Origin of the sequence: Variovorax sp. J22R115, from assembly GCF_030317005.1 — a bacterium.
In the GTDB taxonomy this organism is placed as follows: Bacteria; Pseudomonadota; Gammaproteobacteria; order Burkholderiales; family Burkholderiaceae_C; genus Variovorax.
On sequence record NZ_JASZYM010000016.1, the window covers coordinates 57,672 to 114,686 of the forward strand.

Annotated in this window: 48 protein-coding genes and 2 pseudogenes (2 of these 50 running past the window's edge); 25 read left to right on the top strand and 25 right to left on the bottom strand. The window is 65.9% G+C overall.

The annotated features are described in order from the left end of the window. The 5 genes and pseudogenes from bioB to QTI04_RS26075 form a co-directional block, all read right to left on the bottom strand. Nucleotides 1-887, bottom strand: partial view of a biotin synthase BioB gene (gene bioB / locus QTI04_RS26055; protein ID WP_286618063.1) — the 5' portion only. 151 nt of this gene lie to the left of the window's left edge; only the first 887 of its 1,038 coding nucleotides appear in the window; it begins with the start codon at nt 885-887; the stop codon falls past the left edge of the window. Between the two features lie 7 nt (nt 888-894). Continuing rightward, a pseudogene (bioD, locus tag QTI04_RS26060) lies at nt 895-1,634 on the bottom strand (dethiobiotin synthase). Next, nucleotides 1,631-2,863 (bottom strand): 8-amino-7-oxononanoate synthase, encoded by a 1,233-nt coding sequence (gene bioF / locus QTI04_RS26065; protein WP_286618064.1) that lies wholly within the window; start codon nt 2,861-2,863, stop codon nt 1,631-1,633. The pseudogene bioD and the gene bioF overlap by 4 nt, the downstream one beginning before the upstream one ends. Beyond that, nucleotides 2,826-4,234: pseudogene (bioA, locus tag QTI04_RS26070) on the bottom strand (adenosylmethionine--8-amino-7-oxononanoate transaminase). Before bioA ends, bioF begins: the two are co-directional and overlap by 38 nt. 206 nt (nt 4,235-4,440) lie before the next feature. Next, nucleotides 4,441-4,998, bottom strand: coding sequence for a polymer-forming cytoskeletal protein (locus QTI04_RS26075; RefSeq protein WP_286618065.1), 558 nt, complete (start codon nt 4,996-4,998; stop codon nt 4,441-4,443). 56 nt (nt 4,999-5,054) lie between these two features. On the opposite strand from QTI04_RS26075, the gene QTI04_RS26080 reads away from it, so the two are divergent. Both QTI04_RS26080 and QTI04_RS26085 read left to right on the top strand, forming a co-directional pair. Continuing rightward, nucleotides 5,055-6,002, top strand: coding sequence for a DMT family transporter (locus tag QTI04_RS26080; protein ID WP_286600722.1), 948 nt, complete (start codon nt 5,055-5,057; stop codon nt 6,000-6,002). Between the two features lie 133 nt (nt 6,003-6,135). Then, complete coding sequence (locus tag QTI04_RS26085) at nt 6,136-7,170, top strand: VWA domain-containing protein (RefSeq protein ID WP_286600721.1); 1,035 nt, start codon at nt 6,136-6,138, stop codon at nt 7,168-7,170. Between the two features lie 20 nt (nt 7,171-7,190). On the opposite strand, the gene QTI04_RS26090 is transcribed toward QTI04_RS26085, so the two are convergent. From QTI04_RS26090 to QTI04_RS26125, 8 genes are all read right to left on the bottom strand, one after another. Further along, on the bottom strand, nt 7,191-7,505 hold the full coding sequence (locus QTI04_RS26090) for a hypothetical protein (RefSeq protein WP_286618066.1): 315 nt from the start codon (nt 7,503-7,505) through the stop codon (nt 7,191-7,193). Between the two features lie 137 nt (nt 7,506-7,642). After that, the gene (locus tag QTI04_RS26095) at nt 7,643-9,478 is read right to left on the bottom strand and encodes a pectate lyase (RefSeq protein ID WP_286618067.1); all 1,836 of its coding nucleotides are present in this window, start codon (nt 9,476-9,478) and stop codon (nt 7,643-7,645) included. Between the two features lie 233 nt (nt 9,479-9,711). Further along, nucleotides 9,712-10,149 carry a cyclic nucleotide-binding/CBS domain-containing protein gene (locus QTI04_RS26100; protein WP_286600716.1) on the bottom strand — a complete coding sequence of 146 codons (438 nt, stop codon included), beginning with the start codon at nt 10,147-10,149 and terminating at the stop codon, nt 9,712-9,714. A gap of 44 nt (nt 10,150-10,193) precedes the next feature. Further along, nucleotides 10,194-11,249 (bottom strand): 2-oxoacid:ferredoxin oxidoreductase subunit beta, encoded by a 1,056-nt coding sequence (locus tag QTI04_RS26105; RefSeq protein ID WP_286618068.1) that lies wholly within the window; start codon nt 11,247-11,249, stop codon nt 10,194-10,196. After that, nucleotides 11,246-13,072: a 2-oxoacid:acceptor oxidoreductase subunit alpha gene (locus tag QTI04_RS26110; RefSeq protein WP_286618069.1), complete on the bottom strand. Its 1,827-nt coding sequence runs from the start codon at nt 13,070-13,072 to the stop codon at nt 11,246-11,248. Before QTI04_RS26110 ends, QTI04_RS26105 begins: the two co-directional genes overlap by 4 nt. Beyond that, nucleotides 13,069-14,883 (bottom strand): FAD-dependent oxidoreductase, encoded by a 1,815-nt coding sequence (locus QTI04_RS26115; protein WP_286618070.1) that lies wholly within the window; start codon nt 14,881-14,883, stop codon nt 13,069-13,071. Before QTI04_RS26115 ends, QTI04_RS26110 begins: the two co-directional genes overlap by 4 nt. Nucleotides 14,884-15,000: 117 nt before the next feature. Further along, the gene (locus tag QTI04_RS26120) at nt 15,001-17,298 is read right to left on the bottom strand and encodes a DUF6351 family protein (RefSeq protein ID WP_286618071.1); all 2,298 of its coding nucleotides are present in this window, start codon (nt 17,296-17,298) and stop codon (nt 15,001-15,003) included. Between the two features lie 50 nt (nt 17,299-17,348). After that, on the bottom strand, nt 17,349-19,616 hold the full coding sequence (locus QTI04_RS26125) for a DUF6351 family protein (RefSeq protein ID WP_286618072.1): 2,268 nt from the start codon (nt 19,614-19,616) through the stop codon (nt 17,349-17,351). 231 nt (nt 19,617-19,847) lie between these two features. Between QTI04_RS26125 and QTI04_RS26130 the strand changes: the two genes are divergently transcribed. From QTI04_RS26130 to QTI04_RS26140, 3 genes are all read left to right on the top strand, one after another. Continuing rightward, nucleotides 19,848-20,933 (top strand): PAS domain-containing sensor histidine kinase, encoded by a 1,086-nt coding sequence (locus tag QTI04_RS26130; RefSeq protein WP_286600709.1) that lies wholly within the window; start codon nt 19,848-19,850, stop codon nt 20,931-20,933. Further along, entirely contained in the window at nt 20,930-21,565 is a 636-nt protein-coding gene (locus QTI04_RS26135; RefSeq protein WP_286600708.1) for a response regulator transcription factor, read from the top strand. Before QTI04_RS26130 ends, QTI04_RS26135 begins: the two co-directional genes overlap by 4 nt. A 181-nt stretch (nt 21,566-21,746) precedes the next feature. Next, nucleotides 21,747-22,562 (top strand): class I SAM-dependent methyltransferase, encoded by an 816-nt coding sequence (locus QTI04_RS26140; RefSeq protein WP_286618073.1) that lies wholly within the window; start codon nt 21,747-21,749, stop codon nt 22,560-22,562. Nucleotides 22,563-22,595: 33 nt separating this feature from the next. Here the strand turns inward: QTI04_RS26140 and QTI04_RS26145 are convergent, their stop codons facing one another. The 5 genes from QTI04_RS26145 to QTI04_RS26165 all read right to left on the bottom strand — a co-directional run bounded on the left by QTI04_RS26145 (nt 22,596) and on the right by QTI04_RS26165 (nt 28,561). Next, on the bottom strand, nt 22,596-23,036 hold the full coding sequence (locus tag QTI04_RS26145) for a MaoC family dehydratase (protein ID WP_286618074.1): 441 nt from the start codon (nt 23,034-23,036) through the stop codon (nt 22,596-22,598). Nucleotides 23,037-23,046: 10 nt separating this feature from the next. Beyond that, complete coding sequence (gene boxA, locus QTI04_RS26150) at nt 23,047-24,321, bottom strand: benzoyl-CoA 2,3-epoxidase subunit BoxA (protein ID WP_286618075.1); 1,275 nt, start codon at nt 24,319-24,321, stop codon at nt 23,047-23,049. 31 nt (nt 24,322-24,352) lie between these two features. Next, complete coding sequence (gene boxB, locus QTI04_RS26155; protein WP_286600698.1) at nt 24,353-25,780, bottom strand: benzoyl-CoA 2,3-epoxidase subunit BoxB; 1,428 nt, start codon at nt 25,778-25,780, stop codon at nt 24,353-24,355. Between the two features lie 43 nt (nt 25,781-25,823). After that, on the bottom strand, nt 25,824-27,494 hold the full coding sequence (gene boxC / locus QTI04_RS26160) for a 2,3-epoxybenzoyl-CoA dihydrolase (protein ID WP_286618076.1): 1,671 nt from the start codon (nt 27,492-27,494) through the stop codon (nt 25,824-25,826). 134 nt (nt 27,495-27,628) lie between these two features. Then, nucleotides 27,629-28,561 carry a helix-turn-helix transcriptional regulator gene (locus QTI04_RS26165; protein WP_286618077.1) on the bottom strand — a complete coding sequence of 311 codons (933 nt, stop codon included), beginning with the start codon at nt 28,559-28,561 and terminating at the stop codon, nt 27,629-27,631. 164 nt (nt 28,562-28,725) lie between these two features. Here QTI04_RS26165 and QTI04_RS26170 point away from each other — a divergent pair, with 164 nt between their 5' ends. The 10 genes from QTI04_RS26170 to QTI04_RS26215 all read left to right on the top strand — a co-directional run bounded on the left by QTI04_RS26170 (nt 28,726) and on the right by QTI04_RS26215 (nt 39,685). Continuing rightward, complete coding sequence (locus QTI04_RS26170; protein WP_286618078.1) at nt 28,726-29,190, top strand: DUF4863 family protein; 465 nt, start codon at nt 28,726-28,728, stop codon at nt 29,188-29,190. Next, nucleotides 29,187-30,740, top strand: a complete 1,554-nt coding sequence (locus QTI04_RS26175; RefSeq protein WP_286618079.1) for a 3,4-dehydroadipyl-CoA semialdehyde dehydrogenase — start codon at nt 29,187-29,189, stop codon at nt 30,738-30,740. Before QTI04_RS26170 ends, QTI04_RS26175 begins: the two co-directional genes overlap by 4 nt. A gap of 45 nt (nt 30,741-30,785) precedes the next feature. Further along, nucleotides 30,786-32,336 carry a benzoate-CoA ligase family protein gene (locus QTI04_RS26180; protein ID WP_286618080.1) on the top strand — a complete coding sequence of 517 codons (1,551 nt, stop codon included), beginning with the start codon at nt 30,786-30,788 and terminating at the stop codon, nt 32,334-32,336. Continuing rightward, nucleotides 32,333-33,148 carry an alpha/beta fold hydrolase gene (locus tag QTI04_RS26185; RefSeq protein WP_286618081.1) on the top strand — a complete coding sequence of 272 codons (816 nt, stop codon included), beginning with the start codon at nt 32,333-32,335 and terminating at the stop codon, nt 33,146-33,148. The genes QTI04_RS26180 and QTI04_RS26185 overlap by 4 nt, the downstream gene beginning before the upstream one ends. 119 nt (nt 33,149-33,267) lie before the next feature. Further along, on the top strand, nt 33,268-34,434 hold the full coding sequence (locus QTI04_RS26190; RefSeq protein WP_286600689.1) for an ABC transporter substrate-binding protein: 1,167 nt from the start codon (nt 33,268-33,270) through the stop codon (nt 34,432-34,434). 19 nt (nt 34,435-34,453) lie between these two features. Then, nucleotides 34,454-35,326, top strand: coding sequence for a branched-chain amino acid ABC transporter permease (locus QTI04_RS26195; RefSeq protein ID WP_286600687.1), 873 nt, complete (start codon nt 34,454-34,456; stop codon nt 35,324-35,326). 1 nt (nt 35,327) lies between these two features. Continuing rightward, entirely contained in the window at nt 35,328-36,278 is a 951-nt protein-coding gene (locus QTI04_RS26200; RefSeq protein WP_286618082.1) for a branched-chain amino acid ABC transporter permease, read from the top strand. 82 nt (nt 36,279-36,360) lie between these two features. Next, nucleotides 36,361-37,107, top strand: a complete 747-nt coding sequence (locus tag QTI04_RS26205; RefSeq protein ID WP_286600684.1) for an ABC transporter ATP-binding protein — start codon at nt 36,361-36,363, stop codon at nt 37,105-37,107. A gap of 1 nt (nt 37,108) precedes the next feature. Further along, nucleotides 37,109-37,810: an ABC transporter ATP-binding protein gene (locus QTI04_RS26210; RefSeq protein ID WP_286600683.1), complete on the top strand. Its 702-nt coding sequence runs from the start codon at nt 37,109-37,111 to the stop codon at nt 37,808-37,810. 72 nt (nt 37,811-37,882) lie between these two features. After that, complete coding sequence (locus QTI04_RS26215) at nt 37,883-39,685, top strand: hypothetical protein (protein WP_286618083.1); 1,803 nt, start codon at nt 37,883-37,885, stop codon at nt 39,683-39,685. A 20-nt stretch (nt 39,686-39,705) separates the two neighbouring features. Here QTI04_RS26215 and QTI04_RS26220 read toward each other — a convergent pair whose 3' ends face one another. From QTI04_RS26220 to QTI04_RS26240, 5 genes are all read right to left on the bottom strand, one after another. Further along, nucleotides 39,706-40,725, bottom strand: a complete 1,020-nt coding sequence (locus QTI04_RS26220) for an ABC transporter substrate-binding protein (RefSeq protein WP_286618084.1) — start codon at nt 40,723-40,725, stop codon at nt 39,706-39,708. 117 nt (nt 40,726-40,842) lie between these two features. Then, entirely contained in the window at nt 40,843-41,598 is a 756-nt protein-coding gene (locus QTI04_RS26225) for an SDR family oxidoreductase (protein ID WP_286618085.1), read from the bottom strand. Between the two features lie 110 nt (nt 41,599-41,708). After that, the gene (locus QTI04_RS26230; protein WP_286600679.1) at nt 41,709-42,614 is read right to left on the bottom strand and encodes an RNA polymerase sigma-70 factor; all 906 of its coding nucleotides are present in this window, start codon (nt 42,612-42,614) and stop codon (nt 41,709-41,711) included. Nucleotides 42,615-42,679: 65 nt separating this feature from the next. Then, on the bottom strand, nt 42,680-42,934 hold the full coding sequence (locus QTI04_RS26235) for a hypothetical protein (RefSeq protein WP_286600677.1): 255 nt from the start codon (nt 42,932-42,934) through the stop codon (nt 42,680-42,682). A 67-nt stretch (nt 42,935-43,001) separates the two neighbouring features. Next, nucleotides 43,002-44,327, bottom strand: a complete 1,326-nt coding sequence (locus QTI04_RS26240) for an adenylate/guanylate cyclase domain-containing protein (protein ID WP_286600675.1) — start codon at nt 44,325-44,327, stop codon at nt 43,002-43,004. 562 nt (nt 44,328-44,889) lie between these two features. On the opposite strand from QTI04_RS26240, the gene QTI04_RS26245 reads away from it, so the two are divergent. Together QTI04_RS26245 and QTI04_RS26250 are read left to right on the top strand one after the other, a co-directional pair. After that, nucleotides 44,890-45,810, top strand: coding sequence for a hypothetical protein (locus QTI04_RS26245; RefSeq protein WP_286618086.1), 921 nt, complete (start codon nt 44,890-44,892; stop codon nt 45,808-45,810). Nucleotides 45,811-46,102: 292 nt separating this feature from the next. Further along, nucleotides 46,103-47,041 carry a cupin-like domain-containing protein gene (locus QTI04_RS26250; RefSeq protein ID WP_286618087.1) on the top strand — a complete coding sequence of 313 codons (939 nt, stop codon included), beginning with the start codon at nt 46,103-46,105 and terminating at the stop codon, nt 47,039-47,041. A 32-nt stretch (nt 47,042-47,073) separates the two neighbouring features. Here the strand turns inward: QTI04_RS26250 and QTI04_RS26255 are convergent, their stop codons facing one another. Further along, a complete protein-coding gene (locus tag QTI04_RS26255; RefSeq protein ID WP_286618088.1) occupies nt 47,074-47,301 on the bottom strand; it encodes a formate dehydrogenase subunit delta in 228 nt (75 codons plus the stop codon). Nucleotides 47,302-47,387: 86 nt separating this feature from the next. Here QTI04_RS26255 and QTI04_RS26260 point away from each other — a divergent pair, with 86 nt between their 5' ends. Then, nucleotides 47,388-48,236 carry a shikimate dehydrogenase gene (locus QTI04_RS26260; RefSeq protein ID WP_286618089.1) on the top strand — a complete coding sequence of 283 codons (849 nt, stop codon included), beginning with the start codon at nt 47,388-47,390 and terminating at the stop codon, nt 48,234-48,236. Here QTI04_RS26260 and QTI04_RS26265 read toward each other — a convergent pair. Beyond that, nucleotides 48,233-49,030 carry an IclR family transcriptional regulator C-terminal domain-containing protein gene (locus QTI04_RS26265; protein ID WP_286600669.1) on the bottom strand — a complete coding sequence of 266 codons (798 nt, stop codon included), beginning with the start codon at nt 49,028-49,030 and terminating at the stop codon, nt 48,233-48,235. The two genes, QTI04_RS26260 and QTI04_RS26265, sit on opposite strands and share 4 nt — an antisense overlap. Nucleotides 49,031-49,179: 149 nt before the next feature. On the opposite strand from QTI04_RS26265, the gene QTI04_RS26270 reads away from it, so the two are divergent. The 7 genes from QTI04_RS26270 to QTI04_RS26300 form a co-directional block, all read left to right on the top strand. Beyond that, complete coding sequence (locus QTI04_RS26270; protein WP_286618090.1) at nt 49,180-51,078, top strand: bifunctional sugar phosphate isomerase/epimerase/4-hydroxyphenylpyruvate dioxygenase family protein; 1,899 nt, start codon at nt 49,180-49,182, stop codon at nt 51,076-51,078. Between the two features lie 214 nt (nt 51,079-51,292). Beyond that, nucleotides 51,293-52,705 carry an MFS transporter gene (locus QTI04_RS26275; protein WP_286618091.1) on the top strand — a complete coding sequence of 471 codons (1,413 nt, stop codon included), beginning with the start codon at nt 51,293-51,295 and terminating at the stop codon, nt 52,703-52,705. A gap of 18 nt (nt 52,706-52,723) precedes the next feature. Further along, entirely contained in the window at nt 52,724-53,467 is a 744-nt protein-coding gene (gene pcaH, locus QTI04_RS26280) for a protocatechuate 3,4-dioxygenase subunit beta (protein ID WP_286618092.1), read from the top strand. Next, the gene (pcaG, locus tag QTI04_RS26285; RefSeq protein WP_286618093.1) at nt 53,464-54,084 is read left to right on the top strand and encodes a protocatechuate 3,4-dioxygenase subunit alpha; all 621 of its coding nucleotides are present in this window, start codon (nt 53,464-53,466) and stop codon (nt 54,082-54,084) included. The genes pcaH and pcaG overlap by 4 nt, the downstream gene beginning before the upstream one ends. 61 nt (nt 54,085-54,145) lie before the next feature. Further along, nucleotides 54,146-54,685, top strand: coding sequence for a carboxymuconolactone decarboxylase family protein (locus tag QTI04_RS26290; protein ID WP_286600660.1), 540 nt, complete (start codon nt 54,146-54,148; stop codon nt 54,683-54,685). Nucleotides 54,686-54,689: 4 nt separating this feature from the next. Further along, entirely contained in the window at nt 54,690-56,339 is a 1,650-nt protein-coding gene (locus QTI04_RS26295) for an acyl-CoA synthetase (RefSeq protein ID WP_286618094.1), read from the top strand. Nucleotides 56,340-56,358: 19 nt separating this feature from the next. After that, nucleotides 56,359-57,015: the 5' portion of an SDR family NAD(P)-dependent oxidoreductase gene (locus QTI04_RS26300; protein WP_286618095.1), read on the top strand. Its footprint extends 126 nt past the window's final position; 657 of the gene's 783 nt are visible here — the first part of the coding sequence; it begins with the start codon at nt 56,359-56,361; its stop codon lies beyond the right edge, outside the window.

Consider the following 57,015-nt stretch of genomic DNA (forward strand, 5'->3'; position numbering starts at 1 on the left):
GCCTCATCCATCTGCTGGCGTCCGGCGGAGAGTCGAACCATGGCGCGCGGCATCGTGATGCGCGCGACGGCAATCGTACGGACGAACTCGAACGGATCGATCGGCGCCGTATCCGCCAGTGGCGTGCCCTTCACGGCGACCAGATTGTTGATGGGCACGGACTCGGGATAGGGAGCGAGGTTGGCCAGCTGCGCAATCAGCCCGGCACGTTGTGTGCGGCTTTCGCCCATGCCAATGATGCCGCCGCAGCAGACGTTGATGCCTGCCTTGCGCACCTGGTCCAGGGTTTCAAGCCGATCACGGTAGGTGCGAGTTCCGATGATGTTGCCGTAGAAATCCGGTGCGCTGTCCAGATTGTGGTTGTAGTAATCCAGCCCAGCTTCCTTCAGGGCGCGAGCCTGCTCGGCCTCGAGCATTCCCAAGGTCATGCAGGTCTCCAGGCCGAGCCCGCGGACTTCGCGAACCATGTCGATGACCTTTTCCATGTCGCGCTCCTTCGGGCTGCGCCACGCCGCTCCCATGCAAAAGCGCGTTGCGCCCTGGGCCTTGGCCGCTTGCGCGGCCTCGACCACCTCCTCCAGTGGCATCAGCTTGGTGGCCTGCACCCCGGCCTCGAAATGAGTCGACTGGGAGCAGTAGCCACAGTCCTCGGAGCAGCCGCCCGTCTTGATCGACAGCAAGGTCGACAACTGCACTTCGTTCGCATCGAAGTGCTCGCGGTGAACCGTTTGTGCGCGAAACAACAGGTCCATGAATGGCAACTCGTACAGCGCCTCGACCTCGGCATCGGGCCAGCGCCGCGAGGCAGGTGGAGCAAACGCCGAAACGGCTGGGCGGGTCGCGGACGCACGCAGTGTCTCCACAGAAACGGTGGATGAAGTAGTCATGAGTTGCTTACGGAGTAATCATTGAAATGGAGGATGTCAGGAGGACTCGCAAGATGGAGCCATCCAGATGAGCAGCCACGGCGGGCGCATCCGGTTGCGCCAGCCGCGGCACGATGCCAAGGCAAGGCGCGCCATGCAGGCGACAGAGCCAGTCACGCAAGGTGGCCACATTCTCGTCACTCCAGGGCATGTCGGATGCGACGCAGTTTCCGATCCATCCCGCAGCCGCAGACCGCGCGATCGAATGGCCTGCGCCGTGAGCAGCGCGTGGTTGATGCAGCCCAGGCGCAGGCCGACCACCAGCACCACGGGCATTGCGAGATCGACGGCGAGGTCCGATGTGTCCCAATCGGCTCCCAACGGAACGCAGAACCCGCCCACCCCTTCGACGACCAGCACGTCAGCGCGTTCGGCCAATGCTCGCGCGGCGCGCAGTATCGCGCCGCGATCGATGGCACGGCCTTCGAGAGCCGCGGCGATATGAGGCGCACAGGCTGCATCCAGTCGAAACGGGCCGACCTCAGCGTCTGTCAGCGCCAGTGAGCCTGCCGCCCGCAGGGACCGCACGTCTTCATTGATCCGCTCACCGTCGATCAATCCGGTGCCTGCAGCCACAGGCTTGAGGCCTGCGCTTCGGTAACCCGCCTGCGCGAACAAGTGCAACAGGGCTGCGCTGACACACGTCTTGCCTATTTCGGTGTCGGTGCCGGTGACGAAGAAACCGTGCGACGGTACCGCCCGTTTCACGGAGTCGGCTCCGAGGGTTCTCTTGCAGCGTGCGTCAATCCGTCGACCAGGCGCTGCACGTCCCGGGCGGTATGGGAGGCGCTGAGGGTGATGCGCAATCGTGACGTTCCCACTGGCACAGTCGGTGGACGGATGGCCGGGACAAGTATGCCGCGGGCCTCCAGCGCGGTCGCCAGCGCGAGTGCCGTCTCGTTCGCACCGACGATCAGAGGCTGGATCGCGGTTTCAGATGCAGGCAATACCCAACCAAGTCCAGGGTTTGCGTCGACCAGGCACTGCAGTTGGGCGCGTAGCAGCCGAACCAGCCGCTGAAGGATCGCACGCCGCTCATCGCCTTCCTCGCTACCCACGAGCCTCAAACTCACCCGCAAGGCATGTGCAAGCGCTGGTGGCGATGCTGTGGTGTAGATGTAGGGCCGCGCGGTCTGCACCAGCCAGTCGATCACACTCGGATGTGCGGCGACGAAGGCTCCACCCACGCCTGCGGCTTTTCCAAGCGTACCCATGTAGATCAAGCGCTCGCTGCAAAGGCCGAAGTGCCCCAGACTTCCCTGTCCGTGCGGGCCGAGCACGCCAAAGCCATGGGCGTCGTCCACGACCAGCCAGGCGTCGAAGCGCTCGCAGAGTTCGAGCAGGCCGGGCAGATCGGCCAGATCGCCGTCCATGCTGAACACGGCGTCGGTCACGATCAGCTTGATCGGTGACGCCGCGCGCCGAAGCAGGTCCTCGAGCATCACGATGTCGCGATGCGGGTAGCGCTGAACTTGCGCCTTGGCAAGCCGCGCCCCATCGATGATCGAGGCGTGATTGAAGTCATCGGAAAAGATCGTGGCGTTGGCATCCCCCAGCGCCGTGAGCAAAGCCATATTGGCCATGTAGCCCGTGCAGAACCCGAGCGCCTTCGCGCCTGGAATACACGTCGCCATCCAGGCCGCCAGATCGTCCTCGAACTCGGCGTGGGCGCGCGAGTGCCCGCTGATGAGGTGCGACGCGCCGCTGCCCGCGCCGTAGCGCTGCGCACCCTCGACCAGCGCCTCGATCAAGGCTGGATGGTTGGCCAAACCCAGGTAGTCGTTGCTGCAAAACGAGACCGGGTCGCACCCAGGCAGGCCGAGATGCGAGAAGCGTTGACGTGGCGTGCAAGGCGATTCGGCGACTCGGCGCGACCGGCGCAGACCTCGCGCCTCGCGCTCAAGCAGTTGGCGGTTCAAGTGATGGATCAGGTACATCGGCAGTGGACTGGTTCAGGACTTCATGGAGCGTTTTCAGCAGCCGCTCCGCAAGCCATTCGGAAATCGTGCTGTCCAGCACATAGGGCGGAAGCAAGTAGACGGAGCGGCCGATTGGACGAATCAGCAACTCGTTGGCCCGCCCCGCAAGATGGAAGCGCTCGGCAAAGCGCGCGCCTGCGTGCTCTGGCCGGACGTCGAACGCCCAAATCATGCCGCGTTGGCGCAGGTGCTCGATGCGCGGATCGATGGCCAACGGTGCGAGCGACTTGGAGAAGTTTTCCGCCTCCATGCGATTGCGCCGACGTACATCGTCATTTTCGAATCGGTCGAGCACAGCCAACGCAGCGCGACACGCGAGTGCATTGCCCGAGTACGAGTGCGAATGGAGAAATCCGCGCGCCACGTCGTCGTCCAGGAAGGCCTCGTAGATCTCGTGGCGTGACAGGACGAGCGAGAGCGGAAGATAGCCTCCGCTGATGCCTTTGGACAAGCAGATCAGGTCGGGCCATATCCGAAGTTGGCCCGGCGCCGCCGCCTGCTCGAAGGCAAAGAAAGTGCCGGTGCGACCGCATCCCACCGCAATCTCGTCCGCGATCAAGTGAACCTCGAACGATCGCACAGCGCGCGTACGGTGGCGAGGTACGTCGGATCATGCATGGCCATGCCGGCTGCGGCCTGTACCAAGGGCTCAAGAATGACGGCGGCGATCTGTTCGTGGCGCGCCTCCAGGAGGACTCGCAATTCGTTGGCCGCGCGCGCGGCCACCTGGACTGCGGTTTCGCACGGTCCGGCCTGCCGCGCGTCGGGCGACATGACCTGGTGGGCGGGCATGAGCAGCGATTCGTAGGCATTCCGAAACACGGCCACGTCGGTGACGGCCAAGGCGCCCAAGGTCTCCCCGTGATAGCCATGTCGCAGACATACGAACTCGCGCTTGGAGCCGCGGCCGCGGTTGCGCCAGAAGTGAAAGCTCATCTTGAGCGAGATCTCCACTGCCGAGGCGCCGTCGCTCGCGAAGAAGCAGTGGCCCAACTCACCGTTGGTCAAGTCGGAAAGTCGCTCGGCGAGTTCGACAGCCGGACGGTGGGTGCAGCCCGCCAGCATCACATGCGGCAGTCGATCGAGCTGATCCTTGATGGCGGCATTGATGCCGGCGTCAGCGTGGCCGAAGAGGTTGACCCACCAGGAACTGGTCGCATCGAAGTAGCGGCGCCCGGCCTGGTCATACAGCCATGCTCCCTCGCCGCGCACGATGCCGAGTGGGGGCATCGCCTCGGCACGCTTCATTTGCGTGCAAGGGTGCCAGATCGCACGGGTGCTGCGCCGCGCAAAGTCAGGGGAGATGGACGGGAGCTCCGGAATGTTCATGGTCGTCTCCCGTCGGCAAATGCGCCGTACGTCGCCCGTCGTGATACTCGGGCGACCCTGCCGAGGGATGGATGTCCGGCGAGGACGACATGAGGCACTCCCTTTAGTCGCGCCGCAGACTGTACGAAGGCGCACGCTGCGGTGCCTAGCAGCGTCGTCTCGTTTCCCTCAAGAAACTTCTTGCGGCGCGATCGATAGGGACTTCTTCAGGGGCGTCGTGCCGGCGAAGGCCCGGCTGGTGCTTGTACGGCCGCCGGCGGAGGTACCGGAGGCGGTGACCGTGGGCTCTCCTGTGTCCTGTAGACACTGATCTCGCCCGACAGTTGCCCGCCCTCTTCGACAACGAGCCGGCTGTAGCGAACCTTGCCCGTGACCTTCCCGGTCGCATGAATCACGAGGACTTGCCGCACCGTGAGGCTGCCATCGAACTGGCCGTGTATCGTCACGAGATCGAACTGGGCCGAGCCCTTGAAGACGCCTTGCTCGGCGATCTTCATCACGCGGGCATCCATCGATGCCTCGACCATCCCCTCGACCTCGAGCGTGTCGCAGTCGGTGATCTCGACGCCCTTGAGCTTGATGTTCGGGCCGACGATGAGCTTGCTGCCACCTTCCATGGCCGCCGCCAGTGTCGCGTTGGCCACCTGCGCCGCCGAGGGATTGAAGTCCATGTGGGGTTCCGCTTCGGCGCTCGGGCGAGCGATACCGGAATCCGCTTCGGCATCGCGTGCGCGTTTGCCAAAGAAAGGCGACTGTGTGCTCATGACGTGTCTCCTTCAGAGTGCGCCCATCGTAGGCATGCAGGCCACAATGCCCACCCATGCAAACCCTCTCGCTGCGCCAGATCGCCCTGCTCGTTCCACTCACGCTGGTCTGGGGCCTCAACTGGCCGGTGATGAAACTGGGCGTGGCCGACTATCCGCCGTTGGCCTTTCGCACCCTCTCGCTGTGGCTCGGCCTGCCCGTCCTCGGTCTGGCGCTGGTGGTGATGAAGACGCCATTCCGGGTGCCGCGGCGCCATTGGCCTGAATTGCTCTGGCTCGCGGCCACCAACATGTTCGTGTGGCACGCATGCATCATCCTGGCGGTGAAGGCACTGTCCAGCGGCCGTGCGGCGATCCTGGGTTACACGATGCCGGTGTTCTCGGCCGTGATCGGCGCGGTGCTCTTCTCGGCAATGCTCACGCGTCGCGGCTGGCTGGGCGTGAGCTCATGCGCGCTCGGCGTGGGGCTGCTGCTGTGGCACGAGTTCACCCATCTCGCAGGGCGCCCCGGCTTCGTCGCGCTGGCCTTGGTGGCCGCCGCCACCTGGGCACTGGGCACGCAGTTGCTGCGCCGCACGCGCATCCCGTTGCCCACGCTCACGCTCTCGTTCTGGATGACGGCGCTCACCGCCGTGGTGATGACCTTGCTCTCGCTGGTATTCGAGCGCTCGCAATGGCAGCCCCCCGGCCAAGCCGCCTGGGCCGCGATCGCCTACAACGCCGTGCTGATCTTCGGCTTTGCGCACGCGGCCTGGTTCTATCTCGCACGCGGACTGCCGCCGGTCGCCTCCACCCTGAGCGTCATGCTGATCCCGGTGCTCGGCGTGTTCAGCGGAGCGCTGTGGCTGGGCGAGACGGTGTACTGGCAGGACTGGACCGCCGTCGTGCTCATGATGGTGGCCATCGCTTCGGTACTGTGGCCGGTGCGCGCCGATCGTCCGGAGATCAAGGAACAGGAAATCAACGCAGACTCCCGTAGATCCTTGCGCCCACGGGAGCACTGACGCGTTCGGTCCCCGGTTGCGGAACGCGCCCTTCGCAGGCACGATATTGCTGCAACGCGGACCCACGCTTGCACCCGCCTGCCGGGGTTGCGGCGCCATTGCCGAGCTGCAGGATCAATGCAACGCGCCGCCGATGTTCTTCCTCTGGCCCGACTTCCTCTGGCTCCTGCCAGGCTTGCTGCTACTGCCGGCGGCGTATGTCTGGCTGCTGCGCCGTCGAAGCAAGACGGCCTTGCGCTATAGCAGCCTTGGCGTCGTCCGCGCGGCCGCTGGCCACGCCTGGCGGCGTCACCTGCCTCCGGCGTTGTTCCTGCTGGCCTGCTCGGGGTTGTTGATTGCGGCCGCTCGCCCCGTGGCGCGAGTGCCTCTGCCCTGGGCACGGTCCTCGATCATGCTGGCCATCGACGTGTCGCTCAGCATGCGCGTCACGGACGTGAAGCCGAGCCGGATCGTGGCCGCGCAGGATGCGGCAAAGTCATTTCTGCGCGAGCTGCCCAAGAACATTGAAGTCGGGCTCGTCACATTTGCCGGCAGCAGCCATGTCGCCCAACGCGCGACGCTGGATCGCGATTCCCTTGTTGCAAGCATCGATGCCTTCCAGATGCAGATGGGGACTGCGGTGGGCAATGCGATCGTGCTGTGTCTGGCTGAGCTGTTTCCGGAGCAGGGCATTGAGCTCGGCGACATGACGTTCGGCAGCATGCGCATCGGGCGCAGCCTGGACGAGAAAGCCAAGGCGCCGCCGAAGCAGATCACGCCGGTGGCGCCGGGGTCTTACGACTCGGCCGCGATCATTTTGCTGAGCGATGGTCGTCGCACCACCGGCGTCGATACCCTGGAAGCAGCGAAGATGGCGGCCGATCGTGGCGTTCGCATCTACGTGATCGGGCTGGGGACAGTGGCTGGCGACGCTGCCACGCCAGAGGGCATGGCCATCTACATGCAGCTGGACGAACCGACCCTGCGCGAAGTGGCGCGCATGACCGGCGGCGAGTACCACCATGCGGGCACGGCAGAGATGCTGCGCGGCGTCTATCAAAACCTGGGCTCGCGTCTGCAGGTGCTGACGCGGGAGACCGAGCTCACCGGCGTTCTGGCGCTGATTTCCGCCCTGATTGCGACAGCGGCAGCCACGCTGTCGCTGCTCTGGTTCGGGCGCATCGCCTGAGCGAAGCACTGCTTTCCGCGTTACGGCAGAGCGATCTCGCGCATGAGGTCGCTGCGCACCCACGTGAACGCTCCGGACTGGAGGTTGTTCGCTTGCCAGCGGCGGAATTCGGGATCGGCCGACAACGGGTCCGTGACCTTGGCGTATTCCATCGCGTTCTCGAACTGCACGGTCAGAACATAGCTGCCCAGTTCGCCTGATGCCACGCTCCAAAGCCGCGGGCTGGGCGCGCCATGCTTCTTCCAGAGTGCCGCGCCCGCCTTCAACGATTCGATGACGGTCCCGAGATCGGCTCCGGGGTTGGGTCGCAGGACATATCGCGCTTCGTAGGCCATGGAAGTCTCCTTCGTCGCAGCAAGCAAGAGCCGACATTGAAGCACTTGAACGCTTGCGGGGCAATCGGAAGCCGGCGCGGGCTTCGACCTGCGCCGCTCACTCCTGGCAAAGCGGCGGCACAGGTCGTCGCACCGCCTCAGGCCACCGGCCCGACGAACGAAATCAGCCGCCCCATCCGGGCGATGAAGTTCGACGTGATGATGAACTGCGGCTTGTCGCGCTTCACATAGGGGGCGATATCCGGCGGCACATCGGCCGGGTACGGAGAGGTGTCGTACACATCGCCCACGTGGCGGCTGCGATAGGCCGTGCCGGTGTACGGCGTCGCCGGGCCGTCGCCGCGATACGGGTTCACGATCTCGGGCACCGGCGCGGTCCAGTACTTGCCGTCCACCAGCGCGGCGATGATCGTCTGCACTTCGGATTCCGGCACCACCGGCGTCTTCATCACGGCGCCTTCGAACAGGTCCGGGAAATCCACTTCGCGAATCGCGGCGAAGTACTTCGGCAGGGCGCGGACCGTGGTGGCTCTCAGCGGGGACTTCGCAACCATGGCATCGATCTGCGCCTGCGTCATCGCATTGAAATCGTCCAGGCGCTTTTGCAGCGCGGCGGTATCGACCGAGCGGCCCGACGAGTAGTGGCTGATGGTGTTGGTGATGTCCTTGTCGAAGAAGTACGCGCCGTTATTGATGTTGGAGCCGTAGCGGTGGATGTAGAGCGGCTCGTTCGTGTCGAGCTCGATGAAGGTCGCGACATTGCGGCCGGCGAGCAGCGGGTTGAGGGTCGAGACGTTGGCGGGAAGCTGGATCGAGGGGGACTTCAGCCAGTCGATCGCCTTCTGCAGCTGCGACAGGTACTTCTTGTCGCCGGTCAGCTGGAAGTAGCCCAGGAGCTGCTGAATGTTGGTCTGCGTAGTGTGCGTGGCCAGCGAACGCGGCTCGTAGGAGCGCGCGCCTGCCGGAGCGCCGGCCGGGCGGCCACTGGTATCGCGCGACAGGTGCTGAAGGCTCCAGCCCGACTGCAGGGGCTGCGTCGGCGAGGTCCACTGCATCCGCTGCATGCAATCCATGGCCCGCGTGATGTTGGCCACCAGGTCCGTGCGGCCCAGCGCCATCACGCACAGGGTCAGGAACTTGATGTTCTCGCCCATGACGTCGTCGTTGAAGGTCACGTGCAGCGTGTAGTCGCTGTCTTCCATGCCCGCACGCGCACCCGCAGGCAACTGCGTGGGGTTGGGCAAAGGCATGGAGCTGACCGCGTTCGGGTTGTGCGGAAAGCGCTGCGGCCAGCCGCCGTCGGCCACGCCGAACTGGGGACCGAACTGCGCTTCGGTGATGAACTTGATGGCGTTGTTGGCGGCGGTCTGGTAGACCGGGTCCCGCTTCTCCAGGTACATGCGCAGCATCAGCTGCGAGGCGACTGCGGTGGTGGCGTCGTCGAAGGTCGCGTTGCCGTAATAGTGCTGGAACTCTTCCAGGCGCCAGCCGTTCTTGCCCACGGTGTCGTACCAGTGCTTCAGCGACTCCTCGCCGGCGAAGTCATAGATGTAGTTCCAGCCGCCCGAACTGTGCTGCGCGGAGGCGACCGCCTTGGCGGTGCGGTCGGCCGCCTGGTAGAAGCGCTCGTCACCGGTCGCGTGGTAGGCATCGAGATAGATGTGGCCGATGGAGGAGGTGCCCGGCGGCTGCAGCCAGAGCATGGTGCGTTTGGCTTCCATCTCGCCGAAAGTCTGCGTGAGGTCCGGTGAATACGACCACACGTAGCCGCCCTTGTAGGAGACGACTTCGTCCATGTAGCTCGTGGCGCTCTTGAGCGCGACCAGGGCGGGGGCCTGGGGACCCGGTGCCGGGGCAGGCGCGGGCGCAGGAGCGGCAGCAGGGGGGAGGAAGACGGGGTTGTCGCTGCCGCCGCCGCAGGCGACCAGCGCGACGGGGGACAGGACCGAAAGAGCGAACTGTCTGCGCTTCATGGGCAATCCTTTTCTGGTGAGTGTCTGAAAATCGCTGGCACAGTCGTCAGATGTCGTACAACATCAGTTGTCTTACGGCTGTGGGGCGGCGATTATTGAAGACGCTTTCCCAGAGGGTCAAGCCCATCAATCCGGAAACGCGGGTAACCCCGGGGGGTCGACCCTGTTGTATGACAACGTATGAATTACAAGAGGCAGTCGTTTGAACGGCGAAGGGCCGCCGGGCGACCGCCCTACCCCAGAACGTCGTTCACCTGCTCGTTGAACTCCGCCTGGCTGAGCGCCGCGCCGAGTTCGCGCGGGAGCGCGTCGCGCACCGAGAACACGCCCAGGATCTTCTTGCCCGACAGCAGCGGCAGATGGCGGAAGCCGCGCTCCAGCATCAATACGATGGCGTCCGACACCGGCGTTTCCGGCGGCACGCAGATCGGGTTGGGCGTCATGACCTCGCGCGTCGTCGTGTGCTCGGGATCGAGGCCGCGCGCGAGCACGCGGGTCATCAGGTCACGCTCGGTCAGGATGCCCAGCAGGATGTCCGGCGGTTCCATGATGAGCACGCTGCCGCAGTTGGCGCGCGTCATCACGCACGCGGCATCGCGCACGCTGGCCTGCGGGCCCAGGCTGGTCACATGCTTGCGCGAGATCGACTGGAAAACAGTGCGTTCGGCCATGGTCCGTCCCCCGAAGAATCGGCAATGGTGCGCTTTGCCCGCCCTCAGCGCAAGGCGTCGTTGAGCCGCTCCAGGGCCTTGGCGCCGGGGCACAGCTGCGCGGGACCCAGCGTATTGAGCGGCCGGTCGCTGGTGTTGAGCGCCGTGTGCAGGTCGGTCGCCAGCGGGTCGACGTAGAGCAGTCCGGTCACCACCTCGCCCATTTCCTGGTGCCGCTGCATGTGGGCCATGGCGGCGTAGCGGTCGCCGGGGTTGTAGTCATGGTGCAGGCTGCGCAGCCGCAGCAGGGTGCCGTCGTGCTGGCGCACGTCCAGCACTTCGCCCGGCGCCATGTCCACCGCGATTTCCTCGCGCCCGCTGATGAAGTCGATGCGGCTGACCGCCTCGTTGTGCTCGCGCACGTAGTCGTAGCTCTTGGTGCTGCCGGGGTGGTTGTTGAACGCGACGCAGGGGCTGATCACGTCGATGAAGGCGGAGCCGCCGTGGCTGATCGCGCCTTTGATGAGCGGCACCAACTGCGCCTTGTTGCCTGAGAAGCCGCGCCCGACGTAGCTCGCGCCGAGCTGCAGCGCCATCGCCACGAGATCGACGGGGCTGTCGGTGTTGACGACGCCCTTCTTGCTCTTGGAGCCTTGGTCGGCAGTGGCGGAGAACTGGCCCTTGGTCAGCCCATAGACGCCATTGTTCTCGACGATGTAGGCCATGCGCACGCCGCGCCGCATGGCGTGGGCGAACTGGCCCAGGCCGATGGAAGCCGAATCGCCATCGCCCGAGACGCCGAGATACAGCAGGTCGCGGTTGGCGAGGTTCGCGCCGGTCAGCACGCTGGGCATGCGGCCATGCACGGTGTTGAAGCCGTGCGAGGCGCCGAGGAAGTAGTCCGGCGTCTTGGAGCTGCAACCGATGCCCGAGAGCTTGGCGACGCGGTGCGGCTCGATGTCCAGCTCCCAGCAGGCCTCGATGATGGCGGCGGAGATCGAGTCGTGGCCGCAGCCGGCGCACAGCGTGGAGATCTTGCCCTCGTAGTCGCGACGCGTGTAGCCGACCTTGTTGGTGGCGAGGGTCGGATGGTGCAGCCGGGGCTTCGCGAGATAGGTCATGCGGGTTCCTTGGTCTCGATGGCGCGGCTGATCGCGTCGGCGATGAAGCGTGCCGTGATGGGTGTGCCGTCGAAATGCAGCACCGGCACCAGCCGGGCCGGATCGATGCCCAGCTCGTTGACGAGCAGGCTGCGCATCTGGGCGTCGCGGTTCTGCTCGACCACGAACACCCGCGTGTGCTGCGCCAGGAACCGCACCACGCTGTCCGGGAACGGAAAGGCGCGCAGCCGCAGCGCGTCGAGATGGATGCCACTCTCTTCCAGCGCCTCCAGCGCCTCGTGCATGGACGGGCTGGTCGATCCGAAATAGATCACGCCGAGCTCGGTCTTCTCGGCAGCGAGCCGCAACACCGGCTGCGGCACCAGCGTGGCCGCGGTCGCGAACTTCTTCAGCAGCCGCTCCATGTTGTAGATGTAGTCGGGGCCGCGCTCCGAATAGCGGGCATAGGCGTCGCGCGTGGTGCCGCGCGTGAAGAAACTGCCCTTGGTCGGATGCGTGCCCGGCAGCGTGCGCCAGGGGATGCCGTCGCCGTCGACGTCCTTGTATCGGCCGAAGTCGCGGCCGGCCTCCAGTTCCTCGGCGGTCATTACCTTGCCTCGATCGTAGACATTGCCATCGTCCCACGCGAAGGGCTTGCACAGACGCTGGTTCATGCCGATGTCGAGGTCGGTCATCAGGAACACCGGCGTCTGCAAGCGATCGGCCAGATCCAGCGCCGCCGCTGCGTGCTCGAAGCATTCGTACGGGTCTTCGGGGAAGAGCAGCACGTGCTTGGTGTCGCCGTGCGAGGCGTAGGCACAGGAGAGGATGTCGGCCTGCTGCGTGCGCGTCGGCATGCCTGTGGACGGCCCGCCGCGCTGCACGTTGACGAGCGTGACGGGGATCTCCGCGAAGTAGGCCAGCCCGATGAACTCGCTCATCAGCGAGATGCCCGGCCCCGAAGTCGGCGTGAAGGCGCGTGCGCCGTTCCACCCTGCCCCGACCACCATTCCGATCGAGGCGAGTTCGTCTTCGGCCTGCACGATGGCGAAGCGGTTCTGGCCGGTGGACGGGTCGACCCGGAACTTCGCGCAGTACCGCTGGAAGGCCTCCGCGACAGACGAAGACGGCGTGATCGGGTACCAGGCCGCGACCGTCGCGCCGCCGTACACACACCCCAGCGCGACGGCGCTGTTGCCATCGACGAAGATCCTGTCGCCGACCCTGTTGGCGCGCCGCACCCGCAGGCCCACCGGCTCACGCAGGTTCTCACGGGCGAAGTCGCACCCCAGGTTCAGCGCCTGCACATTGGAAGCCAGCAGCTTCTCCTTGCCCTTGTATTGCTCGCCGAAGAGCTTCTCGACCACTTCCGGCTCGATGCCCAACAAGATCGCCAGCGCGCCCACGTAGACGATGTTCTTGAAGAGCTGCCGCTGGCGCGGGTCGTGATAGACCGCGTTGCAGATCTCGGTCAGCGGCATGCCGATGACGCGGATGTCGTCGCGGAACTTCGACGGCGGCAGCGGCCGCGTGCTGTCGTAGAACAGGTAGCCGCCAGGCTCCAGCTCGGCCACGTCGGCATCCCAGGTCTGCGGGTTCATCGCGACCATCATGTCGGTGCCGCCGCGCCGGCCCAGGTGGCCCTTCTCGGTCACGCGCACCTCGTACCAGGTCGGCAAGCCCTGGATGTTGCTCGGGAAGATGTTGCGCGGGCTCACTGGCACGCCCATGCGCAGGATCGCCTTGGCGAACAGCTCGTTGGCCGAGGCCGAACCCGAGCCGTTGACGTTGGCGAACTTGATGACGAAATCGTTGACCGCTTCGATTCGCGGAGCCGCACTCATGCCGGCACCTCCTCTTCAATGCGCGTGGCCCCTGCCGGCGTCATCTTCAGCAGGAACTTCTGCATGTCCCAGGCTCCCGTTGGGCAGCGCTCGGCGCACAGGCCGCAGTGCAGGCAGACGTCCTCGTCCTTGACCATCACGCGGCCGGTCTTGAGGCCGCCGGACACGTACAGGTCTTGCGCCAGATTGAGCGCCGGCGCCTTCAATCGTCCGCGCAGCTCCGCTTCGTTGCCGTTGTCGGTAAAGGTGATGCAGTCCATCGGGCAGATGTCCACGCACGCGTCGCATTCGATGCAGGCGGTCTCGGTGAACACGGTCTGCACATCGCAGTTCAGGCAGCGCTCGGCTTCCTTGAAGGCGGTGGCGGCATCGAAGCCCAGTTCGACTTCCACGCGGATGCTGGCCAGCGCCTTCTCGGCCTTGGCCCAGGGCACCTTGTAGCGCGGATCGTTGGAGGTGTCGTTGTCGTAGCTCCACTCGTGGATGCCCATCTTCTGCGACACCAGGTTGGTCATCGGCGGAGGACGGACATGGACCGGCTCGTCATTCAGCAACTGGTCGATGGAGACAGCGGCCTCGTGCCCATGGGCCACGGCCGTGATGATGTTCTTGGGGCCGAAGGCCGCATCGCCGCCGAAAAACACGTTGGGCACCGTGGCCTGGAAGGTGTTCTCGTCAAGCTTGGGCAAGCCCCACTTGTCGAAGTCGATGCCGCAGTCGCGCTCAATCCATGGGAAGGCGTTCTCCTGGCCCACGGCCACCAGCACTTCATCGCACTCGAAGAAGGCCTCCGGCTCACCGGTGGGCACCAGCGTACGGCGGCCCTGCGCGTCGTACTCCGCGCGGACGATCTCGAAGCGCATGCCCTTCAGCTTGCCGTCCTCGTGCACGAAGGCCTTCGGCACATGGAAGTTGATGATCGGGATGCCCTCATGCTGGGCGTCCTCCTTCTCCCAGGGCGAGGCCTTCATCTCCTCGAAGCCGCTGCGCACGATCACCTTCACGTCGGTGCCGCCGAGACGTCGCGCCGAGCGGCAGCAATCCATCGCGGTATTGCCGCCGCCCAGCACGATCACGCGCCGGCCGATGCTGGTGACGTGACCGAACGACACGGAGTTGAGCCAGTCGATGCCGATGTGGATGCTGTCAGCCGCTTCCTCCCGGCCGGGCACGTCGAGATCGCGACCGCGCGGCGCGCCGCAGCCGACGAAGATCGCGTCCCAGCCCTGCGCCATCAGCGCCTTCATCGAGTCGATGCGCTCGCCGCCGCGGAACGCCACGCCCAGGTCGAGGATGTAGCCCGTCTCCTCGTCGATCACCGACTCGGGCAGCCGGAAGCGTGGGATCTGCGTGCGGATGAAGCCCCCGGCCTTGGCCTCGCCATCGAACACCGTCACTTCGTAGCCCAGCGGCGCAAGGTCGCGCGCGACGGTGAGCGAGGCCGGCCCCGCGCCCACGCAGACGATGCGCTTGCCGTTCTTCGGCGCGACCGTCGGCATGCGCGAACGCACGTCCTCCTTCATGTCGGCCGCCACGCGCTTGAGCCGACAGATCGCCACCGGCTCGGGGTCTTTCGCATTACTTTCCTCGACACGCCCGCGACGGCAGGCCGGTTCGCAAGGCCGGTCGCAGGTGCGCCCGAGGATGCCGGGGAAGACATTGGAGACCCAGTTGACCATGTACGCATCGCCGTAGCGGCGTTGCGCGATCAAGCGGATGTATTCGGGAACAGGGGTGTGCGCCGGACAGGCGTACTGGCAATCCACGACCTTGTGGAAGTAGGCCGGGTTGGCGATGTCGGTTCGCTGCAAGGCTTGTCTCCTGGCTGCTGCCCGCTGCCCCGGGGGAAGGGCAATCGCGGGTCTGCCGCCAGTATGCGCCGCCCAGGGCGCATCAATTCGTTGGTGGAATCCCGCAGCGTCCCGTCGTCAGTATTTGAGCCAGGTTCCCTTCAGCTTCGCTTGCCCCACTCCGGGCTTGCCGAAATCGCAGACACCCTGGGCGAAGATGCCTTGCAGGCGCAGTTTCTCCGGCCCCGTGAGGACCACCGGCGCATAGTCCGCATCGTCCAGCGGCTTGAGCTCGCACTTGAGCACGTCGTCGCTTGCCGGGCCGCCCGCCACCATGCGCGGCGCCGGTGTCTTCGGATAGAGCGTGTTGCACATACCGCTGCCGTTCAGCGTGGCGACCTCCTTGTAGCGCGTGCCGTCGTTGACGTCCCAGCACGAATCGACCGCGTCGGCCGGCTTGTAGAGCGCCACCTTGTCGGCCGTGAGCGCCGCGGGATCGGCCGTGATGCCGTCGAGCCAGGTCGTCATCAGCGTGAGACGGGTGAGCATCAGGTCTCTGAGCAGCAGCGACAGCGGCAGGACCTGCGCAGGCTTGCCGATTACCTGTGCCAGCTGTGGATTCGGAAACAACCAGATCACCTGGTTGTCCGCGCGGCCGTTGGCCTTCATGAGCTGCTCGCGGATCTTGATGTCGTTGTAGATCGTATGGATGTCGCCACCCGGCTCGGCGTAGGGATGCACGCTGAGGATCGGCACGGTCGCCAGGCCGCCGCTGCCGGAGCCGATGCGGCCCAGTTCGTAGGCGCGGGTCAACCCTTCGGCGTCCGCCACCGTGCGCTGGGGCTTCACGATGTTGCCGTCCGCGTCGTAGCCGCCGATGTTCTCGTTCAGGTCCAGGAACTGCGTGGCGGTGATCAGGCCTTTCCTGAGCCCGTCCAGCCCGTACTGCACGCCCACGTTGTCGAGCGGCCTGCGCACGAAGCCGGTGGCCGGATCGCGCCCCAGGCTGTTGACGTTGATGTCATACACCGTGCAGCGCGCGCCGGCAGGGTTGGTGAGCGTGTTGTAGACCTTGCTGCTGTCGTTCAGGCCGCAGGCCGGCGACACCGCCCCGTTGGTGGCCAGGATGGCATTGCCGTTGCCCGCATCCCAGTTGGCGCAGACGGTGTTCATGTGGCCTTCGAATGCCTTGCGCGCGCCGGACGACGCGGGATTGGCGGCGAAGTAGCGGTTCAGCAGGCGGCAGTCGGACACCGCCATCGCCGTGCCGAACACGTCCGGAAAGGCCGCGTCGGGCATGATCCCGTCGAGGATGCCAGGGTAGTTCTGCGCGATCAGCATCTGCTGGATGGCACCGCCCGATCCGCCCATGCCGACCATCCAGCGCGGCACGCCGTAGGTCTTGGCGATGTGTTCGCGAATCATGGTTGCGGTCTCGGCCGCGACCACGTCGTTGACGTTCACCTTGTTGATGTTCAGCGTCGAGACGACGTAGGCAAAGCCTCGCTCCAGCGCCTTGATGCTCTGCTGGTCGACCGCATCGCTCTTGAAGGCGTCGGTCACCGAATTGGAGCCCTGGTTGTACTGGGCTGCCGTCGATTCGCCGAAGCGGAACACGACACGCCGGTTCCAGCCCGCACTGTTCAACTGCCCCGGGACGGCGGGATCGTCGAGCACGGCGATGCGGTAGATCGAGCGATTGATGGTGCCGGACTCCACACGGACGATGAAGGGCACCGTCTTGCCGTCGATGGTCGTCGCGTTCGCGATGTCCGCGGGGCGGGGGCCGAATGGATCGGTCAACGATTGGCGCACACCGGCAGACGTGAAGTAGAACCACTCGAGGCGCGTGTTGACGGAACAGCTGGCATCCAGCGGTGCGCCCAGGCCGGACTCGCTGGTGCGGCATTCGAAAGGCGACAGTTGCGGCCCCGAGAACATCGGCCCGGTGATCGGATGGTTCGTGACCGCGAGTTCGCCGTAGGCCTTGTCCGGTCCCACCTGCGCCACCAGCTTGTTCGCACCCACGGCGAGGCCGGACACCAGCCCTCGCAGCTTGCGGCCGTCGGTGGAGGCCTCGAGCATTGCCGTGACGTCGTTGCCGTTGCTCAGCACCTTCACGTCCGCCGCCTTGAGATCGTTCGGCACCTCGACTTCGACCAGCGTGTCGCCGCCGCTGACCAGGTCCGGTCGACTGGAAAGCGTCGTGAGTTTCAACTCGACGGGGGTCTGCCCGGTCGGGTCGATCGGGTCGATGGGATTCGTCGAGCCGCCTCCAGTGGCCGGGGGCTGCGGCGTTGCCGCGGCAGGCGGCGGGGCCATGAAGGCACTTCCGTTGCCGCCTCCGCCGCAGGATGCCAGTCCACCGGCCAGCAGGCTGGCCATCAAGGTTGCCAGCAAGGCTTGCCGCAGGCCCGGTCCAGGTCTCGGGTTCATCGATACCTCCTCGTTGTATTCGTTGGATTCGCGGGGGTCGTGCGCCCGGCTCAGAAGCCGGCGGGCCGCCCCATGTCGGGCTTGGAATAGTCGCAGACGCCTTGCGGGAAGATCCTGTTCAGCCAAGCCTTCTCCGCCGGGCTGAATGGGTCGGCGCCGCCGCCGGCGCTCGGCGCGTAGGTTCCGTCGGCGAGCGCGCTGGCGACCGGCTTGGACGCGCACTTGAACATGTCCCCGCGGTACGAATCGCCAGCGACCATGCGCGGGCTCGTGTTGACGGTGAAGCTCTGCGTGCAGGCGCCCGCGCTGCCACCGTCGAGGATGCCGCTCCAGACTTGCGATCCGGCTCCAATGGTCTGCCCTGCCGCGTCGAAGCACTGGTCGACGAATCGGGCCGGTTTGGCGTCGTTCGTGAGGTAAGCGTCGAGCACCGCGAGCGCATCTGTGGCGCGCGTGGCAACGCCGGCCGTGCTGGTCTCGCGGGTGAACCAGATCACCTGGTTACCGGCATTGCCGCCGCCGGCTGCAAGACGCGCACGCGCCGAGAACGACTGGCGGGAGTTGTGCATGTCCAGCACGTCTTCCTTCCACGGCCGCAGATCGATCAGCGGGATGTCGAGCGTCTTGCCGGTGAACACCTGCCCCGAGGTGTAGGCAAGGTTCATCGCCTTCACGTTGCCGCTGCGCCGCGGCGCGGGCGTGCCGGCGTCGGTGCGACAGTCGGCGCTGCGCCGCATGTTGCGGCTGTCGAACGGGTCGGTGGGCGGTAGCAGCCAGTTCAGGAACTCGTCCTGCTCCTTCCAGCTGCCGGCGCAGGCATTGATGCGCAGGAATTCCTGCGCGGAGATCGCACCGTCCTTCAGTGCCTTGAGGCCGTACTGCACGCCCACGTTGTCGATCGGGATCGGCGCGAAGCCTTGGGCGTCTGTGCCGTAGATGTTGGCCAGGTCGTTCCAGTGGGTCCACTTCACGTTGGCGAACGCGTTGGGCCAACCCAGGAGTGCCGCCGTGCTCGGGAAGGCTGGATCGGTGAAGACCGGATTGAAGACCACCGGCCCCGCCTTGCCCCAGCCTTCGATGCATTCGGACGAGCCCGTGCCACCCAGGAAGCTGTTGGGACGCACATCGCTCGTGGCCAGGCCCTCGACCAGCGTGCGACGGCTCCACGTGGCCCACATCGACGATGGATCGAGCGCGACCTCGTCCTTGAAGTACTGCTCGAGCAGCGGGCAGTCGGACACGTAGGGCACCTGCGTCACCATGTCCGGATAGGACTGGATCGGCACGCCCGCATCGAAGAGGCCCTTAGGCCTGTTCTGCGCGTAGACGTACTGCTGCACGGCGCCGCCGGAGATACCCATGGCGACGGTGTACTTCGGCGTGCCGTAGGTCTGGACGAAATGCTCCTTGACCATGACGGCCGTTTCCTCGCCCAGTTGCAGGTTGTAGTGCACGCCCGTCTCGTTGCCCGACGACGAAACGACGGCGTAACCCTGCTCCAGCAGACGCGGCATCACCGGCTTCTCCTCACTCCAGAGCCCGCCGAACCACATGGCCTTGCCCTGCTGGTGGCCCACGCCCACGCCGCCGCGCATCCAGTAGACGAGCTTCTGGTTCCACGCCGAGTTGTTCAGGTCCTGCGGCTGCGCGGTGGTTTCCGCGAAGGGTGCCAGCATCGCCACGCTGTACGCGAAGCGATTGATGGTGCCGGCTTCGACGCGCACGACGAAGGGCACGTCGACGCCGTTGACGCGCACGCGCTGCAGGTTGGCCGGCGGCGTCGTGAACTGCGTGGCGGGATTGAAGGGGGCGAAGTCGGTGCCCGTGTAGTAGAAGTAGCGCAGCTGCGTCTTCACACTGCAGCTCTTGCTGTAGCCCAGCAACGGACTGCTCGCATTGCCCGGCACCTGGTAGATCGGCTGGCCCACGCCGTCGTGGTTGTCGACCTCGGGCGCGCCCAGGTTCGACAGCTGCGTCAGGCAGAGGAAGGCCGACTGCTGCGGACCACTGAAGGCGGTCTCGCCGGACGGGCCCATTTCGTTCACCCAGAACTTCAGGCCCGCCAGCGAGACTTCCGGCCTCGGGGTACCCGGATCTGGGACCTTCGTGTCGGGAACCTGGGTGTCCGGATCAGTCGTTGTCGGGTTGGCGACGCCGCCGGTTCCGGAATCCGAGCCGGCGGGCGTCTGAGCCGAAGGGGGAAGGAAGGCGGAGCCACCGCCACTGCCGCCTCCTCCACATGCAACCAGGGCCACTGCGCTCACGCCCACACTCATCCACGCGGCCGCCATCCGCGCCCGCTTCCAGCACTCGTTCATTCGCTTGTCTCCATCCTTGTCGTTCGATCGTAGGGCCCGGGCCGTTGGCCCACCAGTCAGATCAACGGGAAGTTGCTGTCAGATAAACGGGCATCGGACTCAGGGGAATCACTGAGCCGTACTCGGGATTAGGCGAATGCGGCACGCCGCAAGAGGCGGCACAATTTGATACGGCAACAAACTTTCGGAGACACGTTGCGCGCGCCGGCACTCCGGCGTGCGTACGAGACCATGACGCAAGAGTCCCTTGGCAAGAGCGGGATCGAAGCCGTGCCGTTTCGCGGGATCGTGGAACAGTCCGTGGCTGGCATCTACATCCTGCAGGACGAGCACTTCCACTATTCGAACGCGACCTTCGGCGCGATGGCCGGCTACTCGGTCGACGAGATGACGGGCCGGCCGCTGCGCGAGTGCGTCCCGGCCTACTACGAAGCGGAGGTGATGGACCGCTACAACCGCCGCATCTCCGGCGAAGTGAAGAGCATGCGCTTCATCACGCAGGGGCTGCATCGCGATGGGCACGTGGTCTACATCGAAGTACACGGCGAAGCCATGCAATACCGCGGACGGCCCGCGATCGTGGGCGTGGGCGTCAACGTCAGTGCGCAGGTGCAGCGAGACGCCGAGCTTCGGCAATCGCGCCAGGAGTACCGCGAGCTCGCATCGCATCTCAACAGCATCCGCGAGCAGCAGCGCGCCGAGTACGCACGCGAGGTGCACGATGTGCTCGGCGGCCTGCTCACCTCCATGAAGCTGGATGTCGGTCGCATCTCGCGGCGCTCTCGCTCGCGGACCATCCGCGGCATCGCGACCGACCTGAACGCCCTGCTGGTGGAGGCGATCGACAACGTGCGCGAACTGTCCGAGTCGATGCGACCGCAGTTGCTCGACCACCTGGGCCTGCACGCAGCGATCGCGAGCCATCTGGCGCGGTTTCGCGAGCGATCGGGGCTCAAGGTCAGCATGGAGCCGGGCGAGTTCGATCTCGACCTGTGCCGCTGGCGCTCCATCGCGGTGTACCGGATCTTCCAGGAGGCACTGACCAACATCGCACGCCACGCGAAAGCCACGGCTGTCGCGGTGCGCCTGCGCCGCACCGATCACGCCTTATGGCTCGAGATCGAAGACAACGGCTGCGGCATGCCCGGCGCCGGCAGCATCCGTCACGATGCGACCCGACATTCGCTGGGCCTCATTTCGATGCGGGAGCGCGCACACGAGATAGGCGGCACGCTCACCATCGACTCCGCGCCCGGCGCGGGCACGAAGGTGACGCTGCACGCGCCGATCGTCGACAACCCTTTGCTGCGCGGATGATCAACGTCCTGATCATCGACGACCACGCGATGTTCCGCTCCGGCCTGCGCAAGGTGCTGCAGGATGCGCCGGACATCGAACGCGTGGAGGAGACTGGCGAATGGCGGGAAGGCCTCGCCATGCTGGAGCGCCGCGACACGCAGGTGCTGCTGCTGGACATCAACCTGCCGGACAGCAGCGGACTGGATGTCCTGGACCTGGTGCACAAGCGCTTTCCCACGGTGCACGTGATCATGCTGAGCATGTATGCCGCACCGCAGTACGCGATGCGCGCGCTGCGCAACGGCGCCAAGGGCTATGTGGCCAAGGACATGGAAGCAAGCGACCTCATCGCGGCGATCCGCAACGTCAACCGCGGCAAGAAGTTCATCCCGCCGGCGGTCACCGAGGCCTTGCTTGATTCGCTGCACGGACTGGAGCCGAACCCCAGGCCGCACGAGCATCTTTCGACACGCGAGTCGGAGATCATGCGAATGATCGTCGCTGGCGAGGCGCTGACGGCCATCGCGGAGCGACTGCTGATCAACGTGAAGACCGTCAGCACCTACCGGCGTCGCATCCTCGAGAAGCTCGGCGTCGGCTCCAATGCCCAGTTGGTGCAGTACGCGGTGCACAACCGACTGCTGGACTAGCGTGCCGTTCGCTCACGCAACGCAAAGATGACGGTCGACGCCACGAGACCAAGCGCGCCGCCGATCAATGAAGCTGTCCCCATCCGGTAGCGGTGCGCAAGTCGGCGGGAGTTCGATTGACACTGCTGCGAGGAGGGCGCACTATTTTTCGATCCGGGAGTCGCTCGCACAGGAGGCGTCCATGACCGAATCGTTCCGCGACTTCGAGCACGCCGGCTGGGCGGACCCCACTGTCTGCGCGAGCTACGACGACCTCTTGTCGAGCCTCACGACCCAATCGATCGGCCCCCTGCTCGACGCCGCCGGCATCAAGGCGGGCAGCGTCGTGCTGGATGTGGCGACAGGTGCCGGCTATGCCGCGGGCGCAGTCCTCGCGCGCGGGGCCCAGGTCACGGGCGCCGACTTCTCGGCCGAGCAGGTACGCCTCGCCAAACAGCGCTTTCCGGCCGCGGCCTTCATGGAGGCCGACGCAGGCAACTTGCCCTTTGCGGGCGCGACCTTCGATGCGGTCGTCGCCAATTACGGCGTCCTTCACTTTCCGGACCCTGAGCGATTCTTTCGAGAAGCGTTTCGTGTGCTCAAGAGTGGTGGAAGACTCGCCTTCGCGGTCTGGGATGCACCGCAGGAAGCGAAGCTCTTCGGCGCCGTCCTCGACGCGGTCAATGCGCATGGCTCCATGGACGTGGGCCTGCCCGGAGGGCCCAACATGTTCCTGTTTGCCGATGCCGCGACGAGCGAGAAGGCGATGACCTCCGCAGGCTTCCAGGATGTCGCGGTGACACGGGTGCTGCAGACCTGGCGACCTTCATCGAGCGAGCAGGTCCTGCTCACCCTGAAGACCGGCACCGTTCGGATGCGCGGCACGCTGCAGCGCCAGCATGCCGAGGCGCTGGATGCGATCGACGACGCGATCCTGACCGCGCTGGAGCCTTTCAGGAAAGGGCTTGGCTATGAAGTGCCCATGCCGGCCGTGCTCACGGCAGCAACCAGACCGTGAATCATGACAACGGCGGGGCGCTTCCTAGTTGAACTACGCGGCTTCCAACCTGAACAGACTGGTCACCTCCAGTTCCAGCACCGGGAGTTCCCGCTGGTTGAACAGCCGCCAGCGCCAGCGCAGGATGCCCAGCGTCGGCCGCTTTTCCGAACGCCGCACTTCCGCGACATCGGCAACGAGCCGCAGGCTGTCCCCGGGCCGCACCGGGTTGGGCCACTTGAGGTACTGCAAGCCGGGCGATGCGAAGGATTCGGAGCCGGCGAGAGCGGCATCGGCGACGAGCCGCATCGCGATGGCGCTGGTGTGCCAGCCGCTCGCGATAAGTCCGCCAAAGGGGCCGCCCGCCGCCGCGTCGGCATCCGTGTGGAACCACTGCGGGTCATAGGCCCGCGCGAACTGCAGGACTTCCGCCTCCGTCACGAGGTACGGGCCCGCTTCGATGATCTGGCCCGCGTGGAAGTCGGCGAATTTCATCAGGACATTGTCAATACGTTTCGAGGTGCAGACGCCCCTCCCGCTTGAGGCTCTGACCGACGGTGTCCCAGTCGAGGCCGGCTTCGGTCGCGACGTCGCGCAGCGCGAGCACGACGCCCTCTTCCATGCTCTTCAGGCCGCACACGTAAAAGTGGCTCTGGCCGTCCCTCAGAAGCTCGACGAGGTCCGCGGCGCGCTCGCGCATCATGTCCTGCACGTAGCGCCTGGGCTGCCCCTGTGTGCGCGAGAACGCGAAGTTGATGTCGATGAAATCCTTGGGCAGCGTCTGCAGCGGGCCGAAGTACGGCAGTTCCTGCTGCGTGCGCGCGCCGAAGAAGAGCATGAGCTTGCCGCCCTCGAACTTGCCGCTCTTGCGCAGGCGCCGGCGCCATTCGGTCATCGCGCGCATGGGGGCGCTGCCGGTGCCGGTGCAGATCATCACGATGTGCGACTTCGGATGGTTCGGCATCAGGAAGGACGAGCCGAAGGGCCCGATGACCTGCACCTTGTCGCCGACCTTCAGGTCGCACACATAGTTGCTGCACACGCCGCGCACGGGGTTGCCCTGGTGGTCCTCCAGCACGCGCTTCACGGTCAGCGAGATGTTGTTGTAGCCGGGCCGCTCGCCGTTGCGCGGGCTGGCGATCGAGTATTGGCGCGCGAAGTGCGGCTTGCCGTTGGCGTCGACGCCGGGCGGGATGACGGCGATCGATTGGCCTTCCAGCACCGGGAAGGGCATGCTGCCGAGGTCGAGCACGATGTGGTGCGTCTGGTTCTCGTAGCCGGCTTCGGTGCAGTTGAAGTTGCCCACCACGGTCGCGGTGGTCGGGCTCTTTGGCGGGAACAGGTTGGTGTAGGCATGGGCGGCCGACCATGGCGGCACGGTGGCGCCGTACTGCGCGGAATTGAAGGCGACTTCGCCGGGTTCGGCAGGCGGCTGCGGCACGGCGGAGGGCACCTGCATCAGCGTTTCACCGGGCGTCGCGACGCCTTCCGCTTCGAGCTGCTCGGGAGAGAGTTCGGCGGGCAGCTCGTCCCATGTGAGCTGCTCTTCGATGGAATAGGCGCGTGCCACCGGCATGGTGCGCCAGTTGTCGATCGAGCCCGTCGGGCATGGCGAGATGCAGGCCATGCAGCCGTTGCACACGTCGGCGCGCACCACGTAGTTGCGGTCGTCGTGCGTGATGGCGTTGACCGGGCAGGTCGCCTCGCAGGTGTTGCATCGGATGCAGATCTCGGGGTCGATCAGGTGCTGCTTGATGACGTTGATTTCGGCCATGTCCATGGTTGTCTCCTTGTGCCCCTCCCTCGCCAGATCAACCGAAACGCACGTATTCGAAATCGACTGGTTGGCGGTTGATGCCCATCACCGGCGGCGCGATCCAGCCTGCGAACTTGCCTGGATCGACCACGCGGCCCATCAACGATGCCACGAAAGCGAAGTCGTCGGGCGTCGGCAGCCATTCGGCTTTCTTGGCGGCCCATTCCTGCTCGTTCACCACGCGGCCTTCGGGCGACATCTTGATGCCGGCCAATGCGCCGATCTGGCGGTTGAAGGCCTTGTGCGGCACGGTCAGGCGGGTCGGAATGCCGGCCTTCTCGAGCACCTTGTTCCAGCGGCCGACGCCGGCCACGGAGTCTTTGATGAAGTCGTCGCGCAGCACTTCGTTGAGCGCGTTGAGCATCGGCACATCCTTCTCGACGAGTTGGCCGTTCACCACTTCCAGCACCTTGTAGGTCTGGCCCTTGAGCACGTGGTCGTCGGTGCGCTTGCCTTCCTCGTAACGGCCCTTGAGGCCGGAGCTGTAGAAGGTGGCGGCGTTGCTCGACTGGTCGGCGCCGAAGAGGTCGATGGTCACGCTGTAGTGGAAGTTCAGGTAGCGCTGGATGGTGCCGAGGTCGATGGCACCGGCGGCGCGCACCTTCTGCGGATCGTCCGTCTTCAGCTCGTTCATGACCTGCGCGGTGCGTTGCAGCACACGCGAGACGCCACTCTCGCCCACGAACATGTGGTGCGCTTCCTCGGTCAGCATGAACTTGGTAGTGCGCGCCAGCGGATCGAAGGCACTCTCGGCCAGCGCCGACAACTGGAACTTGCCGTCGCGGTCCGTGAAGTACGTGAACATGAAGAAGGCGAGCCAGTCGGGCGTCTTCTCGTTGAAGGCGCCGAGGATGCGCGGGTTGTCCTGGTCGCCGGACTGGCGCTGCAGCAGCGCCTCGGCTTCTTCGCGGCCGTCGCGGCCGAAATGCTTGTGCAGCAGGTAGACCATGGCCCACAGGTGGCGGCCCTCTTCCACGTTGATCTGGTAGAGGTTTCGCAGGTCGTACATGCTGGGCGCGGTGAGGCCCAGGTGGCGCTGCTGCTCGACCGATGCCGGCTCGGTGTCGCCCTGCGTGACGATGATCCGGCGCAGGTTGGCGCGGTGCTCGCCGGGCACGTCCTGCCAGGCCTTCTCGCCCTTGTGGTCGCCGAAGTGGATCTCGCGGTTGGCATCGCCCGGGTTCAGGAAGATGCCCCAGCGGTAGTCGCGCATCTTCACGTGGCCGAACTGGGCCCAGCCCTGCGGGTCGACGCTGACCGCAGTGCGCAGGTAGACCTCGTAGGCGGTCGAACCATCGGGACCGACATCGTCCCACCAGTTGACGAAGTTGGGCTGCCAGCCTTCGAGCGCGCGCTGCAGCGTTCGGTCTTCGCCGAGGTTGACGTTGTTGGGGATCTTCTCGCTGTAGTTGATCGTGCTCATCGTTGTTCCTTGGGGTTGATCGGGCTTTGTGTGCTCTGTGTCGTCAGACGCGGTTCAAGTCGAAGCCGGCCTTCTCGCCAGTGCCATAGACCTTGAGGGCCCCCTTTTCGCCGACGGCGTTCGGGCGGTTGAAGATCCAGTTCTGCCAGGCGGTGAGCCGGCCGAAGATGCGCGTGTTCATGTTTTCCTTGCTGGCGAAGCGCAGGTTGGCTTCGAGGCCGGTGAGTGCATCGGGCGACATGGCGGCACGCTCTTCGATGGCGATGCGGATTTCGTCGTCCCAGTCGATGTCGTCGGGCGCCATCGTGACGAGGCCGAGCGCCATCGCCGCATCCGCATCGAGCAGCTTGCCGGCGGCGGCACGCGCGGCTTCCATCGGCGCGGTTTCTTCATAGAAGCGGCGTTGCAGGCGGCTCTGGTCGTTGACCATAGGGAAGAAGCCGAAGTTGAACTCGTCGAGCGTGATCTTCGGTGCGCGCTCGGCGTCGTCGGGCAGCGCGAGCATGTAGGCGCGGTCGGCCGCGAAGGCGATCTCGGCCAGCGTGCCGGCGAAGCAGGAGCCCGAGTCGATCAGCGCGAAGAGGCTGCGCGACGACACGTCGAGGCGCGCCAGCGTGCGGCGCAGTGCGCCGATGGTCTCGCGAACCAGCCAGTGGTCCTTGTTCGCGAGCAGCGTGGCGTCGCTGGCGAGCACGGCCTGCGCGTCGCCTTCGGTCTTGAGCAGCCAGGTGCCGATGTCGAGCTCGTTGGTGCGCATGTTGAGGATCGCGTCGTCCAGCTGACGGACCATCGCGAGCGGCCACCATGCGGCGCCGGCCGCCTCGATGGCAGCGATGTCGGCGGGCTGCGCTCCCTTCGGTGCCTTGACGGTGAAGGTGGCGGTGCGGCGGGCGCGGTCGATCTCGACCGTGACGTGTTCGTAGCGCAGGCTGTCGGCGCCCTCTTCGCGTTCGAGGCGGGTGAGGCTCACGCCCTTGCCATTGGCCGGACGATCACTGCCTTCGGCAAGCTTGGCGGCGCGTTCCTGCACGGCGGCGCCGAACTGGGCCGGCTTGGCGATGGCATCGACGAGGCGCCAGTCGACGGCACGCTGGCCGCGCACGCCTTCGACGCTGGTGCAGAAGATGTCGGCGAGGTCATGGCGCACATGGCGCTTGTCGGTGACGCGGGTGAGGCCGCCGGTGCCGGGCAGCACGCCGAGCAGCGGCACTTCGGGCAGCGAGACGGACGAAGAGCGGTCGTCGACGAGCACGATCTCGTCGCAGGCCAGCGCCAGCTCGTAGCCGCCGCCGGCGCAGGCGCCGTTGACGGCCGCGATGAACTTGAGGCCAGAGTGCTTCGACGTGTCCTCGATGCCGTTGCGGGTCTCGTTCGTGAACTTGCAGAAGTTCACCTTCCAGGCGTGGCTGGAGACGCCCAGCATGAAGATGTTGGCGCCCGAGCAGAAGATGCGGTCCTTGGCGCTGGTGACGATGACCGAACGCACTTCGGGGTGCTCGAAACGCACGCGGTTCAGCGCGTCGTTCAGTTCGATGTCCACGCCCAGGTCGTAGCTGTTGAGCTTGAGCTTGTAGCCGGGACGAATGCCGCCGTCTTCCGCGATGTCGAGCGACAGGCGCGCCACCGGGCCCTCCACGTTCAGTTTCCAGTGACGGTATTGCGTCGGGTCGGTGCGGTAGTCCACGCGGGCGGGGTGAGCAGCGGTTTCGGCCATGTCGAAGTCTCCTTGAAGGTTCGGTGGCGAGGAACAATAGTGCACTTGTCGATCGCCGGAACATGCATCATGCTGCATGTTTTGAGGCGCGTCAACTCTGGAATGAATTTTTTACAGCTCGTTGAGAGATCCGCTCAGCCGTTGTGGCTCATCGTCTCGCGCACCGCGGTGCGCAACAGCTCGAAGCTTTTCGCCAGGTCGTGTCCGGTGGTGTCCACGCTGACGTCGGCCTTCGAATAAAAGGCGGCTCGGCCGCTCAGGATGCGGCGCAGGTCGTCCATGGCTTCCTTGCTGGCAGCCATGGGACGGGTGTCGCCCTGAGCAGCGACGCGGCCCATGTGTTCTTCGGGCGCGGCCTGCAGCCACACGGTAGTGCAGTGGGCGAGAAGCTGGTTGAAGGTGGCCGGATCGGAGACGATGCCGCCCGGCGTCGCAATGACCGCTTCGCTGTAGATCTGCACGGCTTCCTCGAGCGCGCGGCGCTCGTAACGGCGGTAGGCGTTGGTGCCGTAGAGGTCGTGGATCTCGCGCACGCTGCAGCCTGCGACCTTCTCGATCTCGCGGCTCAACTCGATGAAGGGCACCTCCAGGTCATCGGCCAGCATCTGGCCCAGCGTGGACTTGCCCGCGCCGCGCAGGCCGATCAGCGCGATGCGGCGATGCCGGGCCGGGTCGCCGGCGGCCGTGCCGAGCAACTCGCCCAATGCAATGCGTGCGCGGCGCAGATCGGCCTCGCCGCGATGCTCCAGCAGTTCGCGGATCAGCAGCCATTCGGGCGAGATCGTGGTGACGTCGCCGACCAGTTCAGCCAGCGAGCATTGCAGGGCGGTCGACACCTGCTGCAGCACCAGGATCGAGGCATTGCCGATGCCGTATTCGAGATTGGCGAGATGCCGCTCCGACACATTGGCCGCCTGCGCCACCGCCTTGCGGGTGAGGCCACGGCGCGCGCGCAGGTTGCGCACGCGCTCGCCCAGCGCGACGAGCAGCGGGTTCTTGGCCTCCTCGGCCGGGGTGTTCGCGTCGGTGGGCGCGGTCAGTACCGCGTCGTCGGCTCGCTCGTTCATGGAATCTCTTTCGATGTCCTCGGTGGCTGCATTCAGGGTTAACACGAACTCATGCACTATATTGCTTGACACCTTTTAACTGCATGCTTATGGTTCGTGTACAGGCAAGATACTGCACGCAGGCGATTGCCGCAAGTTTGTTCCCCACGCACGAAGAAAGCGCCATGTCCAAGCAAGCCTTCCACCAGCTCGTCGCTCACGTGGCGACACAGATCGCCGGCCGGCCGCTCGACGACGAACTCGACCGCTGGCTCAACACCCACCACGGCGCCGGCACGCCGTCCTTCGACCAGCTGAAACAGGCATGCATCAACGGCGTGGCCGAAGGCTGGCTCTGCGACCACGAAGGCGGCGGCATCCGCTACGGGCGGGTGTTCAAGGCCGAGGACTCGCTCGGCCGTTTCTCGGTCGATGTGGTCGACATGCGCGACATCGCCGGGCCGCATCACACGCATCCCGGCGGGGAGATCGATTTGATCATGCCGCTGGAAGGGGACGCGACCTTCGACGGCCGGCCTGCGGGCTGGTGCGTCTACCCACCGGGCAGTGCCCATCACCCCACTGTGGCGCAAGGCCGCGCCTTGGTCCTCTACTTGTTGCCCGAGGGGCAGATCCAGTTCACCAAATGACCGAAGTTCTCTCTAACTATGTAGGTGGCCGCTGGCAGGCCGGCAGCGGCGCCGGAACGCCGCTGTTCGATCCGGTGCTCGGCACCGAACTGGTACGGGTCGATGCCACCGGGCTCGATCTGCCCGAAGCTTTCCGCTTCGCACGGGAAACCGGCGGCGCTGCGCTGCGCGCCCTCACCTACCGCCAGCGCGCAGGCCTGCTGGCCGCCGTCGTCAAGGTGCTGCAGGCCAATCGCGACAGCTACTACGAGATCGCCACCGCCAACTCCGGCACTGTGAAGAACGACTCGGCCGTCGACATCGACGGTGCAATCTTCACCCTCGGCCAGTACGCCAAGTGGGGCGATGCGCTCGGCGACGTGCGCGCCCTGCGTGACAGCGATGCGGCGAAGCTCGGCAAGGAGCCGGTGTTCCTGTCGCAGCACCTGCAGGTGCCGACGCGCGGCGTGGCGCTCTTCATCAACGCCTTCAACTTCCCCTCCTGGGGCTTGTGGGAAAAGGCCGCGCCGGCCCTGCTCTCCGGCGTGCCGGTGATCGTCAAGCCCGCGACCTCCACCGCCTGGCTGACGCAGCGCATGGTCAAGGACGTGGTCGATTCGGGCGTGTTGCCGGCCGGCGCGCTATCGGTGATCTGCGGCAGCTCCAACGGGCTGATGGACCAACTCGAAGCCTTCGACGTGGTTTCCTTCACCGGCTCGGCCGAGACGGGTGCGGTGATCCGCTCGCATGCCGCCGTGGCCCAGCGCTCCGTGCGCGTCAACATCGAGGCTGACAGCCTGAACTCCGCCCTGCTGCTGCCGGATGCCGGGCCGGGCTCGGACGCCTTCAACCTGCTGGTGCGCGAGGTCGTGCGCGAGATGACGGTGAAGTCGGGCCAGAAATGCACTGCCATCCGCCGCATCCTGGTGCCCTCAGCTGTGTACGACGCGGCGGCCGAGGCCATCGGCGCCAAGCTCGCCGGCATCACGGTCGGCAACCCGCGCAACGAGAGCGTGCGCATGGGTTCGCTGGTGAGCCGCGCCCAGCTCAACGCGGTGCGCGAAGGGTTGGAATCCCTGAAGTCGCAGGCCTCCGTGCTGCATGACGGCAGTCAGAAGGCATTGGTCGATGCCGACACGGCCATCGCCGCCTGCATCGGCCCGGTGCTGCTGGGTGCGCGCGATGCCGATGCGGCCGACCGCGTGCACGACGTCGAAGTGTTCGGGCCGGTCGCCACGCTGCTGCCCTATCGCGACCTCGACCATGCCATCGCGCTCGCGCATCGCGGCCAAGGCTCGCTGGTGACCTCGCTCTACGGCGCAGACGACGCCGCGCTCGGCCAGGCGACCGTGCAGCTCGCCGCCAGCCATGGCCGTGTGCACGTGATCTCGCCCGAAGTCGCACAAGTCCACACCGGCCACGGCAACGTGATGCCGATGTCGCTGCACGGCGGCCCCGGCCGCGCGGGCGGCGGCGCCGAGCTCGGCGGCCTCCGAGCGCTGGACTTCTATCACCGCCGCAGCGCGGTGCAGGCCAGCCCCGGCGTGCTGGCTCAGCTCGGGCTTCAGTAGCCGCAGCCCGCATTCCCGATCAAGACGGACCCGAGGAGACACACGATGAGCCTGCCCAACCCCTTCAACTTCGCGGAGCATCTGTTCGCGCTCAACCGTGGCCGTGCGGAGAAGAGAGCCTATGTCGATGACCGGGGCGCACTCGGCTACGGCCAACTCGAAGACCGCTCGCGCCGCCTCGCCGCCGCCCTGCTCGACGAGGGCGTGCGCCGCGAAGACCGCGTGCTGCTGCTGATGCTCGACAGCAGCGACTGGCCCGTGTGCTTTCTCGGCAGCCTTTACGCGGGCGTCGTGCCGGTGGCTGTGAACACGCTGCTCACCGCGGACGACTACGCCTACATGCTGGACCACAGCGGCGCGACGGCGGCGCTGGTCTCCGGCGCGCTGCTGCCGATGCTGCAGGAGGCGATGGCGAAGGCGCCCCATCACGTCCGCACGCTGCTCGTATCGCAACTCACCGGGCCGTTGCCCGACGGCGCGCACAACCTCGACTCGGCCATCGCCTCGCACGCACCCCTTTCCGAACCCGCGCCCACAGCGCCGCAGGAACATGCCTTCTGGCTCTATTCCTCTGGCTCGACCGGCAAGCCAAAAGGCACGGTGCACACGCACGCCAATCCGTGGTGGACGGCGGAGCTGTATGGCAAGCCGGTGCTGGGCCTGACGGAGAACGACGTCTGCTTCTCCGCCGCCAAGATGTACTTCGCGTACGGGCTCGGCAACGCGCTGACCTTTCCCCTGTCGGTCGGCGCGACCGTGCTGCTGATGGCCGAGCGGCCGACGCCCGATGCGACCTTCAAGCGCTGGACCGGCGCGCACAAGCCGACGGTCTTCTTCGGCGCGCCGACAGGATTCGCCGGGATGCTGGCCTCGCCCAACCTGCCGGCGCGCGAGGCGGTTGCGCTGCGCATGTGCTCTTCCGCCGGCGAGGCGCTGCCCGGCGAGATCGCGCAGCGCTTCAAGCAGCACTTCGGCTGCGAGATCGTCGACGGCATCGGCTCGACCGAGATGCTGCACATCTTCATCTCCAACCGGCCGGGCGACATCCGCTACGGAACCACGGGCAAGCCGGTCGAAGGCTACGAGATCGAGTTGCGCGGGGAGGACGGCCAACCCGTCCCGGTCGGCGAGGTCGGCGACCTCTACATCAAGGGACCGAGTACCGCGCTCATGTACTGGGCCAACCCCGAAAAGAGCGCCGATACCTTCCGCGACGGCTGGACCAAGAGCGGCGACAAGTACTCCCGCGACGCCGACGGCTACTACACCTACGCGGGCCGCAGCGACGACATGCTGAAGGTCAGCGGCATCTACGTCTCGCCCTTCGAGGTCGAGGCCACGCTCATGCAGCATCCGGCCGTGCTCGAAGCCGCGGTGATCGGCAAGGAGGATGCCGACGGCCTGACCAAGACCAAGGCGTACGTGGTGCGCAAGGACGGCCAGTCGGTCAGTGAGGATGAGCTGAAGGCCTTCGTGAAAGAGCGCCTCGCGCCGTACAAGTACCCGCGCTTCATCGAGTTCGTCGATGAACTCCCCAAGACCGCCACAGGAAAGATCCAGCGCTTCCGACTCCGCGAGCGGGAGCAGAAGGCGTGACTGCTCCCTCCGAATTCGCCGCCATCCGCTGGCGGGGAAAAGACGTGCGCATCGAATACGTGCGCATCGCCCCGGAACGCACCGACGCTCCCCTCCTCGTCTTCCTGCACGAAGGCCTCGGCTCGATCGCGATGTGGAAGGATTTCCCGGAGCGGCTGTGCGAGGCCGGCGGATTTCGCGGCCTGGTGTTCTCGCGCCCTGGCTACGGCCGCTCGACCCCGCGCGACGCCGACGAAGTATGGGACGTGGACTTCATGCACCATCAGGCGCACGAGGTGCTGCCCGCCTTCTTCGAGGCGATCGGTCTCGAAGAAAAGCCCTGGCTCTTCGGCCACAGCGACGGCGGCTCGATCTCGCTGCTGTATGCCTCGCGCTTTCCCGACAGAGTCGCCGGCCTCGTCGTGCTGGCGCCGCACATCTTCGTGGAGGACGTGACGGTCGCCAACATCGAGCTGGCGCGCCAGGCCTACCTCCAGACGGACATGCCGAAGAAGCTCAGCCGCTACCACGACGACGTGGACTCCGCCTTCTGGGGCTGGAACCGCATCTGGCTGCACCCGCCCTTCCGGCAATGGAACATCGAAAGCGAGCTCGACACCATCCGTTGCCCGGTTCTTGCTATGCAGGGAATCGACGACGAATACGGCACGCTTCGCCAGATTCGCGGCATCGCCGAGCGGGCCCCGCAAACGCGGCTCGTGGAGATCCCGGACTGCGGGCATTCCCCGCATCGCGACCAGCCCGAAACAGCGATAGTTGCGACCGTTTCATTCGTGAAAGACCCTTCGGGGAAACCTCGGGAAAACGCTTAATTGAGAGATAAATAGTTTAGCTATAAAGTATTGACCTCTCGTGTATTGGCGGATGTCCCTGGATTTCCGAACCGTCCGCGGTCGCAACCTTCCGTTTTTTTCAACAAGGAGTCCCATCCATGAGCACCCGCATCGCACGCACCACGCTGACAGCCCTCGCATTGGCCTGTATCGCCACGCTGGGCCATGCCCAACAGGGCAAGCTGAAGGTGGGCCTGATGCTTCCGTTCAGCGGCACCTACGCAGCGCTGGGCGTGGCCATTGAAAACGGCTTCAAGCTTCGCATCGAGGAACAGGGCGGCAAGCTCGGCGGCCGCGAGATCGAGTTCGTCAAGGTCGACGACGAATCCGATCCGGCCAAGGCCACAGACAACGTCAACAAGCTGATCAAGCGCGACAACGTCGACGTCATCATCGGCACCGTGCATTCGGGCGTCGCGATGGCGATGGCCAAGGCCGCCAAGGAAAGCGGCACCGTGCTGATCGTGCCCAACGCCGGCGCCGACGCCGTGACGGGCCCGATGTGCGCGCAGAACATCTTCCGCAGCTCGTTCTCGAACTGGCAGCCGGCCTACGCAATGGGTGAAGTCGCCGGCAAGGATGGCAAGAAGAAGGCCATGACCATCACCTGGAAGTACGCGGCCGGCGACGAGTCGGTGGCGGGCTTCAAGGAAGGCTTCGAGAAGGCCGGCGGCAAGGTCGAGAAGCAGCTCACCGTGCCCTTCCCGAACGTGGAGTTCCAGGCACTGCTGACCGAGATCGCAGCGGCCAAGCCGGATGTGGTCTATGCCTTCTTCGCGGGCGGCGGCGCGGTCAAGTTCGTCAAGGACTACGCGGCGGCCGGCCTCAACAAGACCATCCCGCTCGTCGGCCCCGGCTTCCTGACCGACGGCACGCTCGAAGCGCAGGGCGCCGCCGCACAAGGCATGCAGACCACGCTGCACTATGCCGACGGCCTGAACACGCCGCGTGACACCGCTTTCCGCACCGCCTACGCCAAGTCCTTCAAGCTGCAGCCTGACGTGTATGCGGTGCAGGGCTACGACGCGGCGCAGATGCTCGCGGTCGGCCTCAGCGCCGTGAAGGGCGACATCTCGAAGAAGGCCGAGTTCGCCTCCGCCATCGAGAAGGCCAAGATCGACAGCCCGCGCGGCGCCTTCACGATGAACAAGGCGCACAACCCGGTGCAGGACATCTACCTGCGCAAGGTCGAAGGCAACGAGAACAAGGTCGTCAACATCGCCGTGAAAAATCTGGCCGACCCCGCCCGCGGCTGCAAGCTTTAATCGTCAACGAAGAGACTGCATGGACTTCGGTACCTTTCTCGTTCAGTGCCTGAACTCCGTGCAGTACGGATTGCTGCTGTTCCTCGTCGCCTCCGGGCTGACGCTGATCTTCGGGATCATGGGCGTGATCAATCTCGCCCACGGCAGCTTCTACATGATCGGCGCTTACATGGCATTCGCGCTGTCGCCGCTGTTCGGCGACCAGTTCATCGTGATGCTGGTGGCGGGCGTGGTGCTCGCCGCCGTCTTCGGCTATGTGCTGGAGTGGGCCTTCTTCAGCTACCTCTACCAGCGCGACCATCTGCAGCAGGTGCTGATGACTTACGGTTTGATCCTCGTCTTCGAGGAACTGCGTTCAATTCTGATCGGCAATGACGTGCACGGCGTGAAGGCGCCGCCCTGGCTCGAAGGCAGCTTCGCGCTGGGCGATCTCATGAGCTACCCGTGGTACCGGCTCTTCGCTTCGGCGGCGTGCGTGGTGCTGGCGGTCGCGCTGTACTACGTGGTCAACCGCACGCGGCTGGGCATGATGATCCGCGCCGGTGCGAGCAATCGCGACATGGTGCGCGGGCTGGGCATCGACATCCGCCGGCTGTATCGCATCGTCTTCGCGGCCGGCGTGGCGCTGGCGGCGTTGGCCGGGATGATTGCGGCGCCGATGTCCTCCGTCTATCCGGGCATGGGTGCGAGCGTGCTGATCATCTGCTTCGTGGTGGTGGTGATCGGCGGCATCGGGTCGATCACCGGTGCCCTCGTGGCTTCGCTGCTGGTGGGCTTTGTCGATACCTTCGGCAAGGTCTTCTTCGCCGAACTGAGCGGCATGGGGGTGTATGTGCTGATGGCCATCGTGCTCATCTGGCGCCCGGAAGGTCTCATGGGGCGCAAGGTCTGACATGCAACGCATCTCGCACTTCATCCCCCTGCTCTGCGCCATCGCGCTGGCCTTGCTCGGCCCGATGCTGAGCCCCTATCTCTCGGACCTGGTCGTGAAGGTGATGATCCTTTCGATCTTCGCGCTGAGCCTCGAACTGCTGGTCGGCATGACCGGCCTCGTGAGCCTGGGCCACGCGGCCTTCTACGGCATCGGCGCGTATGCCACGGTGCTCGGTTCGGGCAAGGACGGCGGCTCGATCGCCTTGCTGCTGCCGCTGGCGATGGGCTCGGCGGCAGCCTATGCACTCGTCGTCGGCGCGCTGAGCCTGCGCACTCGCGGCGTGTACTTCATCATGGTCACGCTGGCCTTCGCGCAGATGGCCTTCTTCGTATTCCACGACACCGCGCTGGGCGGTGGCAGCGACGGCATCTACATGTACATCCGCCCTGCCCTCGGCGCGCTCGACATGGAGAACCGCAGCGTGCAGTTCTATTTCGTGCTGGCCGCCCTCGCGGGCACCTACGGCTTTCTCGCGCTGATCCGGCGGTCGCGCTTCGGCGCCGCGCTGGCGGGCATCCGCGTCAACGAGCAGCGCATGCGCGCGACGGGCTTTCCGGTGTACGGCTACAAGCTCGCGGCTTTCGTGATCGCGGGCGCGCTGGCAGGGCTCGCGGGCTTTCTCGTGGCGTCGCGCGACGGCGTGGTGAACCCGGAGTTGCTCGCATGGCACAACTCGGGCGAGGTGCTGCTGATGATCATCCTGGGCGGCCTCGGCCATCTGCGCGGCGCGGTAATCGGCGCCGTCGCCTTCACGCTGCTGAAGGAACTGCTGTCCACGCATGCCATCGTCGGGCCGCTGGCCGACCACTGGCAGCTGACGCTGGGCCTCGCCATCATCGCCTTCGTCGCGTTGCTGCCCAAGGGCATCATCGGGATTGCGTCGCGCATTTCGCCGAAGGGGGCCGCATGAGCGCGGCGCCGGGCCGCCCCAAGCAAGCTCGCACCCCCTCGGGGGGCAGCGAGGACACAAAGTGCCGAGCTTGGGGGCTTGTATGACCACCCTTCTTGCAGTCGATACCTTGACGCGCCGCTTCGGCGGGCTCGTCGCCGTCAATGCCGTGACGCTGGACCTGCGCCGGGGCGAGGTACATGCCGTGATCGGCACCAACGGCGCCGGCAAATCCACGCTGATCAACATGCTCTCGGGCGAGATCAGCGCGTCCGACGGCCGCATCTCGCTCGACGGCGCCGACATCACGCAGCGCGCACAGTTCCGCCGCGCGCTGGCCGGTGTGGGCCGCAGCTACCAGCGCACCACGATCTTTCCGGAGTTCACCGTGCTCGAGAACTGCCGGCTCGCCGCGCAGGCCGCGACGCCGCGGCCATGGGCCATCTGGCAATCGTCGAAGCAGTGCGCCACGAGCAATGCCGCCGCGCGCGAGTCGCTCGCGGCCGCCGGACTCGACGCTGTGGCCGATCGCATCGCCGGAACGCTGAGCCACGGCGCCAAGCGCCAGCTCGAAGTCGCAATGTGCCTTGCCACGAATCCGCGCGTTCTGCTGCTCGACGAGCCGCTGGCCGGCATGGGCGCCGAGGAGACCGAGCGCATGCTGGGGCTGCTGTCCAGCCTGAAGGCCTCGCACGCGATCCTTCTTGTCGAGCACGACATGGATGCGGTGTTCCGCATTGCCGACCGCATCACGGTGATGGTCAACGGCACGGTGATCGCGACGGGTGATCCCGCTTCGATCCGTACCAACCCCGAAGTGCGCACGGCCTACCTCGGTGAGGAACATTGACATGCTCCAGATCGAAGGCCTCAACACCTACTATGGCGACAGCCACATCCTGCGCGGCGTGGATGTCGAGATTCCCGCCGCCACGTCCGTCGGCCTACTCGGCCGCAACGGCATGGGCAAGACCACGCTGATCCGCTCGCTGATGGGCTATGTGCGCCCGGCTTCCGGCCACGTGCGGCTCGACGGCCAGGAGGTCACCGGTTGGGTGCCGGAGAAGATGGCGCGCCGCGGCATCGGCTACGTGCCTGAAGGCCGGGGCATCTTCCCGAACCTCTCGGTGCGCGAGAACCTCGTGATGAGCGCGCGCGCCGGCATCGACGGCAAGCGCGACTGGACCTTCGACCGCGTGATGGCGACGTTTCCGCGGCTGACGGAGCGCCTCTCGCACGGTGGCCAGCAACTGTCGGGTGGCGAGCAGCAGATGCTCTCCATCGGCCGCGCGCTGATGACCAACCCGCGTCTCATGATTCTCGACGAGGCGACCGAGGGACTCGCGCCGCTGATCGTGGTTGAAATCTGGCGCGTGATCAGCGACATCCGCGCGACGGGCATCGCGACGCTGATCGTCGATCGCGACTGGCGCAAGGTGCTCGCGCACACCGACCGGGCGGTGGTGATGGAGAAGGGCCGCATCGTGCGGCAGGGCGCTTCTGCGGAGCTGGTGGCTGCGCCGGATGTGCTGGAGGAACTGCTGGGCGTGTGATCCGCCGGCGCGGAGCTCGATTGCGGAGCCCCGCATCGAGTGCCAAAATTCGGCGCTCCAAGGAGGAACGCCATGCCTTCGCATCGATCTCCTATGCCGCGTCGGCGCGTCTACGCGGCGTCCGCCTGCATCCTCGCTTCAACCGGCTTGCTGGTGGCGGACGGTGTCAACGCCGGTCGCGCCGCTGACGGGTTCGACCCACTGCTGTCGCCCACGGGCAGCATCTGTGGACCGGTCGTCTCCGGCCCCCCCGAATTGTTGAAAGCGCTGATCCGCGTCGCGAACCAGACTGCGCCGCCAGCGGACGCGGCCGGCGGCGAGCCGCCGCTCTACAAGAACCTGGGCTCGCTCCAGTTCCGCATCACGACCCGCAACGCCCAGGCGCAGGCGTACTTCAACCAAGGATTGCGACTGGCTTTCGGCTTCAACCACGCCGAGGCGCAGCGTGCCTTCCAGGCCGCGCAGAAGCTCGACCCCCAGTGCGCCATGTGCTTCTGGGGCGAAGCCTATGTGCTCGGCACCAACATCAACGTTCCGATGATGCCGGAGGCCAACGCGCCCGCCATGGCGGCCCTGGGCAAGGCGGTCGCCCTCAAGGGCAACGCCACCGCGAAGGAACAGGCGCTGATCGGTGCGCTCGAAAAGCGCTATGCCGCGAATCCTCCGCCCGATCGCGCGCCGCTCGATGCGGCGTATGCCGATGCAATGAAGGCGGTCGCGACCGCCTTTCCCTCCGACAACACGGTGCTGACGCTCTACGCCGAAGCCGCGATGGACACGCAGCCCTGGGACTACTGGGAAGCCGGCGGCGCCAAGGCGAAGGGGCGCGGCGCGGACATCGTCGGCACGCTCGAGACCGTACTCGGTCGCGACCCGGCGCATGCGGGCGCGATCCATCTGTACATCCACGCGATGGAAGCGTCCACGAAGCCCGAGAAGGCCCTGCCCTACGCCAACCGCCTCGCGGCGCTGATGCCGGGCGCGGGCCACATCGTCCACATGCCCGCGCACATCTACTACCGCGTGGGCATGTACCGCGACTCGATGACGCTCAACCGCAAGGCGGCCCAGGTCGACGAGAACTACTTCAAGACCTCGCCGTCGGACCCGATCTACAAGACGGCCTACTACCCGCACAACATCCACTTCGTGCTGGTGTCGGCGCAGATGGGCGGCGACGGCAAGACCGCCGTGGAGTCGGCGAAGAAGCTGGACGCCTCGGTCCCGATGGAGCTGGTGAAGGCGTTCCCGATCCTGCAGCCGATCAAGTCCGCCCCGTTCGCGGCCCATGCGCGCTTCAGCGATGCGGACACCATCCTCCAGCTCTCGCCGCCGAGCGACGACGCCGCACTGGTCTCGACCATGTACCACTATGCGCGCGCCGTCGCCTTCGCATCGCAGAAGGACAAGGCCGGCGCGCAGAAGGAAATCGACGCCATCGAGAACATCGAGCGCACGGCCGACTACAAGGCCTTCGAGGCGTGGGCGCTACCCGCGAGGGAGATCATCCGCACCGCGGGCCTCGTGGCTGCGGCGCGGCTCGCCGACGCGAACGGCGATCTCGATACGGCGGCCAAGCTCTATTCGGACGCCATCAAGATCGAGGACACCATCCCCTACACCGAACCGCCCTACTGGTACTACCCGGTGCGACAGTCGCTCGGATCAGTGAAGCTGCGCCAGGGCAAGCTCGACGAGGCGCAGCAGGCGTTTCGCGATTCGTTGGTCCACGTGCGCAACAACGGCTGGGCGCTCGCGGGGCTGGTGGAGGTGGAGCGCAAGAGGGGCGACGCATCGGCCGAACGGGCAGCGAAGGGGGCCTATGAGCGCGCGTGGTTCGGGCCGCGTGGCGGGCCGGATCTGGCGCGGCTTTGAGGGTCGCTGTCAGCAGGAATCTATTCGAGAACCACGTCCGCCGACATCAAACGCGCTTTCGACACGGTGATGCCGAGCGCCTTGGCGGCCCGCTTGTCGATCACCAGTTCGAGCTTGGTGGCCTGCTCGAAGGGCATTTCGGCCGGTTTATCGCCCTTGAGGATCTTGTCGACGAGGGAGGCCGCACGCCTGAACATGGCCGGGAAATCCGACTGGTACGAGGCCAGGCCGCCTCCGGTCAGGAAATCGCGGCCGCCCCACACGGAGGGCATGCGCCGCTGCAGGCACAACTCGTTGAGTCGCACCCGATGCGTGTACGTGTTGCTATCGGCGAAAACGACGAGGCCACCAACCTGTTCGCGCGCCATGGCCGCAAACGCGCCCTCGAAATCGTCAGGCCCTCGCGCCTCATACACACTGATCTGCACGCCCAGCGTACGCTCCCACTTGGCGATCTCGCGGTCCAAGCCCGTGAACGGGCCCGCATTGGGATTGGCCAGGATCCCGATCCGGCGCACGGTTGGCACGAACTCGTGCACAAGCTGCACGCGCTTGGCGACGACCTCCTGTCCGTACGCGCTGATCCCGGTGATATTGCCGCCGGGACGCGCCATCGTCACCGCGAGGCCCATCACGATCGGGTTCTCGATACTTGCGGCAACCACGGGTAGTGTGCGGGTTGCATTCTTGGCAGCGTAAGTTGCGGCGGGAAACGCCGCGACCAGGACATCGAGTTCGAGCCGCAGCAACTCATTGGCGAGTTCAGGCAGGCGCTCGAATTTGCCGTCGGCTGACCGGACCTCGAGAACGATGTTCTGACCCTCGATGTACCCCAACTGGCGCAGACCCTGGCGAAATGGTTCGACAACCGCTCGCTGCATACCGGTATCGAGAGCCGGCTCGATCAGAAGCCCGACGCGAGCCTGGCGGCCCAAGACCTGGGCCAGGCTCCTCCGAGGCAGCGTCAGCAGAGGGAGCAGCGCGGCGCAGGCAGTTCGGCGCTTCAGCCTCCCGCTCGCATCGAGCGATCTGGAAATCATGATCTCTGCGCCCCCATGCATGCCGGCAGGCATCGGCTGGGACGGTACGCCTCGACATAGGGACCGTCAATCGGCTCACGCCGAGGATTTGCGAGGGGGCGAACGCGTCGGATCCGCTCAGCGCGCGTCTGCTTCGGCCGCCAGCCAGTGGTCCAGGGACGTCCTGCCCGTCCAATGTTTGCCGGCCGGGATCAACGAACCATCGGTCAGCGGCGCTCCGAAGTAGGTGGCGTCGTGGTCCGTCACGACTTCGCGTGCATCCTTCGCGGTTCTCAGCACGTGGCGGATCAAGTCATCCAGCGGAACGGCTTGCGGGCCTGCGATGTCCCTGATGCCGTTCAATGGTTCGTGGCCCACGACCTCGGAGAGAGCCGCCGCCACATCGGACGAGGCGATGGGCTGGAGAGGGCCGGTCGGCAGCCGCACCGTCTGCCCGCTGGTGTTCGCCTGGGCGATGGGCATCAGGAACTCGAAGAACTGCGTCGCGCGCACGATGGTGTACGGCACGCCTCCGCCTTCGATCAACGATTCCTGCGCCACCTTGGCGCGCAGGTAGCCGCTGGCGGGCGCGCGATCCGCTCCCACCACGGACAGCGCGACGAAGTGGCCCACTCCCGCGTTGGTGCTGGCCGCCAGCAGGTTCCGGGTCGAGTCCTGGAAGAACTGCATAACCTGGTCGTCTGCGAACGAGGGAGAGTTGGAAACGTCGACGACGACCTGCGCACCCGCCAGCGCCTGGGCGAGGCCCTCCCCCGTCACGGTATTGACGCCCGATGAGGGCGACGCCGACGTCACCTCGTGGCCGGCTTGGCGCAGCAAGGTCGACAGCTTCTTTCCGATGAGGCCGCTGCCTCCGACGATCACGACTTTCATGTCAGGTCCTTCAGTACGTTGTTGAGAGGTGGAGGACGGCAGCCCATTCGACCATCCATACCTGCAAGACGTGCGACGAAGGCCGGTTGTGACGGATCGGCGAAAAAAACTCAGTGGGGCCGATTCGCGGCGGCGGGATCCCCGCCGAGCGCGGCGACGATGCGTGCCAGCTTGTCGGGATTGCGCTGCGCGTGGATGCGCAGGATGCGCTCGCCATCGGTTTCGATGGCCTGCGCGGATTCCAGCTCGCCGTTGATGAAGCGCAGCAAGCCCCACTCCCCGTTGAGCATGACGACCTCGAAGTGCACCGCCTCGTGATGCCGCAGGCTCGTCGCATAGTAGAGCTGCGCGATGCGCTGGCCGCCCACCAGCGGCACGCCGAAGCTCGGCACCTTGCCGCCGCCATCGCCGATGAGTTGCGCGTCGTCGGCCAGCATGGCCTTCAGCGCGGAGAACTCGCCGCGCGTCGCGGCATCGGCGAAGCCCTGCAAGAGCCGAAGCTGGGTATCGCGAGGCACGACATGGCGGGGCCGCTTGTCCTGCAACTGCTCCTTGGCTCGGTGCACGAGTTGCCTGCACGCGCTCTCGCTCTTGCCGAGGGCCGCGGCCACTTCGCCGTAGTCCGCGTCGAATACCTCCCGCAGCAGGAAGGCCGCGCGCGCCTCGGGCGCGAGGCGCTCCAGCACGGCGAGAAAGGCGATGGAGATGTCGTCGGCACGCTCCAGCATCTGCTCGGGCGTGCTCGGCGAGTCGGACAGCAGGGGTTCCGGCAGCCAGGTGCCGATGTAGTGCTCGCGCTGGACCTTGGCGGAGCGAAGCCGGTCGATCGCCAGCCGCGTGGTGACTGAGACCAGCCACGCCTCGCTGTTGTCCACACGCTCCTGCTCTGCCTCATGCCAGCGCAGCCAGGCGTCCTGCACGACTTCCTCCGCCTCGGCGGAGGAGCCCAGCATGCGGTAGGCGATGCCCTGCAAACGAGGGCGCAGGCGCGTGAAGGTGTCGGTCGTATCGTTCATGAATGCCTAGACGTTCGGCCACCCCGGTTTGTGACAGCCGTCCAACCAGCCGCGGCTTTCGAATGCTATTGGCAGGCACACGAGGGCGGCTTGACGCACGAAGCCGCCGCAGTGTCGGTCGCCAGCACGCTGGAGCCGCCGACGCACAGCGCCTGCTTGAGCGCCGGACAGGCCGTCTCGCAGCTCGCGCACGCACCGTTGGCCGGTGCGGAGCAATGGGCCGGTCCGACCACCGTCTTCAGCAGCACGACGTCCGAGGAGGTCGTCGTGCATCCGCAGAGAGCGATGGCGATGAGAGCCGAAAGCAGGAGCGTCCTCATTCGCAGTCCCCTTGGTTTGAGTTGGGCCTGCATCATGCGCGAAAACGCCGGGACCGAGGCGACCTCCTCACTGCTCAACGGCAAACAACCGCCACTCCTCAGGGATTCCCTTCAGGCGCTGCATCCCTCGATCCAGAAATGACAGCCCGGAGCCCGCCACCAAATCCCTGACCGTGCTGGAAACAAGCACTTCGCCCGTCTGCGCATGCGTCGCCACACGCGCGCCCGTATGCACTGCAATACCTGCAACCTTGTCACCGATCACCTCACACTCCCCGGTATGAAGCCCCGCGCGGATCTCGAGGCCGAGCGCACGGACTTCGCGGGAGATGGCGCACGCGCAGCGCACTGCGCGAGCCGGGCCATCGAAGGTGGCAAGGAACCCGTCTCCCGCGGTGTCGATCTCCCGTCCCCGAAAGTGCTCCAGCTCGCGGCGAACCAATGCGTGGTGACTTTCGAGCAGATCGTGCCAGCCGCGATCGCCGAGGACGGCGGCGCGTTCCGTGGACCCCACGATGTCGGTGAACATGACAGTGACCAGAAGCCGGTCGGCCTCGACGCCGAGTCGGGCGCCAGTGAGGAACTCTTCGATCTCATCGAGAATGACGTCGCCATCGCAGCCCCACGGGACGTGATCGATGCCGTGAAGTTCGACCAGCTTCGCTCCGGCGATTTGCTCGCTCATGTACTGGCTTGCGCCGAAGTCGATGACGCGATCGTTTCGGCTGTGCAACAGCAGGGTGGGCACGCGTACTGCGGGCAGCACATGGCGGATATCGATATCCAGATTCATGCGCAAAACCGCCGCTGCAGCTGCAGGGCTGGCACTGGAGCGCAGCCAGCGCGCCCACCATTGACGGCACCGTTCGTCCCCGACCTGGCTCGGCCACCGTGTCTCGATGCCGACCGCGCCGCCCCAGTCACGCTCCACCTGATCGGCAACGACGAGCAATTGATCCCTCGTCAGGCCCCAGGGGTAGTCGGCCCCCCGAGTGCGCCTTGCGAAGGCACCGCACATGATGAGCGCCGAAGCGCGAGCGGGGTAGGTGGCGGCGAACAGGGCACACATCGCGCCGCCCTCCGAATAGCCGTACAGCGCCGCGCGCTCCGAGCCAACGGCGTCCATGACCGCCCGCACGTCGTCCATGCGGACTTCGAGGGTGGGCATGTCGCTGACGCGGTCCGACAGACCCGTTCCCCTCTTGTCGAACAGGATCAGTCGGGAGAACGAGGCCAGCCGCGTGAACATCCGCGCCAGCGCTGGCTCCTCCCAGAAGACATCGAGGTTCGAAACCCATCCCGGAACGAGCACGAGGTCTCGCGGGCCATTGCCGATCGTCTGGTAGGCGATGTTGACGCCACCGCTCTTCGCGTAGTGGGTGGTGGGAACCATGGAGTCATCCCCTGAGAGCTTCGGTCTTCCGGCGTTGCCGGTTTGAAGCTTGCCTGTTGTCTGCCGCTACGGCCGCGCAGGTTTTGAAGAAAGGTTACGCCCTTTCCCCTACCCCGTAAACGATGCCCACGCGCCAGCAAAGAAGCTCCATGCAAGCGAGCGCTCGCGACGTCTTTTGAACGACCCTTTCTTTGTTGCACATCAACAACGTGCTCCCCGAAGCCCCCTTGGCGTCGCGTTCATATTTGTAAAGAATTGCGCCTCTTTGTAGGCAAATAGTGCACAGTATTTGGAGGCTGAGGGTCGGAATCGTGCCTTGTTTGCCGTGCTCAAGCTACGTCATGGCAGTCCACTGCCAGCGTCTGGAGGGACCCCGATGAGCAAGCACGCGACGGAAGTCGAGGCCGTGTTCGGCCTCTATCAAGCTGCGGTGACGCCGGACCGGTGGCATGACGCCTTGTCATCGATCATGCCTCTCGTCGGCGCGGATTCGTTTCACTTCCTGGGCTGGAACAAGACCAAGTTCGAGACCGACTTCAACCTGTTTTCGAATCCTGAATTCGTGACGCAAGGCGAGAAGTATTCGGCCTATTACGGCGGCATCGATCCGAGAAGGCAGTTCGCCGAGACGATTCCGGTCGGGGAGCTTTTCCTGTGCCAGAACCTGTTCTCCGAAGCCTACGTCGCGCGCAGCGAGTTCTATCAGGACTTCCTGTTGCCGAGCGGCCACCGGTACATGATGGGGACCAAGACACTCAGCAACTCCAATCACGAGACCGCATTGGCGGTGCTTCGCAATGCGGATCGCCCGAGCGCATTCTCCGAAGCAGACATCGCGACCGGGCAGCGCCTCATGGCCCACGTCAGCAAAGCCTGTCAACTGTGGGCGCATACCGAATCCCTGCGCCTCGGCACGCATTTGTCCCGTGCGTCTGCCTTCGCGCTGATAGGTCTGGATTCATTCAGGCGCATCGTCCACCTGAATCCGGCGGCCGAAGCGCTGTTGAAACGCCGGGATTGCCTTGCGCAGCAGAATGGGTTTCTTGCCGCCCTTCTTCCAGACAATGCCAGCACGCTACGAGTAGCGATAAAGCGGGTGATGGACACAGGCTGCGCGGTGAACCTCGCCATTTCGGGGCTGCGCAGCGGGCTGGATTCATGCATGCTCCGAATCGCACGACTGGAGCGGCCCTCCGAATTCGGCCTCTTGCTCTCGAGCGCCGACGTCATGATCACAGCGCAGATGCGCGACGCTCCCGTGAACCTCACGCCGAGAATCCTGCATGAGACCTTCGGGCTCACCAAGGCGGAGGCTGCCGTGGCCATCGCCATGGCCGAAGGCAGAACGCCAGAAGAGCATGCGACAAGAACCGGGCTCGGGATGCCGACCGTCCGAACCCAATTGCGATCGGTGTTCGAGAAGACCCAGACGCATCGTCAGGCGGAGTTGGTGCGCTTGCTGCTGCAGATGCCATCGACCTGAGTCAGTCGAAGCTAACCGGAACGCGGCCACTCCGCTAGCATCCGGGCACTTGGCCTTGCCCTGTCAGCCTTTGGAAGGAGCGCGTCATGCCTGTCAGTCTCAATGGACCGACCGTCGGCCTCGGGGGATCAACGTGACGGATCTGACGCCGCCGCCGACTCCGCCTCGCCCTTCTCAATCGGCAAAGAACACGGCACCGGCGCCTGCAGAGGCGCCGGTGACTCTCGAGTGGCTGGGCTGGGTTGCCGAGCAGCATCTGCGCGGATGTACGCCCGAGTCCATGCTCGCATCGATGACCGCCGCGGGCCTCGAGCGGGAGACGAGTGCTTCGGTGATCGAGCTCGTGCCCGGTAACCCGATCTATGTCGCCGCCGAGCGCCAGGCACATCAGTTGCGCAAGCTGGAGTCCACGGTGGCCAACCTGCAGCGCCTTTGGGAGCTCGAGCCAACCTACGCCGCGGTGGACAAGCGCTCAGTGGTTTCGGACGCCGAATTCGTGTACCGCTATGTTCTCGGATGTCGCCCGCTGGTGCTCACCGGCCACGCGCGGGATTGGCCAGCCATGCAGCGATGGTCGCCTGCCGATCTCAAGACGAGGTTCGGAGGCTTCGACGTGGAGATCCAGGCCGAACGCCAGGTCAATCCTCGCTACGAAGAAGACAAGGGCTTGCATCGGCGCACCGTCCGACTCGGTGATTTTGTCGACCAGGTACTTGCAGGAGGGGCAACCAACGACTACTACCTCACTGCGAACAACGAGGCTTTGCGGCGGCCGGAATTCGCACCGCTGCTGGATGACATCGGAAGCCTGCCGCCGTATTGCAATCGCGCGGAGCTGGCCGAGCGCTCTTCCTTCTGGTTCGGTCCGGCCGGCACTGTGACCCCTCTTCACCACGACACGCTGATGCTCTTTCACACGCAGGTCGTAGGGCGCAAGCGCTGGAGACTGATCTCTCCGCTTCAGGGGCCGCGCCTCTACAACACGAACGGGGTCTTCAGTCCCATCGACCTGGATGCGGTGGATCTCGCGCAATTTCCCTTGTTCGAGGGAGTGAACGTGCTGGAGGTGGTGGTGGAACCGGGCGAGACGATGTTCCTGCCGCTGGGCTGGTGGCACCAGGTTCGCTCGCTGGACGTGAGCCTTTCATTCTCCTATTCGAACCTGGCACTGCCGATTGCAAACCAGTTCACGTACTTCGATCCGCGTCCCCGCACGATCCCGGCGGGATGATGCGGGGTACGGCCCGTCCGACCCCGATCGCGTCATCGCAGTTGCCGCAGGGCATCGAGCACCATGGGGTCGATGCCATCGCCCCGATGCTCCTCGACATGCGCAAGCAACTGCCGGCGCATGCGCGGCTCCCAGAGGCGCTGGATATGCACTGCTATGTCGGCGATGGCCTGCGGCCGGTCAGCGGGCCGATGGCCGGTCGGCGTCGCCTTGGTGGATACCCGCGGTTCGATCGCATGGCGCGCACTTCCAGCGGTCATCGTGCAACGGGGGCCTGACCTTCTTGTTCTGCACCCGTCCTGCCGGCTACTCTGCCGCCGACCACCTTTCACCTCGGGGCCGGCCCATGAATATCTCAGGCAGCACACGCGTCTTCCTCATCCTGGGCGACCCCGTGGCGCAGGTCAAGGCTCCGCAGGCCTTCAACCACCTCTTCCGTGAACACGGCGTTGACGCGGTGCTGGTCCCTGCCCACGTGGCGCCGGCGGACTTCGCCGCTTTTGCGACGCAGGCCTTGAAGGCGCGCAACACCGACGGCCTGTGGCTCACGATTCCCCACAAGAGCAGCATGATCCCGTTGCTGGACCATTGCGATGCGCTGGGGCTCGCGGCCGGCGCAGTCAACGCGGCACGCCGCAATGACGATGGGTCGATCGAAGGCGCCTTGTTCGACGGCGTGGGTTTCACCAAGGCCCTGGACCACTGGGCGATCCCGATCGAAGGGCGGCGGATTCTGGTGGTGGGAGTGGGCGGCGCCGGCGTCGCGATCGCAGCGTCGTTGGCAGCACGCCGCGCCGGCTGCGTAGCGCTCTCTGCCCGAAATCCCGGCCCTGCGATCGACGTGGCCGCGCGCTTGCGCGAGCGCTTCGAGTGCGAGGTGGTATCGGTCGCGACGCCCGACCCCGCCGGCTACGACCTGGTCATCAACGCCACACCGCTCGGGCTCGACCCCGGCGATCCGCTGGCTGTCGACGTCGCTCGGCTGGACGCCGGTGCCAGCTTGGTCGACATCCTGATGAAGAACCAGCCCACCCCGCTGCTGCGCGCCTGCGAGGCCCGGGGCATTCGCGCCTATCCCGGCTTCGAGATGCTGATCCAGCAGGTCCCCGAATACCTTTCGTTCTTCGGCATGGCGGACATCTCGCGGAAGGTCGCCGCGGACTTGTCCGGGGTGCGCGCACTGTTCGGCGCCTAAAGCAGCGGCCGCAGGGACTGCGCCGTTTCGCTCAAGGCCGGCACCAGCCTCGCGATGACCTGCTCGCGCGACCACGAGCGCATCTGCAGCGTGATGCTGATCGCGGCGACGGCAACGCCCCGCCGGTCGCGCACGGCCATGGCCACGCCGAGCAGGGCGGGATCGAGGTGTTCCTCGATGATCCAGTACCCCAGGTCGCGGGCTGCACGGACGTGCTCCAGGAAGACCGCCGGATCGGTCACGGTCTTCGACGTGAAAGCCGTGAACACATGCTCGCCGACCCAGCGCTGCAGCTTGTTGTCGTCGAGTGTCGCGAGCAGCGCCACCCCCGGGGTCACCACGTGTGCCGCGACACGCAGGCCAGGGTAGAAGCCGACCGACACCAATCGCGGGCTGTTGCTGCGCGAGATGTAGACCACGTCGTGGCCTTCCAGCACGCTCACATTGACGGTCTCGCTGGTGCGGGCAGAGAGGTGTTCGATCGCGGGCTGGACCAGGCGCGGCACGCGCGCCGCGTCCAGGAAGCTTTCACCGAGCCGCAGGACACGCGCCGTCAGCCAGAACAGCTTGCCGTCAGTGTTGGCGTAGCCGTGATGGCACAGCGTCAGCAGATGGCGGCGCGCCGCGGTGCGCGACAGTCCCGTGCGCGCAGCCACCTCGGAAGCGCTCATGCGCGAATGCGCTGCATCGAAGGCTTCGATCACCGAGAGGCCGCGAGCCAGGCCTTCGATATGGTCTTCCGGTTCGATCGGGAACGCATCGGTCGAACTCGTCGGGGAGGCATGTGCGGACATCCGTAGAAACCATCTAAACGAACGTTGATCGGACGGGTGCAGCCGCCAAGCGGTCAGTGCGCAAGGCGCAGTCATTGTGCCGGAATGGCGTGCTCGCTACGCTTGTCCTCCGCTTCGGATCCTCCGGACTTCTACCAAGGGAAATCGACATGCACCGCTCCATCGCCACGGTCTCGCTGAGCGGCACGCTGCGCCAGAAGCTCGAAGCCATCGCCGCGGCGGGCTTCGACGGCATCGAGCTTTTCGAGCCCGATTTCGTCCAGTTCGCCGGCAGCGCGAGCGAGTTGCGGACGATGCTGTCCGACCTGGGCCTCAGCCTCGATCTGTACCAGCCGTTCCGGGATTTCGAGGGCATGCCGCAGGCCCAGTTCGAGCGCAGCCTGGACCGGGCCGAGCGCAAGTTCGACTTGATGGAGGCGCTCGGCGCGCCGCTGGTGCTGGTGTGCTCGAACACTTCGCCCTTGTCGCTCGGCGAGGTCGATCTCGCCGCCGAGCAACTGCGCGAGTTGGCCGAGCGCGCGGCGCGGCGCAACCTGCGCATCGGCTACGAGGCGCTCGCCTGGGGCCGCCATGTCAACCGCTTCGGCCAAGCCTGGGAGCGGGTGCGGCGGGCCGACCATCCGCACCTCGGCCTGATCCTCGACAGCTTCCACACGCTGTCTCTGAACGACGATCCGTCCGGCATTGCGGACATCCCGGGCGACAAGATCGCCTTCCTGCAGATGGCCGATGCACCCCGCCTGGCGATGGACGTGCTGCAGTGGGCAAGGCACTTCCGCAACTTCCCCGGCCAGGGGCAGTTCGACATGGTGGGCTTCCTGGAGGTCGTGCTGCGTGCCGGCTACACCGGTCCGCTGTCGCTGGAGATCTTCAACGACATCTTTCGGGAAACACCGAACCGCCGCACGGCGACCGATGCCATGCGCTCGCTGCTTCTGCTGGAGAGCGAGGTCCGGGCGCGCCTGCCGTCCACGCAGGCGCAGGCCGGCCCGGTCGTCCGCACAGAGCTGTTCGATCCGCCAGCCATGCCGCGACTGACAGGCTTCCGCTTCCTGGAGTTCGCGGTGGACGAGGCCGCTGCGGCCGGGCTCGGCACCGTGATCGAGCAGATGGGATTCCGGCGTGCGGGTCGGCATCGCAGCAAGCAGGCCGTTCTCTATGCACAGGGCGACATCCGACTGGTGGTCAACGCGCAGGCCGAATCGCTGGCGCGCCAGCGATTCGACCAGCAGGGCCCGACGGTCTACGCGCTGGGGCTCGGGACGACCGACCCGGAGCTGGCGGCCAGCCGGGCCGCGGCCTTGCTCTCTGCACGCTTCGACAGTCCGATCGGGCAAGAGGAGCTCCGGCTGCCGGCCATCGTGGCGCCCGGCGGCACGGTGATCCATTTCGTGCCGGACCCGTCCAGCGTGGCTTTCGATCAGGTGGACTTCATTCCCGAAGCCGATGGCGACGAAGGCGCTCCGCTTCTGCAATGCGTGGACCACCTGGCGCTCGGGCTCGCCCAGGACCAGCTCGACAGCTGGGTGCTCTTCTGCCGCGCCGTGCTGGGGCTGTCGCCGGGGGACAGCCTGGAGCTGGCCGACCCCTTCGGCCTGATCCGAACCTGCGGCCTGGCCAACGCAGACCGCACGCTGCGCTTCGTGCTCAACGTCTCACTGAGCCAGCGCACTCGTACCGCACGTACCGTGGCGTCCAGCGGCAGCGGCGGGAGTGTCCACCACATCGCTTTCGGCTCGACGGACATCTTTGCCGCCGTCGAGCGGATGCGCGAACGAGGGACGCCCTTCGTGCCGATCTCCGCCAACTACTACGACGACCTGGCCACCCGCTTCGACATCGCGGCGCCGGTGCTCGAAAGAATGCGCACGCTCGGCATCCTCTTCGACCGCACGGCCGACGGCGACTACTTCCACATCTACACGGAAAGCTTCGGCGACAGGTTCTTTTTCGAGATCGTCCAGCGCGCAGGCGCCTACGACGCCTACGGCGCGCTCAACGCACCGGCGCGCATGGCATCGCAAGCGCAGCAGGCAGGCACGCGCTGATCGCCGGGCGGGGCTTTCTTATCAGGGATCACCCTTGATTGAATCGATCACCGGACAGGTTGTCCGCAAGGCGTGCGCACAGCGCTTGCCTTGTATTGCGGGGGGCCGGTCTCAGGACTAAGGTCTGCTGGCCCCGTGCTCTGTCATGCAGGCTGCCGTATGCCGGTCGGCAGCCCGAGATTCCCAATCGGCAAGGCGAACTTGGAGACATCGAATGACAAGTGCAACTGACCACGAACCGCATGGCACGCACCAGACGAAGAAGGCCACCGCCAGCGGCTGGATAGGCTCTGCCCTCGAGTACTACGACTTCTTCATCTATGCGACCGCCGCGGCACTGATCTTCCCGCAGGTCTTCTTCCCGAGTTCGGACCCCAAGGTCGCGATCGTCGCGTCGCTGGCCACTTACGGCGTCGGCTATGTGGCGCGGCCGATCGGTGCCTTCTTCCTCGGCCACTGGGGCGACACGCACGGGCGCAAGATGGTGCTGGTCATCTGCATGTTCCTGATGGGTTTCTCGACCGTGGCCGTCGGCCTGCTGCCGACCTATGACCAGGTCGGCCTGTGGGCGCCGGCGATGCTGGTGGTGCTGCGCCTGATCCAGGGCTTCGCGGTGGCCGGCGAGATCTCGGGCGCGAGCTCGATGATCCTGGAGCACGCGCCCTTCGGCCGGCGCGGCTTCTACGCCAGCTTCACGCTGCAAGGCGTCCAGGCCGGCCAGATCATGGCCGCGGCGGTGTTCCTGCCGCTGGCGCACTACATGCCGGCGGAGGCCTTCAACTCCTGGGGCTGGCGCATTCCGTTCCTGCTGAGCTTCATCGTCATCGTTGCCGGCTACATCATCCGGCGCGAGGTCGAGGAGACGCCGGCCTTCGCTGAAGAAAGCGCCGAGGGCGGCGTGCCCAAGGCACCCGTGATCCAGGCGGTCACCGAAAGCTGGCGCGACATGCTGCGCGTGATGCTGTGCTCACTGATGAACGTGATCCCGGTGGTTGCCACCATCTTCGGCGCCGCCTATGCGGTGCAGCCGGGCTACGGCATCCGCTTCGAGAAGGACGTGTACCTCTGGATCCCGGTGATGGGCAACATCGTCGCCGTGCTGGTGATCCCCTTCATCGGCAACCTGTCGGACAAGATCGGCCGCAGGCCGCCGATCATCATCGGCGCGCTGGCCTCGGGGCTGCTGTCCTTCGCTTACCTCTACGCGATCAGCATCCACAACGTGCCGATGGCGATCATCATGTCGCTGCTGATGTGGGGCGTGGTCTACCAGGGCTACAACGCCGTGTATCCGAGCTTCTACCCGGAGATGTTCCCGACGCGCACCCGCGTCTCCGGCATGGCCATCTCGCAGAACCTCGGCACGGCAATCACGGCACTGCTGCCGGTGCTGTTCGTGACCGTCGCGCCTCCGGGGGCCACCAACATCCCGTTGACCATCGGCCTCATCACGCTCGCCATCTGCGTCGTGGCGGCCATCTCGGCCTGGACCGCACGCGAAACCTACCGCGTGCACCTGAACGATCTCGGCGACAGGAACGCGGTGCCCGTGGCCAAGCAGGAGTACGACCGCATCCGCGAGCAGGCACTTGGCGAGAAGCCGAAGATGACCAACGCAACGGCCTAGCCCGCAGAGGAGAGCGCGATGTCCAGAGCTCCCGCGGCAGGCGACGAATTCATGATGCGCGACACCACGTCGCACCCGGCGGCCTTTGCGCCGGCCTACAAGACCAGCGTGCTGCGCAGCCCGCGCAACGCGCTGATCTCGCTCCAGCAGTCGCTGTCTGAAGTGACCGCGCCGGTGTTCCGCGCCGAGGAGCTGGGCCCGCGCGACAACGACCTGATCATGAATGCCGCGAAAGACCGCATGCCGGTCGGCGAGCGCATCATCGTTCACGGCTTCGTGCGCGACCAGTACGAGCGTCCCGTGGCGAACGCGCTGGTGGAAGTCTGGCAGGCCAATGCCAGCGGCCGCTACCGTCACAAGAAGGACCAGTACATCGGCGCCCTCGATCCGAACTTCGGCGGTTGCGGCCGCATGCTGACCGACGAGAACGGCTACTACGCCTATCGCACGATCCGACCGGGGCCCTACCCATGGCGCAATCGCGTCAACGACTGGCGACCGGCGCACATCCACTACGCGATCTCGGGCGACGGCTGGGTGCAGCGGCTCATCACACAGATGTACTTCGAAGGCGATCCGCTGATCGCCTCTTGCCCCATCCTGCGCATCGTTCCGAGCGAGGAGCAGATCCGCGGGCTGATCGCGATGCAGGACACGAGCGCCTTCGTGCCGCTGGACAGCCGGGCTTACCGCTTCGACATCGTCCTGCGCGGGCGGCGGGCCACGCTCTTCGAGAACCTCGTTCAGGGAGAAGCGCAATGACTGGCACTCTTCGCGAGACGGCGTCGCAGACGGCGGGCCCCTATGTGCACATCGGCCTGGCGCCGAACCAGGCCGGCTTCGACATCTTCGAGAACAACTTCGGCAACGTGCTGGTCACACCGCAGACGAAGGGCGAACGCATCCACATCGAAGGCATGGTGTTCGACGGCTCGAACACACCGGTGCGCGACGTGCTGATCGAGTGCTGGCAGGCCAACGCCGAAGGCAAGTACGACCACCCGGGCGACCGGCAGCCGGGCAAGAAGATCGATCCGGCGTTCCGCGGATGGGGCCGCGCCTGCAGCGACTTCGACACCGGCCTCTACAGCTTCGAGACGATCAAGCCCGGAATCGTGCAAGGGCGCAAGGGCCGCCCGATGGCGCCGCACATTTCGCTGTGGATCGTGGCGCGCGGCATCAACCTGGGCCTCAATACGCGGCTCTACTTCAGCGACGAGACCGAGGCCAACGCCAAGGACCCGGTGCTCAACCTGATCGAGTGGGAAGTCCGCCGCAAGACCTTGATCGCACAACGCGAAACGCGCGGAGACACGATCGTCTACCGCTTCGACATTCGCCTTCAGGGCGAAGGAGAGACGGTGTTCTTCGACATCTGAACGAAGCGCCCCGCGTGCTGCAACGCTCCGAAACCGACAACAACCCGCGAGGAGACGCGCCATGCCCAACATCGCCTATCGCAACACCGACGACCCCGAACTGGCGGAGCTGGTCGCGACGATCCGCGCGCGCCGGTCGAGCGGCAAGCTGCTGAACCTCGACCGCATGCTGCTGCACAGCCCCCAGTTCGCGCGCGGGTGGAACTCGATGTTCGCGGCGATCCGCAACCAGATGCAGGTGCCGCGCCACATCAACGAGCTGGCGATCTGCGCCGTCGCGCGGCTCAACAATGCCGACTACGAGTGGTTGCAGCATGCGCCGGAATTCCTCGCCGCCAAGGGCACGCAGGCGCAGCTCGACGCGCTCGACGACGTCACTTCCGCCTGCTACGACACCACGCTGTTCGACGACCGCGAGCGCGCCGCGCTGCGCCTGACACTCGACATGACGCGCCAGGTCGCCGTGCGTCCCGAGATCATCGAGCGGGCACGGGTGCTGTTCGGCGAGCAGCAGCTGGTCGAGCTGATGGGCACCATCGCCGGCTACAACATGGTGTCGCGTTTCCTGGTCGTCCTCGGCATCGATGCCGCCGGGGAGTGATGCCATGGCCATCGACACGCAAGCGCGCGACGACGAAGGCCTGGAGCGCCGCGCGGCGAACCATGTGCCGCTCTCGCCTCTGACCTTCCTCGAACATGCCGCGAAGGTCTATCCGCAGAAGGTGGCGGTGGTCCACGACGACCGCCGCATCAGCTACGCCGAGCTGTACGAGCGCTGCAAGCGCCTGGCCTCGGCCCTGAGCCGGGCCGGCGTCGGGCTCGGCGATACGGTCGCGATCATGGCGCCCAACGTGCCCGCGATGCTGGAAGCGCACTACGGCGTGCCGATGGTCGGCGGTGTGCTCAACACGATCAACACGCGCCTCGACGGACCGGCCATCGGCTTCGGCCTGAAGCACGGCAACGCCAAGGTACTGATCGCGGACCGCGACCATGCCGAGGTCGTGCGCGCCGCGCTCAAGGAGCTGGAGGCGCCACTGCTCGTGATCGATATCGTCGACCCAGGGGGCAAGAACGGCCATCCCGATTCGATGGCGGTCGGCGAGCTCGACTACGAGACCTTCCTCGCGCAGGGCGACTCCGAGTTCGCGTGGCAGCTGCCGGCGGACGAATGGCAGTCCATCGCGCTGAACTACACCTCCGGCACGACCGGCGATCCCAAGGGCGTCGTCTACCACCATCGCGGCGCCTACCTGAACGCGATGGGCAATGCGCTCGCCTTCGGCCTCACGCCCGATACCGCCTACCTGTGGACGCTGCCGATGTTCCACTGCAACGGCTGGACCTACACCTGGGCCGTGACGCTGGTCGGAGGCACGCACGTCTGCCTGCGGCAGGTCGAGCCGGCACGCATCTTCGAGCTGATCGGAAGCGAGCGAGTGACCCACTTCTGCGCCGCGCCCATCGTGCTGAACATGATGATCCATTCGCCGGCGAAGCCGTCCGCGCGCTACGCGCACGTGGTCGAGGTGGCGACCGGTGGCGCCGCACCGCCGAGCGCGGTGATCGAGCAGATGGAGCAACTCGGTTTCAAGGTCACGCACCTCTACGGACTGACCGAGACCTACGGCCCCGCCACGCTGTGCGCCTGGCAGCGCGACTGGGACGGCCTCGATCTCGGCGGGCGCGCGGGCAAGATGGCGCGCCAGGGCGTGGCCATGCCGACGCAACAGGAAGTCACGGTGCTCGATGCCGACACGGGGGAACGGGTGCCGAGCGACGGCGCGACCGTCGGCGAAATCGCGATCCGCGGCAATACCGTCATGAAGGGCTATCTGCGCAATCCGCAGGGCACCGAGGAGGCTTTCAAGAACGGCTGGTTCCGCTCCGGCGACCTGGCGGTGATGCACCCGGACGGCTACATAGAGATCAAGGACCGGCTCAAGGACGTCATCATTTCCGGCGGGGAGAACATCTCATCGCTGGAAGTCGAAGAAGTGCTGTACCGCCATCCAAAGGTGATGGAAGCCGCGGTGGTCGCCAGGCCCGACGAGAAGTGGGGAGAGACACCCTGCGCCTTCGTCGCGCTCAAGCCCGATGCCGGCGCTGCCACGGCCGAGGAAATCATCAAGTGGTGCCGCGCCAACCTGGCGAGCTTCAAGTGCCCGAAGCACGTGGTGTTCGGCGAACTGCCGAAGACCTCGACCGGCAAGATCCAGAAGTTCCTGCTGCGCGAGCAGGCCAAGTCCCTCTGAGCCGGACGGAGCAAACACCATGGCAGACCGTATCGAAAGCATGTTCAGGGTCGACGGCCGGCGCGCGCTGGTCACCGGCGCGTCCAGCGGGCTCGGGCGTCGCTTCGCACGCACTCTGGCGTTGGCGGGCGCCGAACTGATCGTCGTCGCGCGGCGCGCCGACAAGCTCGGCGGCCTGGTCGAGGAGATTGGCAGCCTCGGCGGCAAGTGCCTCGCGGTCAGCCTCGACGTGACCAGCGCGGCGAGCGTCCAGGCCTGCTTCAACGAGATCGAGCGATCGGCCGGCGGGCCCGCCGACATCGTGGTCAACAACGCCGGCGTGACAGTCACCAAGCCGCTGCTGCAGCACACCGAGGAAGACTGGGACTCGGTGGTCGGCACCAATCTCAAAGGCGGCTGGATGGTCGCCCAGGAGGCGGCGCGGCGTCTCGTGGCGGCGAAGAAAGGCGGCAGCATCGTCAACATCGCCTCGATCCTGGGCGAGCGCGTGGCGGGCGGCGTGGCGCCCTACGCGGTCTCGAAGGCGGGGCTGGTGCAGGCGACCAAGGCGATGGCGCTCGAGCTCGCGCGCTACGACATCCGCGTCAACGCCATTCTTCCGGGCTACGTCGTGACCGACCTGAACCGGGACTTCCTCGAGAGCGAGGCGGGCGAGAAGCTGCGCTCGCGCATCCCG

What these genes read in the sequence shown, in the direction of transcription:
- QTI04_RS26100 (WP_286600716.1), bottom strand. Translation starts at nt 10,149, where the DNA reads ATGGCCGAACGCACTGTTTTCCAGTCGATCTCGCGCAAGCATGTGACC.
- QTI04_RS26200 (WP_286618082.1), top strand. Translation starts at nt 35,328, where the DNA reads ATGCAACGCATCTCGCACTTCATCCCCCTGCTCTGCGCCATCGCGCTG.
- QTI04_RS26095 (WP_286618067.1), bottom strand. Translation starts at nt 9,478, where the DNA reads ATGAAGCGCAGACAGTTCGCTCTTTCGGTCCTGTCCCCCGTCGCGCTG.
- QTI04_RS26260 (WP_286618089.1), top strand. Translation starts at nt 47,388, where the DNA reads ATGAATATCTCAGGCAGCACACGCGTCTTCCTCATCCTGGGCGACCCC.
- QTI04_RS26220 (WP_286618084.1), bottom strand. Translation starts at nt 40,725, where the DNA reads ATGATTTCCAGATCGCTCGATGCGAGCGGGAGGCTGAAGCGCCGAACT.
- QTI04_RS26145 (WP_286618074.1), bottom strand. Translation starts at nt 23,036, where the DNA reads ATGAAATTCGCCGACTTCCACGCGGGCCAGATCATCGAAGCGGGCCCG.
- QTI04_RS26110 (WP_286618069.1), bottom strand. Translation starts at nt 13,072, where the DNA reads ATGAGTGCGGCTCCGCGAATCGAAGCGGTCAACGATTTCGTCATCAAG.
- QTI04_RS26125 (WP_286618072.1), bottom strand. Translation starts at nt 19,616, where the DNA reads ATGAACGAGTGCTGGAAGCGGGCGCGGATGGCGGCCGCGTGGATGAGT.
- QTI04_RS26255 (WP_286618088.1), bottom strand. Translation starts at nt 47,301, where the DNA reads ATGACCGCTGGAAGTGCGCGCCATGCGATCGAACCGCGGGTATCCACC.
- QTI04_RS26190 (WP_286600689.1), top strand. Translation starts at nt 33,268, where the DNA reads ATGAGCACCCGCATCGCACGCACCACGCTGACAGCCCTCGCATTGGCC.
- QTI04_RS26170 (WP_286618078.1), top strand. Translation starts at nt 28,726, where the DNA reads ATGTCCAAGCAAGCCTTCCACCAGCTCGTCGCTCACGTGGCGACACAG.
- QTI04_RS26210 (WP_286600683.1), top strand. Translation starts at nt 37,109, where the DNA reads ATGCTCCAGATCGAAGGCCTCAACACCTACTATGGCGACAGCCACATC.
- QTI04_RS26180 (WP_286618080.1), top strand. Translation starts at nt 30,786, where the DNA reads ATGAGCCTGCCCAACCCCTTCAACTTCGCGGAGCATCTGTTCGCGCTC.
- QTI04_RS26175 (WP_286618079.1), top strand. Translation starts at nt 29,187, where the DNA reads ATGACCGAAGTTCTCTCTAACTATGTAGGTGGCCGCTGGCAGGCCGGC.
- QTI04_RS26275 (WP_286618091.1), top strand. Translation starts at nt 51,293, where the DNA reads ATGACAAGTGCAACTGACCACGAACCGCATGGCACGCACCAGACGAAG.
- QTI04_RS26165 (WP_286618077.1), bottom strand. Translation starts at nt 28,561, where the DNA reads ATGAACGAGCGAGCCGACGACGCGGTACTGACCGCGCCCACCGACGCG.
- QTI04_RS26205 (WP_286600684.1), top strand. Translation starts at nt 36,361, where the DNA reads ATGACCACCCTTCTTGCAGTCGATACCTTGACGCGCCGCTTCGGCGGG.
- QTI04_RS26235 (WP_286600677.1), bottom strand. Translation starts at nt 42,934, where the DNA reads ATGAGGACGCTCCTGCTTTCGGCTCTCATCGCCATCGCTCTCTGCGGA.
- QTI04_RS26265 (WP_286600669.1), bottom strand. Translation starts at nt 49,030, where the DNA reads ATGTCCGCACATGCCTCCCCGACGAGTTCGACCGATGCGTTCCCGATC.
- QTI04_RS26230 (WP_286600679.1), bottom strand. Translation starts at nt 42,614, where the DNA reads ATGAACGATACGACCGACACCTTCACGCGCCTGCGCCCTCGTTTGCAG.
- QTI04_RS26085 (WP_286600721.1), top strand. Translation starts at nt 6,136, where the DNA reads ATGTTCTTCCTCTGGCCCGACTTCCTCTGGCTCCTGCCAGGCTTGCTG.
- QTI04_RS26090 (WP_286618066.1), bottom strand. Translation starts at nt 7,505, where the DNA reads ATGGCCTACGAAGCGCGATATGTCCTGCGACCCAACCCCGGAGCCGAT.
- boxB (WP_286600698.1), bottom strand. Translation starts at nt 25,780, where the DNA reads ATGAGCACGATCAACTACAGCGAGAAGATCCCCAACAACGTCAACCTC.
- QTI04_RS26195 (WP_286600687.1), top strand. Translation starts at nt 34,454, where the DNA reads ATGGACTTCGGTACCTTTCTCGTTCAGTGCCTGAACTCCGTGCAGTAC.
- pcaG (WP_286618093.1), top strand. Translation starts at nt 53,464, where the DNA reads ATGACTGGCACTCTTCGCGAGACGGCGTCGCAGACGGCGGGCCCCTAT.
- QTI04_RS26225 (WP_286618085.1), bottom strand. Translation starts at nt 41,598, where the DNA reads ATGAAAGTCGTGATCGTCGGAGGCAGCGGCCTCATCGGAAAGAAGCTG.
- QTI04_RS26105 (WP_286618068.1), bottom strand. Translation starts at nt 11,249, where the DNA reads ATGACCTATCTCGCGAAGCCCCGGCTGCACCATCCGACCCTCGCCACC.
- pcaH (WP_286618092.1), top strand. Translation starts at nt 52,724, where the DNA reads ATGTCCAGAGCTCCCGCGGCAGGCGACGAATTCATGATGCGCGACACC.
- QTI04_RS26140 (WP_286618073.1), top strand. Translation starts at nt 21,747, where the DNA reads ATGACCGAATCGTTCCGCGACTTCGAGCACGCCGGCTGGGCGGACCCC.
- QTI04_RS26290 (WP_286600660.1), top strand. Translation starts at nt 54,146, where the DNA reads ATGCCCAACATCGCCTATCGCAACACCGACGACCCCGAACTGGCGGAG.
- QTI04_RS26270 (WP_286618090.1), top strand. Translation starts at nt 49,180, where the DNA reads ATGCACCGCTCCATCGCCACGGTCTCGCTGAGCGGCACGCTGCGCCAG.
- boxC (WP_286618076.1), bottom strand. Translation starts at nt 27,494, where the DNA reads ATGGCCGAAACCGCTGCTCACCCCGCCCGCGTGGACTACCGCACCGAC.
- QTI04_RS26075 (WP_286618065.1), bottom strand. Translation starts at nt 4,998, where the DNA reads ATGAGCACACAGTCGCCTTTCTTTGGCAAACGCGCACGCGATGCCGAA.
- QTI04_RS26250 (WP_286618087.1), top strand. Translation starts at nt 46,103, where the DNA reads ATGACCGCCGCGGGCCTCGAGCGGGAGACGAGTGCTTCGGTGATCGAG.
- QTI04_RS26120 (WP_286618071.1), bottom strand. Translation starts at nt 17,298, where the DNA reads ATGAACCCGAGACCTGGACCGGGCCTGCGGCAAGCCTTGCTGGCAACC.
- QTI04_RS26080 (WP_286600722.1), top strand. Translation starts at nt 5,055, where the DNA reads ATGCAAACCCTCTCGCTGCGCCAGATCGCCCTGCTCGTTCCACTCACG.
- QTI04_RS26135 (WP_286600708.1), top strand. Translation starts at nt 20,930, where the DNA reads ATGATCAACGTCCTGATCATCGACGACCACGCGATGTTCCGCTCCGGC.
- QTI04_RS26240 (WP_286600675.1), bottom strand. Translation starts at nt 44,327, where the DNA reads ATGGTTCCCACCACCCACTACGCGAAGAGCGGTGGCGTCAACATCGCC.
- QTI04_RS26130 (WP_286600709.1), top strand. Translation starts at nt 19,848, where the DNA reads ATGACGCAAGAGTCCCTTGGCAAGAGCGGGATCGAAGCCGTGCCGTTT.
- QTI04_RS26295 (WP_286618094.1), top strand. Translation starts at nt 54,690, where the DNA reads ATGGCCATCGACACGCAAGCGCGCGACGACGAAGGCCTGGAGCGCCGC.
- boxA (WP_286618075.1), bottom strand. Translation starts at nt 24,321, where the DNA reads ATGGACATGGCCGAAATCAACGTCATCAAGCAGCACCTGATCGACCCC.
- QTI04_RS26215 (WP_286618083.1), top strand. Translation starts at nt 37,883, where the DNA reads ATGCCTTCGCATCGATCTCCTATGCCGCGTCGGCGCGTCTACGCGGCG.
- bioF (WP_286618064.1), bottom strand. Translation starts at nt 2,863, where the DNA reads ATGTACCTGATCCATCACTTGAACCGCCAACTGCTTGAGCGCGAGGCG.